This window comes from Nocardia australiensis (assembly GCF_020733705.1).
In the GTDB taxonomy this organism is placed as follows: domain Bacteria; phylum Actinomycetota; class Actinomycetes; order Mycobacteriales; family Mycobacteriaceae; genus Nocardia; species Nocardia australiensis.
In genome coordinates, this window is sequence record NZ_JAJFZM010000008.1 from 1 (window position 1) to 57,122 (window position 57,122).

General features: G+C 63.2%; 59 protein-coding genes, 1 tRNA gene and 1 pseudogene (1 of these 61 running past the window's edge). 32 read left to right on the plus strand and 29 right to left on the minus strand.

The annotated features are described in order from the left end of the window. A pseudogene (locus LKE06_RS25285) lies at nt 1-378 on the plus strand (hypothetical protein); the annotation flags it as partial. An 8-nt stretch (nt 379-386) separates the two neighbouring features. On the opposite strand, the gene LKE06_RS25290 reads toward LKE06_RS25285, so the two are convergent. The 5 genes from LKE06_RS25290 to LKE06_RS25310 all read right to left on the minus strand — a co-directional run bounded on the left by LKE06_RS25290 (nt 387) and on the right by LKE06_RS25310 (nt 4,875). Continuing rightward, nucleotides 387-1,091 carry a formylglycine-generating enzyme family protein gene (locus LKE06_RS25290; RefSeq protein WP_228001984.1) on the minus strand — a complete coding sequence of 235 codons (705 nt, stop codon included), beginning with the start codon at nt 1,089-1,091 and terminating at the stop codon, nt 387-389. Between the two features lie 287 nt (nt 1,092-1,378). Continuing rightward, complete coding sequence (locus LKE06_RS25295) at nt 1,379-3,010, minus strand: MDR family MFS transporter (RefSeq protein ID WP_228001866.1); 1,632 nt, start codon at nt 3,008-3,010, stop codon at nt 1,379-1,381. Continuing rightward, on the minus strand, nt 3,003-3,518 hold the full coding sequence (locus LKE06_RS25300; protein WP_228001867.1) for a MarR family winged helix-turn-helix transcriptional regulator: 516 nt from the start codon (nt 3,516-3,518) through the stop codon (nt 3,003-3,005). Before LKE06_RS25300 ends, LKE06_RS25295 begins: the two co-directional genes overlap by 8 nt. 169 nt (nt 3,519-3,687) lie before the next feature. Then, nucleotides 3,688-4,083, minus strand: coding sequence for a TY-Chap domain-containing protein (locus tag LKE06_RS25305; protein WP_228001868.1), 396 nt, complete (start codon nt 4,081-4,083; stop codon nt 3,688-3,690). A 414-nt stretch (nt 4,084-4,497) separates the two neighbouring features. Further along, nucleotides 4,498-4,875, minus strand: a complete 378-nt coding sequence (locus LKE06_RS25310) for a VOC family protein (protein WP_228001869.1) — start codon at nt 4,873-4,875, stop codon at nt 4,498-4,500. An 80-nt stretch (nt 4,876-4,955) separates the two neighbouring features. Between LKE06_RS25310 and LKE06_RS25315 the strand changes: the two genes are divergently transcribed. From LKE06_RS25315 to LKE06_RS25325, 3 genes are all read left to right on the plus strand, one after another. Further along, complete coding sequence (locus LKE06_RS25315; RefSeq protein WP_228001870.1) at nt 4,956-5,702, plus strand: TetR/AcrR family transcriptional regulator; 747 nt, start codon at nt 4,956-4,958, stop codon at nt 5,700-5,702. Between the two features lie 304 nt (nt 5,703-6,006). Further along, nucleotides 6,007-6,417 carry a VOC family protein gene (locus tag LKE06_RS25320; protein WP_228001871.1) on the plus strand — a complete coding sequence of 137 codons (411 nt, stop codon included), beginning with the start codon at nt 6,007-6,009 and terminating at the stop codon, nt 6,415-6,417. 132 nt (nt 6,418-6,549) lie between these two features. Further along, nucleotides 6,550-6,798 (plus strand): CAP domain-containing protein, encoded by a 249-nt coding sequence (locus LKE06_RS25325; protein ID WP_228001872.1) that lies wholly within the window; start codon nt 6,550-6,552, stop codon nt 6,796-6,798. Between the two features lie 77 nt (nt 6,799-6,875). Here the strand turns inward: LKE06_RS25325 and LKE06_RS25330 are convergent, their stop codons facing one another. Continuing rightward, the gene (locus LKE06_RS25330; RefSeq protein ID WP_228001873.1) at nt 6,876-7,523 is read right to left on the minus strand and encodes a TetR/AcrR family transcriptional regulator; all 648 of its coding nucleotides are present in this window, start codon (nt 7,521-7,523) and stop codon (nt 6,876-6,878) included. A gap of 251 nt (nt 7,524-7,774) precedes the next feature. Between LKE06_RS25330 and LKE06_RS25335 the strand changes: the two genes are divergently transcribed. Both LKE06_RS25335 and LKE06_RS25340 read left to right on the plus strand, forming a co-directional pair. Further along, nucleotides 7,775-8,701: a metal-dependent hydrolase gene (locus LKE06_RS25335; protein ID WP_228001874.1), complete on the plus strand. Its 927-nt coding sequence runs from the start codon at nt 7,775-7,777 to the stop codon at nt 8,699-8,701. Continuing rightward, the gene (locus LKE06_RS25340) at nt 8,701-9,861 is read left to right on the plus strand and encodes a DUF7802 domain-containing protein (RefSeq protein ID WP_228001875.1); all 1,161 of its coding nucleotides are present in this window, start codon (nt 8,701-8,703) and stop codon (nt 9,859-9,861) included. Before LKE06_RS25335 ends, LKE06_RS25340 begins: the two co-directional genes overlap by 1 nt. Before the next feature lie 391 nt (nt 9,862-10,252). On the opposite strand, the gene LKE06_RS25345 is transcribed toward LKE06_RS25340, so the two are convergent. Beyond that, nucleotides 10,253-10,825: a TetR/AcrR family transcriptional regulator gene (locus tag LKE06_RS25345; RefSeq protein ID WP_228001876.1), complete on the minus strand. Its 573-nt coding sequence runs from the start codon at nt 10,823-10,825 to the stop codon at nt 10,253-10,255. A 101-nt stretch (nt 10,826-10,926) separates the two neighbouring features. Here LKE06_RS25345 and LKE06_RS25350 point away from each other — a divergent pair, with 101 nt between their 5' ends. From LKE06_RS25350 to LKE06_RS25360, 3 genes are all read left to right on the plus strand, one after another. Further along, nucleotides 10,927-11,436: a hypothetical protein gene (locus LKE06_RS25350; protein WP_228001877.1), complete on the plus strand. Its 510-nt coding sequence runs from the start codon at nt 10,927-10,929 to the stop codon at nt 11,434-11,436. Nucleotides 11,437-11,887: 451 nt separating this feature from the next. After that, nucleotides 11,888-12,079: a hypothetical protein gene (locus LKE06_RS25355; protein ID WP_228001878.1), complete on the plus strand. Its 192-nt coding sequence runs from the start codon at nt 11,888-11,890 to the stop codon at nt 12,077-12,079. Nucleotides 12,080-12,151: 72 nt separating this feature from the next. Next, complete coding sequence (locus tag LKE06_RS25360; RefSeq protein WP_228001879.1) at nt 12,152-12,490, plus strand: hypothetical protein; 339 nt, start codon at nt 12,152-12,154, stop codon at nt 12,488-12,490. A 771-nt stretch (nt 12,491-13,261) separates the two neighbouring features. Here the strand turns inward: LKE06_RS25360 and LKE06_RS25365 are convergent. From LKE06_RS25365 to LKE06_RS25375, 3 genes are all read right to left on the minus strand, one after another. Further along, complete coding sequence (locus LKE06_RS25365) at nt 13,262-14,029, minus strand: fumarylacetoacetate hydrolase family protein (protein WP_228001880.1); 768 nt, start codon at nt 14,027-14,029, stop codon at nt 13,262-13,264. A 93-nt stretch (nt 14,030-14,122) separates the two neighbouring features. After that, nucleotides 14,123-15,163 (minus strand): zinc-dependent alcohol dehydrogenase, encoded by a 1,041-nt coding sequence (locus LKE06_RS25370; protein WP_228001881.1) that lies wholly within the window; start codon nt 15,161-15,163, stop codon nt 14,123-14,125. Further along, nucleotides 15,160-16,071: a dihydrodipicolinate synthase family protein gene (locus LKE06_RS25375; RefSeq protein ID WP_228001882.1), complete on the minus strand. Its 912-nt coding sequence runs from the start codon at nt 16,069-16,071 to the stop codon at nt 15,160-15,162. The genes LKE06_RS25370 and LKE06_RS25375 overlap by 4 nt, the downstream gene beginning before the upstream one ends. Nucleotides 16,072-16,189: 118 nt before the next feature. Between LKE06_RS25375 and LKE06_RS32970 the strand changes: the two genes are divergently transcribed. The 6 genes from LKE06_RS32970 (at nt 16,190) to LKE06_RS25405 (ending at nt 23,726) form a co-directional block, all read left to right on the plus strand. Next, the gene (locus tag LKE06_RS32970) at nt 16,190-16,969 is read left to right on the plus strand and encodes an IclR family transcriptional regulator (RefSeq protein WP_228001883.1); all 780 of its coding nucleotides are present in this window, start codon (nt 16,190-16,192) and stop codon (nt 16,967-16,969) included. Between the two features lie 508 nt (nt 16,970-17,477). Then, the gene (locus LKE06_RS25385) at nt 17,478-18,665 is read left to right on the plus strand and encodes a mandelate racemase/muconate lactonizing enzyme family protein (RefSeq protein WP_228001884.1); all 1,188 of its coding nucleotides are present in this window, start codon (nt 17,478-17,480) and stop codon (nt 18,663-18,665) included. Continuing rightward, nucleotides 18,662-19,507, plus strand: a complete 846-nt coding sequence (locus tag LKE06_RS25390; RefSeq protein WP_228001885.1) for an amidohydrolase family protein — start codon at nt 18,662-18,664, stop codon at nt 19,505-19,507. The genes LKE06_RS25385 and LKE06_RS25390 overlap by 4 nt, the downstream gene beginning before the upstream one ends. A 176-nt stretch (nt 19,508-19,683) precedes the next feature. Further along, nucleotides 19,684-21,018 carry an MFS transporter gene (locus LKE06_RS25395; RefSeq protein WP_228001886.1) on the plus strand — a complete coding sequence of 445 codons (1,335 nt, stop codon included), beginning with the start codon at nt 19,684-19,686 and terminating at the stop codon, nt 21,016-21,018. 434 nt (nt 21,019-21,452) lie between these two features. Beyond that, nucleotides 21,453-22,781 carry an FAD-binding oxidoreductase gene (locus LKE06_RS25400; protein ID WP_228001985.1) on the plus strand — a complete coding sequence of 443 codons (1,329 nt, stop codon included), beginning with the start codon at nt 21,453-21,455 and terminating at the stop codon, nt 22,779-22,781. 378 nt (nt 22,782-23,159) lie between these two features. After that, complete coding sequence (locus LKE06_RS25405; RefSeq protein WP_228001887.1) at nt 23,160-23,726, plus strand: nicotinamidase; 567 nt, start codon at nt 23,160-23,162, stop codon at nt 23,724-23,726. Nucleotides 23,727-23,744: 18 nt separating this feature from the next. On the opposite strand, the gene LKE06_RS25410 is transcribed toward LKE06_RS25405, so the two are convergent. From LKE06_RS25410 to LKE06_RS25435, 6 genes are all read right to left on the minus strand, one after another. Further along, entirely contained in the window at nt 23,745-23,981 is a 237-nt protein-coding gene (locus LKE06_RS25410) for a hypothetical protein (RefSeq protein ID WP_228001888.1), read from the minus strand. 62 nt (nt 23,982-24,043) lie between these two features. Next, nucleotides 24,044-24,268: a hypothetical protein gene (locus tag LKE06_RS25415; RefSeq protein WP_228001889.1), complete on the minus strand. Its 225-nt coding sequence runs from the start codon at nt 24,266-24,268 to the stop codon at nt 24,044-24,046. Between the two features lie 337 nt (nt 24,269-24,605). After that, entirely contained in the window at nt 24,606-26,171 is a 1,566-nt protein-coding gene (locus LKE06_RS25420) for a hypothetical protein (RefSeq protein ID WP_228001890.1), read from the minus strand. A gap of 266 nt (nt 26,172-26,437) precedes the next feature. Beyond that, the gene (locus tag LKE06_RS25425) at nt 26,438-27,094 is read right to left on the minus strand and encodes a hypothetical protein (RefSeq protein ID WP_228001891.1); all 657 of its coding nucleotides are present in this window, start codon (nt 27,092-27,094) and stop codon (nt 26,438-26,440) included. 758 nt (nt 27,095-27,852) lie between these two features. After that, the gene (locus tag LKE06_RS25430; protein ID WP_228001892.1) at nt 27,853-28,173 is read right to left on the minus strand and encodes a helix-turn-helix domain-containing protein; all 321 of its coding nucleotides are present in this window, start codon (nt 28,171-28,173) and stop codon (nt 27,853-27,855) included. Next, a complete protein-coding gene (locus LKE06_RS25435) occupies nt 28,170-28,538 on the minus strand; it encodes a type II toxin-antitoxin system RelE/ParE family toxin (RefSeq protein ID WP_228001893.1) in 369 nt (122 codons plus the stop codon). The genes LKE06_RS25430 and LKE06_RS25435 overlap by 4 nt, the downstream gene beginning before the upstream one ends. A gap of 128 nt (nt 28,539-28,666) precedes the next feature. Between LKE06_RS25435 and LKE06_RS25440 the strand changes: the two genes are divergently transcribed. Beyond that, complete coding sequence (locus tag LKE06_RS25440) at nt 28,667-28,846, plus strand: hypothetical protein (RefSeq protein ID WP_228001894.1); 180 nt, start codon at nt 28,667-28,669, stop codon at nt 28,844-28,846. Between the two features lie 510 nt (nt 28,847-29,356). Here the strand turns inward: LKE06_RS25440 and LKE06_RS25445 are convergent. The 8 genes from LKE06_RS25445 to LKE06_RS25480 form a co-directional block, all read right to left on the minus strand. Further along, nucleotides 29,357-30,160, minus strand: a complete 804-nt coding sequence (locus LKE06_RS25445) for an alpha/beta hydrolase (RefSeq protein ID WP_228001895.1) — start codon at nt 30,158-30,160, stop codon at nt 29,357-29,359. A 616-nt stretch (nt 30,161-30,776) separates the two neighbouring features. Beyond that, nucleotides 30,777-31,097 (minus strand): DUF1048 domain-containing protein, encoded by a 321-nt coding sequence (locus tag LKE06_RS25450; protein WP_228001896.1) that lies wholly within the window; start codon nt 31,095-31,097, stop codon nt 30,777-30,779. A gap of 2 nt (nt 31,098-31,099) precedes the next feature. Beyond that, nucleotides 31,100-31,456 (minus strand): DUF1048 domain-containing protein, encoded by a 357-nt coding sequence (locus LKE06_RS25455; RefSeq protein WP_228001897.1) that lies wholly within the window; start codon nt 31,454-31,456, stop codon nt 31,100-31,102. 64 nt (nt 31,457-31,520) lie between these two features. Then, complete coding sequence (locus tag LKE06_RS25460) at nt 31,521-32,786, minus strand: serine hydrolase domain-containing protein (RefSeq protein WP_228001898.1); 1,266 nt, start codon at nt 32,784-32,786, stop codon at nt 31,521-31,523. Between the two features lie 36 nt (nt 32,787-32,822). Beyond that, entirely contained in the window at nt 32,823-33,584 is a 762-nt protein-coding gene (locus LKE06_RS25465) for an ABC transporter permease (RefSeq protein WP_228001899.1), read from the minus strand. Nucleotides 33,585-33,586: 2 nt separating this feature from the next. After that, the gene (locus LKE06_RS25470) at nt 33,587-34,366 is read right to left on the minus strand and encodes an ABC transporter ATP-binding protein (protein ID WP_228001900.1); all 780 of its coding nucleotides are present in this window, start codon (nt 34,364-34,366) and stop codon (nt 33,587-33,589) included. Nucleotides 34,367-34,375: 9 nt separating this feature from the next. Beyond that, nucleotides 34,376-34,753, minus strand: coding sequence for a DUF1048 domain-containing protein (locus tag LKE06_RS25475; RefSeq protein ID WP_228001901.1), 378 nt, complete (start codon nt 34,751-34,753; stop codon nt 34,376-34,378). 2 nt (nt 34,754-34,755) lie between these two features. Then, nucleotides 34,756-35,085: a PadR family transcriptional regulator gene (locus LKE06_RS25480; protein ID WP_228001902.1), complete on the minus strand. Its 330-nt coding sequence runs from the start codon at nt 35,083-35,085 to the stop codon at nt 34,756-34,758. Nucleotides 35,086-35,247: 162 nt separating this feature from the next. Between LKE06_RS25480 and LKE06_RS25485 the strand changes: the two genes are divergently transcribed. The 3 genes from LKE06_RS25485 (at nt 35,248) to LKE06_RS25495 (ending at nt 38,522) form a co-directional block, all read left to right on the plus strand. Further along, nucleotides 35,248-35,628 (plus strand): TetR family transcriptional regulator, encoded by a 381-nt coding sequence (locus LKE06_RS25485; protein WP_228001903.1) that lies wholly within the window; start codon nt 35,248-35,250, stop codon nt 35,626-35,628. Between the two features lie 959 nt (nt 35,629-36,587). Then, nucleotides 36,588-36,920: a helix-turn-helix domain-containing protein gene (locus LKE06_RS25490; RefSeq protein ID WP_228001904.1), complete on the plus strand. Its 333-nt coding sequence runs from the start codon at nt 36,588-36,590 to the stop codon at nt 36,918-36,920. Nucleotides 36,921-37,160: 240 nt separating this feature from the next. Next, nucleotides 37,161-38,522, plus strand: coding sequence for a site-specific integrase (locus LKE06_RS25495; RefSeq protein ID WP_228001905.1), 1,362 nt, complete (start codon nt 37,161-37,163; stop codon nt 38,520-38,522). Here LKE06_RS25495 and LKE06_RS25500 read toward each other — a convergent pair. After that, nucleotides 38,488-38,561 (minus strand) — tRNA-Pro (locus LKE06_RS25500). The two genes, LKE06_RS25495 and LKE06_RS25500, sit on opposite strands and share 35 nt — an antisense overlap. A gap of 654 nt (nt 38,562-39,215) precedes the next feature. Between LKE06_RS25500 and LKE06_RS25505 the strand changes: the two genes are divergently transcribed. After that, a complete protein-coding gene (locus LKE06_RS25505) occupies nt 39,216-39,521 on the plus strand; it encodes a hypothetical protein (protein ID WP_228001906.1) in 306 nt (101 codons plus the stop codon). 4 nt (nt 39,522-39,525) lie between these two features. Then, nucleotides 39,526-39,996 (plus strand): hypothetical protein, encoded by a 471-nt coding sequence (locus LKE06_RS25510; protein ID WP_228001907.1) that lies wholly within the window; start codon nt 39,526-39,528, stop codon nt 39,994-39,996. Between the two features lie 159 nt (nt 39,997-40,155). Here the strand turns inward: LKE06_RS25510 and LKE06_RS25515 are convergent, their stop codons facing one another. Continuing rightward, on the minus strand, nt 40,156-41,931 hold the full coding sequence (locus tag LKE06_RS25515) for a sigma-54-dependent Fis family transcriptional regulator (protein ID WP_228001908.1): 1,776 nt from the start codon (nt 41,929-41,931) through the stop codon (nt 40,156-40,158). 142 nt (nt 41,932-42,073) lie between these two features. Between LKE06_RS25515 and LKE06_RS25520 the strand changes: the two genes are divergently transcribed. From LKE06_RS25520 to LKE06_RS25560, 9 genes are all read left to right on the plus strand, one after another. Next, complete coding sequence (locus tag LKE06_RS25520; protein ID WP_228001909.1) at nt 42,074-43,729, plus strand: ferritin family protein; 1,656 nt, start codon at nt 42,074-42,076, stop codon at nt 43,727-43,729. A gap of 116 nt (nt 43,730-43,845) precedes the next feature. Beyond that, entirely contained in the window at nt 43,846-44,895 is a 1,050-nt protein-coding gene (locus tag LKE06_RS25525) for an NADH:ubiquinone reductase (Na(+)-transporting) subunit F (RefSeq protein ID WP_228001910.1), read from the plus strand. 28 nt (nt 44,896-44,923) lie between these two features. Beyond that, nucleotides 44,924-46,057 (plus strand): aromatic/alkene monooxygenase hydroxylase subunit beta, encoded by a 1,134-nt coding sequence (locus tag LKE06_RS25530; RefSeq protein WP_228001911.1) that lies wholly within the window; start codon nt 44,924-44,926, stop codon nt 46,055-46,057. Next, a complete protein-coding gene (mimD, locus tag LKE06_RS25535) occupies nt 46,057-46,407 on the plus strand; it encodes a propane 2-monooxygenase effector subunit MimD (RefSeq protein ID WP_228001912.1) in 351 nt (116 codons plus the stop codon). Before LKE06_RS25530 ends, mimD begins: the two co-directional genes overlap by 1 nt. A 150-nt stretch (nt 46,408-46,557) precedes the next feature. Continuing rightward, a complete protein-coding gene (locus tag LKE06_RS25540) occupies nt 46,558-47,556 on the plus strand; it encodes an amidohydrolase family protein (protein ID WP_228001913.1) in 999 nt (332 codons plus the stop codon). 1 nt (nt 47,557) lies between these two features. Further along, nucleotides 47,558-48,253 (plus strand): metal-sulfur cluster assembly factor, encoded by a 696-nt coding sequence (locus tag LKE06_RS25545; protein ID WP_228001914.1) that lies wholly within the window; start codon nt 47,558-47,560, stop codon nt 48,251-48,253. Further along, nucleotides 48,250-49,275, plus strand: coding sequence for an NAD(P)-dependent alcohol dehydrogenase (locus LKE06_RS25550; RefSeq protein WP_228001915.1), 1,026 nt, complete (start codon nt 48,250-48,252; stop codon nt 49,273-49,275). Before LKE06_RS25545 ends, LKE06_RS25550 begins: the two co-directional genes overlap by 4 nt. 44 nt (nt 49,276-49,319) lie before the next feature. Further along, nucleotides 49,320-50,969, plus strand: coding sequence for a chaperonin GroEL (gene groL / locus LKE06_RS25555; RefSeq protein WP_228001916.1), 1,650 nt, complete (start codon nt 49,320-49,322; stop codon nt 50,967-50,969). Nucleotides 50,970-51,058: 89 nt separating this feature from the next. Beyond that, entirely contained in the window at nt 51,059-51,382 is a 324-nt protein-coding gene (locus LKE06_RS25560; RefSeq protein ID WP_228001917.1) for a putative quinol monooxygenase, read from the plus strand. Nucleotides 51,383-51,389: 7 nt separating this feature from the next. Here LKE06_RS25560 and LKE06_RS25565 read toward each other — a convergent pair whose 3' ends face one another. Then, nucleotides 51,390-52,211, minus strand: coding sequence for a class I SAM-dependent methyltransferase (locus LKE06_RS25565; RefSeq protein ID WP_228001918.1), 822 nt, complete (start codon nt 52,209-52,211; stop codon nt 51,390-51,392). 170 nt (nt 52,212-52,381) lie between these two features. Between LKE06_RS25565 and LKE06_RS33360 the strand changes: the two genes are divergently transcribed. Continuing rightward, complete coding sequence (locus LKE06_RS33360) at nt 52,382-53,062, plus strand: GbsR/MarR family transcriptional regulator (RefSeq protein ID WP_372477428.1); 681 nt, start codon at nt 52,382-52,384, stop codon at nt 53,060-53,062. Nucleotides 53,063-53,138: 76 nt separating this feature from the next. Here LKE06_RS33360 and LKE06_RS25580 read toward each other — a convergent pair whose 3' ends face one another. Then, the gene (locus LKE06_RS25580; protein ID WP_228001919.1) at nt 53,139-54,629 is read right to left on the minus strand and encodes an alpha/beta hydrolase; all 1,491 of its coding nucleotides are present in this window, start codon (nt 54,627-54,629) and stop codon (nt 53,139-53,141) included. A gap of 111 nt (nt 54,630-54,740) precedes the next feature. Then, nucleotides 54,741-56,117: a fosfomycin efflux MFS transporter AbaF gene (abaF, locus tag LKE06_RS25585; RefSeq protein WP_305082815.1), complete on the minus strand. Its 1,377-nt coding sequence runs from the start codon at nt 56,115-56,117 to the stop codon at nt 54,741-54,743. A 244-nt stretch (nt 56,118-56,361) separates the two neighbouring features. Here abaF and LKE06_RS25590 point away from each other — a divergent pair, with 244 nt between their 5' ends. Continuing rightward, nucleotides 56,362-57,122: the 5' portion of a dihydrodipicolinate synthase family protein gene (locus LKE06_RS25590; protein ID WP_228001920.1), read on the plus strand. 151 nt of this gene lie beyond the right edge of the window; only the first 761 of its 912 coding nucleotides appear in the window; its start codon is at nt 56,362-56,364; the stop codon falls past the right edge of the window.

Sequence of the window (57,122 nt, forward strand, 5' to 3'; positions counted from 1 at the left end):
TGGCGCGGACTACTGCTGCTGATACAGCGCAGCGACACCGGAATTCAGCAAATTGTCGCACGCCTGGTCGCCGACCTATCGGACTCGTCCGTGGCCACTCTGCCCTCGATCGCTGCCGAAACCGGCCTATGGCCGCAGCTACTCCAAGTGCTCGCCAGCGGCGACACCAGCGTGCACACCCGAATCGGCGCGGTATGGGCCCGACTGCCTCCCGAGCGCCGAGCCGGTCTGGAACTGCACATCCACGAACTCCAACTCGATACTCACATGGCCGCGATCACGTCCCAGATCCCCACGATCTCGGTAGAGGAGGTCTTCTTCAGAAGACGCCAAATGCGCCGCCACCGAGGCACTTCCGATAGCTGGCCCACCAGATGAGCCGTTCGTCACGGCCGACTTCGCGTCGCGTGCAGACGGGTGTGGCAGTTGCTGGAAGTCGGTGACGGGCAAGTCAGCGACCGGGCGACGCGGAACCCCACATCGTCGATTCGGAAGGTGGGATGGCTGCGACGGCGGACCGACGCGCGGCAGCTCCACTGCTGGTCGGACCATCCGCCACCGCGCAGTACCCGGTATTCGCCGTACACCTCGGCGTCGTAGATATCCCAGCACCAATTCCATACATTGCCCAGCATGTCGTAGAAGCCCCACGCATTGGGCCGCTTACCGCCCACCTCGTGACTGCGATCATCGGAATTGCCGCCGTACCAGGCAATCTCATCGAGCGGCCCATAACGTGGCCCATTACTTCCGGCCCGGCACGCGTACTCCCACTCCGCTTCGGCCGGCAACCGGTATCCGTCGGCGACGGTGTCCCATTCGACCTGTTCATCGTCTTGAAGGCGGTACGCGGGTGTCAACCCTTCCAATAGCGACGCGGCATTGCAGAAGCCGATCGCATCCCACCACGACACGCCCTCGACCGGCCGCCGATCGCCCCGCGCGGCGCTCGGGCGCTCCCCTGTGACCTCCGCATACTGCGCCTGGGTAATCGGGAACGCCGCCACCTCACACGCCGCGACGGTAACCGGCCAACTGCGCTGCGTCCGCCGATCCGACAGCGTCACCTGCCCCTCGCCGATGGCCACCATCTCGATTCCCGCACTCGCACCCACGGCGCCCCATGCTAGTTGTCGCCCACGGCGGTCTCACGCACCAGAGTGCCTGCGGCGATACCAGGTTTCATGGCGCCCCAGCCACCAGCCCCCTACGCCCATTCGCAGCGTCGCATCCATCGGCCGACGGTGGGATACCGAAGCCCAAGGCGCACTACCGGTTCCGGTAATCGCCCGGAGCTGCTCGCATATATGGATAGAGCACCGGCCGGGGCCGGTGCTCTATCCGATGGTTCCCTAGTTTTCGCGCTGGAATCCGGTAACTACGCGCGCAGAGCCGGTTCCAGTTCACCCTCGCGGTCCATCTCGGCGGACTCGGTGTCAGCCTCCGCGCGCATCGGGTCGAGGGTGGGGTCGATGTCGATCGTGCGACGCAGCGGCTTGTTCGGCAGCAGCGCGGTCGCGACGAGCGCGACGACCGTCATGGCGGCGGCGATGAGGAATATCCGCCCGGTCGCGTCGCCGTAGGAGGCGCGCACGATCGCGACCACCGGTCCGGGCAAGGCCCCCAGATCCAGGCTGCCGCCGCCTGAGGAGCCGGCGGGAATGCCGAGCTCGGCGAATCCCTGCGCCGATAGTTCGCCAACCCGGGTCGCCAGCACCGAACCGAGCACCGATACCCCGATCGCTCCACCCATGGTGCGGAAGAACGCGATACTGCTCGACGCCGCGCCGATATTGTGCACGCTCACGGTGTTCTGTACGGCCAGCACGAGATTCTGCATCATCATGCCCATGCCGAGCCCGACAATGGCGATGTAGAAGCCGACCAGCCAGATACTCGTCGCGTGATCGATCGTCGAGAGCAGCCCGAATCCGACCACCAACAGCGCGCCCCCGGCGACCACGAACCGCTTCCACTTACCGAAACGAGTAATCAACTGCCCCGAGACAACCGACGCGACCAGCGTGCCCGCCACCATGGGGATGGTCAGCACACCTGCCACGGTCGGCGAATATCCGCGCGCGGTCTGGAAGTACTGCCCCAGGAAGGTAGTCGCGCCGAACATCCCGATACCGACCGCGATCGAGGCGATGATCGCCAGGCCAGTGGTGCGTTCGGTGATGATCCGCAAGGGGATGATCGGCGCCTTGGCGCGTGACTCGACCCATACAGTTGCCACCAGCAGCAGCACACCCGCGGCGACGTAGAGCGCCGACTCACGGGACAACCAGGCGTAGTAACCGGCCTTCCCGGCGAACGAAACCCAGATGAGCAGTACCGACACACCGCCGGTCAGCAGTGCGGCGCCGAGCCAATCGATCGACACCCCGTCCTTGCGCTCGGTCGGCAGACGCAGAGTTCGCTGCAACAGGAACAACGCGATCACCGCGAGCGGCACGCACACGAAGAAGCACCAGCGCCAGCCCAGCGAGCTATCGACGATGACACCACCGAGAATGGGGCCACCGGACATCGAAACCGCCATCACGGCGCCCATGTAGCCGGAGTACCGTCCGCGTTCGCGCGGCGCCACAATGGAGCCGATGATCGCGACCACGAGCGCGGTCAACCCGCCCATGCCGATCCCTTGGACAACGCGGGCAATCAGCAGCATGGCCATATTGCCTGCGAAGCCCGCGACGATCGAGCCGACGACGAAGATAATGATGGCCGACTGCACGAGCAGTTTCTTGTTGAACAGATCGGCGAACTTGCCCCAGATCGGCGTTGACGCGGCGTTGGCCAGCAGTGCCGCCGTGATGACCCAGGCATACGCGGTCTGCGACCCGTGCAAATCTCCGATGATGGTGGGCAGCGCCGTCGCGACGATAGTGGTGCTCAGCAGCGCCGTGAACAGCGCCGCGAGCAGCCCCGTCATCGCTTCCAGGATTTCGCGGTGAGTCATCGCACTCGGATCGCGCCGCGTCACCGCCTCGACTGAACTAGACATTCACTTCCTGACTCTCTGTAGCTGCGGCGCTCTGTTGCGAAACGGGCTGATCCGCGCTCACCGCGGTGCGGTGCGCGTGCGCGGTCAGTGAGTTCCTGAGCTTCTGAATTCCGGCGCAAGCCTGCTCGGCCTCGTCCTCACTCCAATCCGCGAGGGCGCTGCGCAAGCCCTGTGCCCGCGACATCCGAATGCGCGCGAGCAGGTCACGCCCCTCGTTGGTGACCTGGATGCGGGTCGCCCTGCCATCGTCGGGATCGGCGTGACGGCTGATCAACCCGGAGCCGACCAACTCCGTGACGTGCCTGCTCAACACCGATGGGCTGATACACAGGTCCACCGCCAGATCCACCTGACGACACGAGCCCTTGGAATCGAGAGTGCCGAGCACACCGATGCCACCCGGAAGCAGGTGCCCTTCCTCCGAATGCAGCAGGGCCACACGGATCGCGCGGCTGATCAAGTAGAGCTCCCGGATCAGGCTCTGTGCCGTATCGGATGACACTGCCATGTCCACTCCAACGTACGAGGTTAATTGCTTGCAGCATGCAACTTTATTCTAGTTACCTGTACTAAGCAATTAGATGTTCGGCAGCTCACAATCCAGTGATCGCGCCGCACCCGTCAGTGCGCGACGGGACGGGCCTTTCGCCGCGATGGCGTGCCATGCTCGCGAGCGTTCACCAAGTCTCGACCGCGATCACCGACGGGTCATCGATCTCGAGGACATCGCGCAGAGCGGAAACGATGGTACGCACCAGCCGATCACGGACGAGATCGCTTGCGCCCATTTCGAGTTCGTAGCTCTGTGTTCCACGAGTAAACCCGAGACGGGTGAGGGTGGCTATCTGTTCATCGCTGTAGGCCGGCTCGGCCGGGATATCGGCGCGCCCACGCAGCCGCTGCCACAGCGACCGCGATCGTTGACGGCCAGGATCGACCACCTCGACGCGAATGCCCTCGTCGCCGGTCATCCATTGCACGTAGCCAACGGACTCCACGGTGATCACGCCCGTCCCGTCACGGCCCATCGTGCGCTCCACGGCGTTCAGCACACGCTTTCCGAGTTCGTCCATGTTCGCCTCCCGTCGACGAGAAAACACGGTACCGCTCGACTTACCGGCATCGGCGCTGTTCGGCGAACCGCAGTCAGGCGAGACCTACTCGTCCATCGTCAACTCCGTGCGCGCCGATTTCGCACGCCCCAAGTTCTCGGGAGCTGCGACTGCTCCAGCTCACAGCATGTAACAGTCGCCGCGACCGAGAGCACAGCGGCAAGACAGGCGACAAACACCCACCGCCAGCGAGACTGACGACCAGGGACCGACCCGGCGACTCCGGCTCGGCCCCCTTCCCATCTGGTCGGGCGACCGTCAATGATGGTGGCGGTCGCTACGACGCGACGTGGGAGTCGACAGTGCGTCCTGCGGCGTGATCAAATTCGCTCGCTCGGGCCGTCTCGTTCTGCGCGGGTGGTCGACATGGGGCGGTCAGACCCACTGCACGAGCTGCCACACGATGCCGTTGGGGTCGGAGAACTGGCAGTAGCGCTCACCCCACGGCTCGGTCTCCAGCTCGGTGACCACCGTGGCGCCGGCGGCAGAGATGCGGGCGAACTCGGCGTCAACATCCTCGACGACGAACACCACGAGCGTGCCTTGCCCGGCCGATCCGGCGATCGACTCCGGCTTGAACGAGCCGAGGCCGGTGCGCAGAAGGACCACATTGAGCCCGGCATCGGGGTGGGTCAGAGATATAAAGCCGTCCGCGGACATCGCCTCGATGAACCCGAAGTTCTGCTTGGCGAAGGCGGCCGAGGCGTCAGGGTCAGGGACGTTCAGGGACAGAGCGGTGGCGGTGATCTTCATACGGAGCCTCCCAGTAGACAAACCTTGTGCAATGTATAAGGTAATGGATTCCAAGAGTATTCCCAACCCGGAGGCGCCATATGGCTCACGAGCTGATCGACCTACTGTGGCGCGACCACTCAGCCGCCCCGCAGGGCGGCGCCCGTGGACCGCGCGCGAAAGTGACGACGTCGGAGGCCGTGGACGCAGCGATCGGGCTGGCCGACGCAGAGAACCTGAATGCTGTGACAGTGCGCCGTCTGGCCGCGGACCTGGGCATCTCGACGATGGCTGTCTACACGCACGTCGGATCTCGTGATGACCTGCTGGTCCTTATGATCGATGCCGTGCACGCTCGCCAGCCGCGGCCGCCGTACGGGTCCGAGCTCTGGCAGGAGCGGGTGTGGCAGATCGCCGAGGCCGACCTGGCCCTCTACGCCGCGCACTGCTGGCTGCTGGATGTGACCGACCAGCGCTCCTCGCTGGGGCCCGGGACTATCGCCAAGTACGACCACGAACTACACGCCTTCGACGGCACCGGGCTGAGCGACATCGACCGCGACGCGGCCCTGACGTTCGTCGCGGACTTCGTTCGGGCTTCCGCTCAGGCCCATCGCCCAGACCCGCATGCAGCGGACACGGCCGAGGTCTGGCTCGCCTGGAACCAGCGCCTGGCCGGCTATCTCGGCGATTCCTACCCGCTGGCTCAGCAGGTAGGCGCCGCCGCCGGCGCGGCGATGAACGCTGCCTACAGCCCCGACCACGCCTGGGCCTTCGGCCTGGAACGAGTCCTCGACGCCCTGACAGCCCTCATCCGCACCGAGAGACGCAGACCCATCGATGGGTAGTACGTTGACCGGCAAGTACTCGGCTGCGTACGTCGGTGGCTGAGGCCGGACCCATCGCCCCGCGCAGGGCTTGCCGGGGCAGCGTCAACGCCCTACCGCCGGAACCGATTTCGATGATGGGCCCATCCGGTTGCGAAATAAGGCCAACGATCGTCTCGACCGCTTCGCGGTAGGTAGCAGTACCACCCCGGCCGTCGACAACCTCCTGACCCGCAACACCTAGCCGGGCGGATCTCGCCGATCGACGGCAACCAATCAGGAATCGAGAAGCGCCGACCCGCGAGCCACACTTAACGTAGCCGTCATGGACATCATCATTTACCAGACCTTCCTCCCCCATGACGACCCGGACGCGACCCTGGCTTTCTATCGCGACACCCTCGGCTTCGAAGTGCGTAACGACGTCGGATACAACGGGCTGCGCTGGATCACGGTAGGCCCCGTCGGACAGCCAGACACGTCCATCGTTCTGCACCCGCCTGCCGCCGACCCCGGCATCACCGACGGCGAGCGCCGCACCATCGCCGAAATGATGGCCAAGGGCACCTATGCCAGCATCAACCTGGCCGCCAAGGATCTCGACGATGTATTCGAGCGGCTGCAAGCCGGCGGCGCCGAGGTCGTCCAGGAGCCGACCGACCAGCCGTATGGGGTACGTGACTGCTCCTTCCGCGATCCCGCGGGCAACCTGCTTCGCATTCAGGAACTGCGCTGAACCATCCCCGCGGCGATCAACCGCGCCAATCGCCGACGGTGTGGTTCGCCGACGGTGCAGACACCCGGTTGATCCCTGACGAGCGGTGCCGCGAAACTCCGACGCGTCCGATTCCACGCGGACAACGGCTCGGTGTCCCATAAGGATCTGGACGCGAAGTACGGCGAAAACCTATTCCTCGCCAGCAGTGACGACGCCGAACCGACACCTGCCGCCGACGCCGTCGACTTCTGGAAGAACGAGCAACAGCACTACGAGTACGGCACCGGCGATCCGGCCCCGGGGACCGAGAACTTCACACAAATGGTCTGGAAGGCGACCACCAGTGTCGGCGTCACCCGAGCCTGCGTGCTCGCACCCGACTCCGACGATCCCGGCTAGACCTACATCATCGCGATCTACCAGCCACCCGGCAACATTCCGGGCGAATACCGCGACAACGTGCTACCCGCCGTCGATTAGACCGCGGCCCCGGGCGTGACCACTCGAGCGCTCGCGGGTGGCTTCATTTGGGCGATAATCGCCGCTCCCATCCAGCGGCGTAAGTACCGCCGCAGCTCATCCTCGCTGCGCGGCGGATTGCCCGGGGACGCGAAGAACGATTGCATCGTTCGCAGGACGTACTCGACAAGCTCTTGAAGAGACGCGTCGTCGTATCCGTAGTGCGCCCAATCGATATCGAAGCGCTTGATCATCGTCATTCCGAAGCTTTGCGCCTCTTCGGAGGTGAGGCTGTCGGGCTGGACATTCGAATACGTACTCGACAGCAGAATCCCCAGATGGGGTGTTCGGCGGACCTCGGCCAGCGTGTAAACCACGCCCTCGGTCATCGCTTCGACGGGGTCTTCGATACCACTGACCTGCTGCGTCAGCCGATCGAGAAAACCAGCGACCGACGCGATTGCCGCCGCCCGCATCAGAGCGTCCGCACTGGGAAAGTATCGGTACACCGTCTGCCGGATGACGCCGAGCGAATCCGCGACCTCGGCAATGCTGATCTCCGAACTCGTTTGTCCGATCAGATCGACGGCAGCGGCGACAATTCGACGAGACGCGTCTTCATCGCTGTCCGGCGGACTACCGCCCCACCCACGCCTTCCTGCCACTGCCCGCTTCCTCGGCTCGAATCATGTCCCTCATGCGCAAACCCCGCAGCGGGAATCCCGCCGACTGTCCAGGTTCAGGGGCTCGACGGTATCACGAGGCCAGCCCACCTCCCGTCCTGCGATTCGAGACCCCTGCGCCGATTTTGATCATACACATCGACAGTTGTATGTATGATCTCAGCCATTGTCGCTGCGGAACATCCAAGCGCAACCACCGGACCAGACCACTCTGAATGACGAGGTACAGCCCAGTGACCGAGCTACAAGTCCGAAAGATGCGTTTCGCGTTCGCGGACTACGACGTGCCCTTCCTGTGGAACGAACAGAATCCGGCCTTCTCGTCGATGGCCAATGCGGTGTCCTTCCTGGCGATCGGCTTCGAAAAGATGATCGTCAACATGATTCGCGAGACCATGCCACTGATAACCGATTCCGCGGTCGCGGAGGAAGCCGACGCATTCGTGCGGCAGGAGGGGCAACACTCCACTGCCCATCGCCAACACGCCAACGGTCTGATCAAGCGATACCCGGGGCTCAAGGAGACTCTCAACGCGGTAATCGCGGAATTCGACAGCCTCACCGTGAACACCTCGGTCAACTACCGACTTGCCTATACCGCCGACTTGGAGGCGACCTTCACCCCGGTGTTCAAGCTGATGCTCGACAATGATTCGACCCTGTTCCGACCGGGAGACGACCGCGTCGCGTCATTGTTCATCTGGCATTTCGTCGAGGAAGTCGAACATCGGAGTTCCGCGCTCATCATCTTCGAGTCCGTTGTCGGAAGCGATGTCTACCGGATGCGCATGGCTCCGTCGATATTCGGGCACGTGATGAAGGTGATCAGATTGGCGTGCGCAGGCTTCAACAAGCATGTCCCACTGGAGGATCGGAAGATCGACGCACTATCGATGTTCGCGTCCCACCGGCGCAAGACGAAACTGCGTAAGGCATTGCGGCTACCCACGGAAGACAACGGCCCCATGCCGCGCGCCTTCGACGATCTACCACTCGGCGAGCAACTCACCGCGCTGGTAGGCGTCGTCCGCAGTCAGCTGCCGAAGCACAACCCCGACCACGAGAAACTACCCGTACTCGCCGACGTCTGGTTCGAGCGCTACAAAGCCGGCTACGACGTATCGCACTGGTACACCGCCGCATCACGGCAGGTGAACTGATGACCGATCACTGCGCACCCACTTTCGAACGGCTCGCGACGGCACTCGGCTTCTCGTGCCGGGAGGCCGGTGGCCTCGTCGAACTGCGAAATCCTTTCGGGTTGGAAAACTGGACGCTGCCAGTACTCGAATTCACTATCATCCTGGGCGCAATACTGGCGCTGATATACGCGATCGTGCGCTTGCGCCGGCACGGCGACCCCACCAATCTGGTGGTGTGGTTCGGCGCAACCGCATACCTCTTCGTTATCGAACCACCCCTATACTTTCCCGCGGCCTTCGGTATCGAGGCGCACGTCGACACGATGTTCGCGCACAATGTCTTCACCGTGGACTTCCTGTGGGGCCGACTCCCGTTGTATATCGTCGCGATCTACCCATTGATGGCCACATTGGCCTTCGAGATCGTCAGAACGCTGGGGGTATTCCGCCGGTACGGGGTTCTTGTCGGCGCGGTCTGCGTCGGCTTCGTCCACCACGCCTTCTATGAGATCTTCGACCATCTCGGACCGCAGTTACGGTGGTGGGAGTGGTCGACCGACAACCCGATAAATCAACCGATGTTCGATTCGGTACCACTTCCGAGTGTGGTGGTATTCGCGGCTTTGTGGCCGATGTCTCTCGCGTTCTGTGTCCAGTTATTCGTCGGCCGCCACGTCGACCAGGGCCAGACCTTCTCCGGACCACAGTTGGTCTGGCGAACTGTCGTTATCGGCATACTCGGTTCTTTGGGTACAGCCATTTTGCCAATGCCCGCAACGCTGTTCGGTGCCGGCAGCACCACGTTGCGGGGATTTCTATACGCGGCCGAACTGGTCATTGTCGCCATTGTCGCTGTCCCGATTCTCACTCGCCAATGGCTTCGGCTACGGCGTGACGAGTCGAATGCTCCGCATTACACAAACGACCTCGTCCGCATCTACAGCGTGGTGTACCTGTGCGTCATGGCGTTACTCTGGGTGACCGCGTTGCCCGACTTCCTCGACGCCACCGACGGTTTGACAAGTGCGGGAGACCCCCTCGGTAATCTCTGGTACACGCTGTCATGCTTCGCTGTGGCAATCCTCTGTGTAATCGCCATATTCACCGTGCCGCGCAGAAGGGCCGAAGAGAAAACCATTCCGTCCGCAGGAGACCGTGCAGCAACTCAAACGACATAGCGGACGCGTTCCCGAACCGCGCTCGGCGGACGGCGGGTCCAGTACCGTAGACGCGGCAGATTCGCGGTGAGTGGATTCGATAGTCAGGGTGCGTGGCGCGCGGGCGCACAATCTGCGCCCGTGGCATACCGGATGACCTCATCACGGAAGATTTCGATCTCGACGCAAGCCGGTGGGAGAGCACAGAATTCGTCGCGCCGACCCGGCGCGGTCCACGGCTCGACATCCGGACCACCGGCGGCACGCCCCCAGCAGCGTCCGCCACCATGCGGGAACAGAGACGGTCCGACCGCCCAGCGTGACTGCTGTTACCAGATCGCCGAAAAGCGTGCCGTCGGCTGCGACGACCCGCACACGGTCCGGCAGGGCGTGAGAAAGCCGGTTGAGCAGTTCACCGATCGCTGTCGCCGGATGGTTGCCCGAATATGATGGCGGCGGCGTGGGCCCAGACCTCGTCGCGGGCCGCCCCGACGCCATGATCGGCGACCAAGAAGTGCTCACCGATCCGCGCGCAGAAGGCGAGCAGACTGCGGGCTTCGATATCGACCGGGTCGGTGCAGAAGGTGCCGATCATGTCGCGGAGCAGCTGCATGCGTTCGTTGTCGACGCGACGCAGCCGGGCGGCGACGTTCTCGTCGCGCCGAGCCCAGTCGCGGATCGCAAGGTCGATCGGCAGCAGGTCCGCGGAGAAGGTGAGCGCTCCGGCCAACTGCATCTTCCTTCGGACGTCGCCGTCGTCGTGCCGGACGCGGTCGAGCACGTCGTCGACACTGCGCCGTTCCCAGGTATCCAGCATTGCTTCCAGCAGTGCGTTCCGGTCGGTGAAGTAACCGTAGAATCCGCCCTTCGTCACCCCGAGCGTCTTCGCAAGCGCTTCGATTCGGACCGCGTCGGGACCGCCACTTGCCAGCGCCCGCAACCCTTCCTCGATCCACCTATCGCTTGGTGTTCGCGTCGCACCCATGGCATGCCTCCCTTCACAGATCAGACATCTATACGCAACCGTATAAATGAACTAACCTTCTGATATACGCAACCGTATATCAGAAGTGCGAGGTCATCAAAATGACAACCGATCATCGAGATCACTCGACCGAAAAAGAATCCCAGCCGATCGCCTTCCAACAGCATGAGGTTTCCGAGTCGATCCGTGCGCACAGCACAACCGCCGATCCCGACTACATCGACCAGTTCACACTCACAACGAACGCTGCTGCGATCGGGTCGCCGGAACAGTGGGCGCGGGCGTCACTCGAAGACGCCGCGGGCCTCAAGGGACAGGCCATCTGGCGAGTCCTGCTCGGCCTGCGGCTCGCATGGCGATCCTCGCCCGAGCAGGTGGCCTATTGGCCGATTGTCGATCGCGGTGACACCTGGATCACTCTCAGTTCCCATTCCTGGATGCTCACCGGCAGTCTCGTCATCGAGGTCGACGACGATCACGCCTCACTGGCAACGTTCATTCGCTACGAACGCTCGATAGGTGAGCGCATCTGGACAACCGTGTCAGCCAATCACCGAAGCCTGGCACCCAGCCTGCTCCGTGCGGCATGGAACATCCAGAAGGTGGGATGATGCCGCCTGCGGCACTATAGAACGGCCATACGCGGCGTGCGGGTTTGGTTCGCGATCAAACATCTCAAATGCAGAATATCCATGAACATAAATAAGCAGGCAGCGGAGTCCGCGCCGGCGCCGAATTCTACGGGCGGTTCGATATTCGGAGGATTCAATGAACCACGAAGAGCGCTCGAACCGGTTCAGCCAGGAGCAGCGACCCAACGCCGGCGGGCAAACTCCGAACCCATCGCTCGCCGGAGTCCTCGCGACAGGGCTGCAACTCCTCGGCATAGGCTCCGATGACATCGCCCATCGCCCGTGGCTTCACCAGCCGACACCGGAAGTTCTGGTTCGGGGCGGGGTCGGCTGGTAGCGACGGCAACATCGCAGGCCCCCTTTGGGCTCGGGCCGATCGACGGCAGCACTCTCAGCTCCGGAGCTACAGGCCGTCCGGGACATCACGGAATTGAAGGGACCGTTCCAGGGCGTCTACTACGACCTGATGGTGATGCTGGATATCTTCTCCCGCAAGGTCATTCACCACATGCTGGTGCCGGCCGAGTCGGCGGTGGCTGCGGCGAAGTTCATGCGCGAGGCGTTCGCCGCCAACGACGGCGTCGTGCCGCCCATGTTCATTCCGACAGCGGAACCTCGATGACCAGCAAGAACGTCGCACAATTGTTGGTCGACCTCGGTATCACCCGCAGCCTGTCACGCCCACACGTGAGTAATGACAACCCCCTTTTCCGAAAGCGGCTTCACCCTGAAGTATTGCCCGGCGTTCCCAGAACGGTTCTCCTCCACCAACGAGTCAAAACGATTCTGCGACAGGTTCTTTGACTACTACAGCACCGAAACCGCCACTCCGGGATCGGCCTACACCCCGGCATCGGTCCACAACGGCACCGCCAGCGCGATCCGAGCCAAGCACACGGAAACCCTCACTGCCGCCTACACCGCCAACCCTGACCGATTCCGCCGAAACTGCCAGCAGCAGTCTGGATCAACCCGCCACCGAAGAAGAACACCGACACAGAACAAGCAGCCTGAACCGTCTCATCCGGTTTGACAGACTCCGCATGCGCGATGCTGCTCAGCGATCCGGTTGGAATCCGGATCATCCCCGCATGCGCGGGGAGCACAAGACCACCGACCGAATTGCCGACGCCCAAACCGGATCATCCCCGCGTGCGCGGGGAGCACACTGTTGACCTGGCAGTTTCCTCAACGATCCATCGATTTTCATTCGGTTTGTTCACATCAGGTCGCTCAACTCCAGAGCGACACCATCGTAGTCAACCAGCTCCTCAACACATAAACCTCGCGCAACAGAACAAGAGAATCGATCCGTCGCTCACCACACGAACAATTGGCCATTCAGATTCAGACCACATGGTCACACTGCTCGTCGACATCAACCCACGATCACCTCCCTCCCCGTTGCCACCGGCATCCTCAGGCCTGCAGCCAGACTCATCAGCCAGACTCATCAGCCAGACCCATCGGTTGATTGCTTATGACTATCGACGGCACGTGAAAACTGATCACTGCGTCGAGTAGCCACCCTCCTCGACCGCATGTGAGCCGCCATCTCTGGCCCGCCCGGCAACGGTGCCGTTGGTGCCGGGACATCGAAAATCCGCGTCAGCCCGAGGCATTGAGACAAGGCCGGCGACACCACATCTACGTCGGTGCCGACAAGATCGACGAGCAGCCGGCTACGTGCCTTCTCGACGGTGAACCTCGGCTTTGACCTGCTCGAGCCGATCCGACCGCTTCGGCGACCGGCCACCTCCGCTGCGCACGGTCGCCTCACCAGTCCCGATGAGGTGGCTTGCCGTTAGCCCTCGAACTGGGTCCTCTGACGTCCCATCGTGTCGATCTCGATCTCAACCACGTCACCGGCGCGGAGATATGGGAAGCGTCCCGAGAGCGCTACGCCCTCCGGTGTGCCGGTGTTCACCAGGTCGCCGGGTTCCAAGACCATGTACTGCGACAGGTGCCAAATGAGGTAAGGAACCGAGAAGATCATGTCCTTCGTGTTCGAATCCTGACGGGGTTCACCGTTGACCCAGGATCGAAGCCCGAGGCAACTGGAGTCCACCTCGGAAGCGGAAACGAGCGCCGGTCCCAGCGGATTGAAGTTCGCGCAGTTCTTGCCCTTCGACCACTGACCGCCGGACTGCTCGAGCTGGAACGCACGTTCGGACACGTCGTTGCTGACTACGTACCCGGCGATGTGGGCCATAGCCTCGTCGATGGACCGGAGGTAGCTCGTTCGTTTTCCGATCACCACGCCCAGTTCGACCTCCCAATCGGTTTTTTCGCTGCCGGGCGGCAGCGGTACCGGATCATATGGTCCAACGATCGTGTTGGGGTGTTTGAAGAAGATGATGGGAGTTTCCGGCGGGTTGTCGCCCGACTCCGCGGCATGTGCCGCGTAGTTCTGCCCGACGCACACGATTGCGCCCGGTCGCGCGATCGGTGCACCGATTCGTGCGCTGCGGAGTTCTTCCGACGCTGGAACGAGATGGCCTGCCTCGAGAGCCTCACGCACTCGCACGATGCCGTTCTCTGCCAGGAACGCTCCGTCAATATCCGAGGTCATCGAATCAAGTCGATAGATCGCCCCGTCGTCGCCTTTGGCGACCGGGATCTCATGGCCTGGGGTGCCTAGCCTTTGAAGCTGCATTCTCGCTACCTAACTCTTATTTTCGACTGTCGGTTGCAGCAGGACGAGCACTTTTCCTGCAGTGAGATCTCCGGAGGCCAACTGCGCGAACGCTGCTGGAGCTTCGGGCAGGGATACTCGTCGCTCGACGAGGATGGACAACGTGTCCGGATGTTCGGTCGCCCATTGGGCCGCTGCCCGAAACTCGTTGGGGGAATACGAGAACGATCCAATTAACGCGCGCTCGGCGGTGCTGACGGTGAAGGCAGCGAGTTCGATCGACGGGCTCGCCATACCGACGAGAACCACGTTTCCGCCCACTCGCGTGGTTGACAGGGCCGCCCCGATCGTGGCCGACAGTCCCACCGCATCGATGGTCACATCGGCGAGGCGCCCCGTGTGTCGGCGCATCTCCTCGTCCAAGGTGCTCGATACGGGGTCAATTGCGTGAGCTCCAAGCCTGCGGCACAGCGCCCTCCTCGCCGCGTTCGGCTCGCTGACGGTGACCAACGCGCCGGCGTGCTTCGCTGCGATCGCCGCGGCCTGACCGATAGGCCCGCCCCCGATGATCAGTACGCACTGGTCGGGTTGGACGGCTCCACGAGCGACGGCATGGAAGCCGACCGCCAGCGGCTCGATCAACGCACCATATTCGGCGGGGAACTCGGCTGGCAGCAGGGTGATATTCCTGGCTGGGACAGCAACGTATTCCGCGAATCCCGCGGAGATCTGCGGATCCACACCGATCACTCGCCGATCTCCGCAATGGTGGTCATTGCCCGAATCGCAACCGGAGCAGCTTCCACATGAAAGCACCGGATTGAACGTCGCAAGACTCCCGACCGGGACGTCGTCCACATCGGCGCCACACCTGGCGACGTAGCCGACAGATTCGTGTCCCATGACCTGGCCGGGTACCCGGCGACCATTTTCCCCGGTGTACCCGTGTAGGTCGGAGCCGCAAATCCCGGTGGCCGTGAGTTTGAGCAGGACCTCGTCCGGTCCGACCGTCGGCGTCGGACGGTCCTCGATAACCAACCGGCCGAACTCCTCGAGTACCAGGGCTTTCACTTCTTGCCTCCGCGCACAACGTGGTTCAGCTGGTCGAACATCCGATCGGCCACGATCCTGGTGGCCTCGTCGATCCGGTAGGAGGCCGGCTCACGTACGTATTGCGTTTCCAAGACGTTCTGCTTGTGCAGCAGATACTTCTCGACCGCGATGTAGGTGTCGAGCCCCGGGCTGAGGCTTACCAGCGGCAACAGTGCCGAGTGGATCTCGTCCGCACGGGCGACCTGCTTGTTCTCCAGCGCATACCAGAGAGCCTTGACGGCCCAGGTGAGATCCGATCCGGGCATCGTCCCCACGACACCACGCGGGTAAGTGTCGATCAGCGCGCTTCCTCCGCTGCCTTCGAAGGCCTGGGCACGCTGGCCCGTTGCATCCATCAACGCGGTCAGGCGTGGGCCGAGCGGAACCGCTTCGGGTTTGAAGAGAATCTTCTCGGCACCGAAGTCTTCCAGCAGTCGCGCCTGCAAGGAGATCGACATCGGGGTGCCGACGTATCCGCTCGCGTCCTGCACGATCAACGGCAGGACGGTCGAGTCGGCGATCGCCGAAAAATAGCCCAAGAGCTGGTCGTCCGCCAGCGGCACCGAGATTGGCGGAATCGCCATAATGGCGGTTGCGCCGGTGGTCTCCGCGCTCTTCGCCAGGCGAGTCGCCAGGTGCGTGCTCTCGTGGCCAACGCTGACAACGACACTGCCGCGGTCCGCGCTTGCGGCCACCACAGCTGCGGCGAGCGACTCACGTTCGCTCACGCTGAGTCGCAGAATTTCGGAGACCATGGCGATCGTCACGCCGTCGGCTCCCTGCTCGTACTGCCAGTCGACGAGCCGCTCGAGCTGAGTTCTGTCAATCTCGCTGTGCCGGTCAAACGGCGTCGCGAGTACCGGTAGAACGCCACCTGCCATTTGCATACGTACCCCTTTGTTTCGGCTGACCCGAAGCGCGTTCGGTCCACACGAATCATGCGGTCTGGCGTCGGGCAATGTCAATCGATTTTGAAAATCCCCTCCAAAGTGCGACTCTCGTTCGGTGGCTCCGAACGAATCGCGTTATCGCGTCCAGAGTCTCGATCGTGCGATCGACGCACTCGAGGTCATCAAGGATGCCGGCAAGGGGTTGACCGTCACCGAGGTCGCGGCGCAGATAGGCGCGTCTAAGAGCGCCACCTTCGCCACCCTGTACACCCTGGTCGAGCGGGGTTTCGTCATATCCGACGGGCAGGGCGCGGGACGCGTCTATCGCTTGGGCTTCGCGCTGGCGCTTCTCGGCCATCACGCACTCGCGCAGACCTCGCTACGCGATGCGGCGATGCCATTCCTTCGGTCGCTGACGGAGCAGACGGGGCTGTCGTCCCGGGTCGCCGCCTACCAAAACGATGCCGCGGTTATCGTCGGCCAGGTCGACGCTCCCGGCCAGGTGAGGTTCGATCTCAAGATGGGCGACCGGGAACTGTTGCACTGCACCGGCGTCGGCAAGGCGATACTCGCTCAGCTGCCCGACTCGCGCGTGGGTGAGATCGTCAGCGATTCCGGCCTGCCCCGCCGAACCTCGAGAACGATCACCGATGTTGACGACCTGATCGCCAGTCTCGCCGAAGTGCGGCAACGCGGGTACGCCGTCGATCGCGAAGAAGATGCCGAAGGCATCGTGTGTATCGGTGCGCCCGTATGGGATCATCGCAGGTCCAACGTCGGAGCGATCAGCGCGACCGGCCTGCGGGTCTCCATGCAGGAGAAAGATATTCATCGGTTGGGCGAGGCAGTGCGCTCTCACGCGCAGCGACTCTCGCGCCACCTCGAGGGGCTCTGAGATCTGAACCGAGAGGGCGCCTGTCTCCCCGTCGAGGTAGGCGCGGATTGATCTTCGAGACCTCGGGCGCGGCGATGTCAACCCCGGGTCCGAGGTCGACGACGAGCCGAGCATGAAGGGCGGCACGGCCTGTCGACGGGGTCGGGTTCGATGCCCAGCAAAAGGCCTGGTGAATCGTCGACTATTCGACCGTCGACCTGGCGGTTAGTCATGCCGCGAGTACCGTTATCGCTGGTCATACGAGGATGTCGCTGAGTTGGTGGTGACCGGCGCCGATCCGTTCGGCGGTCTCGGCGTCGGCGTCTCGAGCTGCGCGCCTCGAGCCCATCGTGGGCACCCTTGCGCGCCCTCCTGGAACACCTCGGAGGGTTCTCGGACGCTGCCAGCGGGAGCTGTGGGCTGAGGTGGGGCGGCGGGAGCAAATTTCGACACGGCTATTGACGCGGCGCTGTGAACCATCCAATATTTGACAGGCGAACGGCATTCGCCACTACCGAACGGAGTATTCGTGTTCACCGTCAACAAGACTCGCAAAGCAACCGGTGCGGGGCGAATCAGCAAGGTCGAAACGCTAACGCTCGGAACTGCGTGGCGCGACTTCAGCTACGTTCGGCTCACCACCGACGAAGGACTCACCGGAGTCGGCGAAATTACCCACCCGTTCCGCCCGCAGGAAACCTGCGCACTCGCGCGCAATATGGCCGACCGTCACCTCCTGGGCGCGGATCCCTTCGACACGGAGGAGATCTGGCTCAGGATGTATCAGGGCGACTACTTCCGCGGTGGCGACACCGGCGGGATCGTGCTCAGTGGCATTGACCACGCGCTGCTAGACATTCAAGGCAAGTTCCTGGGAGTTCCTGCATACCGACTCATCGGCGGCGCATGCCGTGACAAGGTCCGTGTCTATGCCAACGGGTGGTACACGGGGCCGCGAACGCCCGAGTCATTCGCGGAGAAGGCGATCGGTGTTGTCGAGCAGGGGTACTCCGCACTGAAGTTCGACCCCTTCGGTCCCGGGATGGGCGAACTGGAACGAGCCGAGCGCAATCTCGCCATCGAGATCATCGCGGCGGTACGCGATGCGATCGGCCCCGAGATCGACATCTTTATCGAGGGCCACGCACGATTCTCCCTCCACGAAGCCAATCGAATCATTCGAGCAATCGAGCCACTGGATATCGGCTGGTTCGAAGAACCGCTCCCATGGACACACATCGAGCTCTACCGTGAGCTCCGAACTCTGACGAGCATTCCGATTTCCGGTGGCGAACACTTTCACAACCGATTCGAGTACAAGCGCCTGTTCGACACCGGTGCGGTCGACATCATCCAGCCCGACCTGTGCATGGCGGGCGGCTTCACCGAGATCCGAAAGATCGCCGCGCAAGCTGACACCCACGCCATGGTGGTGGCCCCACACAATTCGAATTCACCATTCTGCACGACGGCGTCGGCGCACCTGTGCGCCGCGACCACCAACTTCAAGATCCTCGAGACCTTCGACTCCCTTCTGGAGCCGTACGTCTTCGATGCATTGAAGGGCACAATCCCGGTCGTAGACGGCTACCTCGCGCTTCCCGAAGCGCCGGGAATCGGAATCGAACTGTGCGATGAGGTCTTCGACGAGCACCCGCCGACCTACAAGTTCTGGAATCTCTTCGAAGCGGGTTGGGAAGCGCGGGAGCGGAAGTGATCACAGACGTCCATTCCCACCTGTTCGATTGCCCCGACCATTTCACCGATTCCTTCATCGACGAAGCCGCCCGAGCCCACGCGGGCGAAGTGAACCTCACGGTTCGCTGGGCTGAGTACGAAGCTTCCTCCCCGGCGGATACCCGCACGATTGTTTTCGGAGGCAAGGCGCGACTGTCCGGGCTCTGGGTAGACGATCGCGATGTCGCAGAATACGTCGCGCTGCACGCGGAGCGTCTCGTCGGATTCATGGCGCTCGACCCGACCCAACCCGGGTGGGAGGACGAGCTCCGATTCGGGCACACCGAGTTGAAGCTCCGGGGCATCAAGCTCATGCCGATGTATGCCGGATTCGACCCACGCGACCCTCGATTCGATCCCCTCTGGTCGTACGCGTCCGCCCAAGGACTACCCATCCTGCTTCACACCGGGACCACTTTTGTGTCACAGGCGCCCCTCGAGTTCGCACGGCCCGGACTTCTCGACAATGTGGCGAGGCGATTTCCCGAACTGCGCATGGTGCTCGCGCACCTCGGCCATCCCTACGAAGGCGAATGCTTGGCCGTCATTCGCAAGCATCCCAACGTATACGCCGACGTCAGTGCCTTGCATTACCGCCCCTATCAGTTGTGGAACTCGCTCATGCTCGCTCAGGACTACGGCGTGTGGGGCAAGCTCCTATTCGGTAGCGACTATCCATTCAGTACGGTCAACGAATCGGTTGACGGCCTTCGTGCCGTCGCAAAGGTCGTCCCGCCCATCGGGCTTCGAGGCCTCGACCCTGAACAAGTCGAACTACTCATCCATCGCAATGCCCTTGATCTGCTGGACCTTTCCCTCTAGTCGGAATTGGTTCTCGGGCGCAGGTTCCGCACGGCCTCGTCCAGTGCTGGCGCCCAATATCCGTGTTCGGCTCGGGCGTTCCCGAAGGCCGCGAGTTCTACGGCAGGTCGCATCGCGCGGTCCTGGGATTCAGTCCAGCCCGGAAATTAGATACCAACCAGCCTCACGGAGGTGCTGTGAGTTCGACCGATAGAGCCGCCTCGATCGCGCGAAAGAACATGGTGCGACTCGGCCCGTTCCTCGGGCTGCTGTACTTAGTTGCGTATATCGACCGCAACAACGTCGGCTTCGCGAAATTGGGGATGACTGATTCGCTTGGGTTGTCCGCCACCGTATTTGGATTCGCCGCAGGAATATTCTTCCTCGGATACTTCCTGTTCGAGGTGCCGAGCAACCTCCTGCTGATGAAGTTCGGCGCCCGTCGCTGGATTGCCCGCATCATGGCGACCTGGGGAATCGTGGCGATCGCGACGGCCTTCGTTCAAGGACCGGCATCCTTCGCCATCGCCCGATTCCTGCTGGGAGTTGCCGAGGCCGGGTTCTTCCCGGGAGTCCTGCTGTATCTCACCTTCTGGTTCCCGCAACAATATCGAAGTGCCGTCATCGCAGTCTTCGCACTCTCGAATCCCCTGGCTGCCGTGGTCAGTGCGCCATTGTCCGGTTGGCTGGTCGGGTTGGAGTTCATGGGACTCGAGGGCTGGCAGCTCGTCTATGTCGTCGAGGCGATTCCGGCAGTCCTCCTCGCGCTGGTAGTGCTGAAGTGGCTGCCTGACAAGCCGTCACAGGCCCGATGGCTGAGCGCCGAAGAGAGCACATACCTCGAGGGCGCACTCGACGCCGAGCGCAAGGCAGTCGAGAGCACTCACGGCCACCTCAACCTCTTGCAGGCCATTCGTCACCCCAAATTGTGGGCCCTGATCCTGGTATTCTTCGGAATCGTTTTCGGCACATACGGTCTCGCGCTCTGGTTGCCAACCATCATCGCGAACATGGGCGGTTACTCCTCCGTCACGACCGGATGGCTTGTCGCTATCCCGAATCTGATCGCCGCATGCGTGATGTTGCCGTGGGAGAGATTGGCCCGGCGAACGCGAAACACTCCAATGGCCACCGGCTGCACCCTTGTCATCGCGGCGCTCGCACTTGCAATAGCTGTCTTCGCACAGCGCTCGCCGTTGATCGCGATGATCGCGCTGTGCGTCGGTATCTCGGCAATGTTCGCGTCGACACCGCTGTTCTGGTCCCTGCCCCCAACATTCCTCACCGGAGTCGCGATTGCGGGCGGTTTCGCGTTTATCAACTCGGTTGGCAATCTGGCCGGTTTCGCTGGCCCCTATGCGATGGGTTGGCTCACAGACAAGACTGGGTCATCCACCTGGGGACTGCTGCTCGTCAGTGTGATAACGCTCGGAAGTGCCTGCGTCGCATTCATACTCGGACAGCGCGGAGTGGGCCACCGTGCGAGCGACGAAGTCGCCGAACATGATCAAGACACTGCAAAGACGCCCTGAGATCCCGCGCTGACACTCCGGCGCAGGGACATCGCGCTGATTCGTTGCCAGTGTTGTCACTTCCGCAAACTCGCCGGGGGCGCTGGCGGTCTGAAGTCGGATTCCCTCCGATCTCAGACCGCCTGTAGTGGTCGGATCCGCACTCGCCACGTCGGCTGGTCGTGACCGGCCCGCGCGATGCACGACCCAAGGAGGTCGGTGTCACTGTCCTTACGTTGAACCCCATCGCCAACTACGTACAATCCTGGAGCAGTCCCGATGAACACTCGCACCCACTGCGCAGTCCATGGCAGGACAGTCAAACGCACAATTTGGGATCGTCTCGAGGCGAGCGGGTGGCGTATGACGCCTGCCGAGGTCGAGTCGTGACCGTCCCCGACGTCGCCCGAATCGAGGCGTTCCTGACAGAGTTGGCGAGCGAACTCGCCGACGACATGATCATCACCGACCCCGACATCGCCGCCGGATACGCCCACGACCAGTCCCGCTTCACGCCGCACCACATCCCGGCCGCGGTGCTCGCGCCGCGCTCCACGGACGACGTCGCCACGTGCCTCGCACTCGCGCACCGCCACAATGTGGTTGTCGTCGCGCGTGGCGCCGGCAGCGGACTCAGCGGTGCGGCGAACGCCTCCCCGGACTCGGTGATCCTGAGCCTGCACCGAATGAACCGCATCATCCGTATCGACCCGGGCAACCGGCTCGCGGTCGTGCAACCCGGCGTCCTGACCGCTGCGCTACGTGCCGAGGTCGCCAATGCGGGGCTGCTCTACCCGCCGGATCCTGGGAGCGTGGAATTCTGCACCATTGGAGGCAATATCGCCACCAATGCCGGCGGGATGTGTTGCGTCAAGTATGGCGTCACCGGTGACTTCGTCCTCGCACTGGAAGTCGTGCTCGCCGACGGCCGCATCCTGCGTACCGGCCACCAGACTGTCAAAGGCGTCGCCGGCTACGACCTGACACGCCTGTTCGTTGGGTCGGAAGGCACACTCGGCGTCGTCACCGAAGCTACTCTGCGTGTCGTTCCTGCCCCTCGCCCGCCGCACACGCTGGTCGCCTCTTTTCCTGATCTTGCCAGCGCCGGGGCCGCTGTCACCGCGATCGTTCACGCCGGCCTGACCCCGTCCATGCTCGAAATTCTCGACCGCACCACCGTCCGTGCGGTCGACGACTACGCAAAAATGAGTCTGGGCGCCGACGTGGAGGCGTTGCTGCTAGGACAGAGCGACGACCCGGACGCCGCCGCGGTACTCGCCCGGATAAACGAGCTGTGCACCGACGCGGGCGCCCTCGACGTCGCCATTACCGACGACCCCGTTGAGGGTGCGATGCTCCTGGAAGCACGCCGACTCGCTTTGCCGGCGCTCGAGCGGCTCGGCGACTGGCTGCTAGACGACGTCGGCGTACCCCGCACGAAGATCGCCGATCTCATCGCCTCGATCGAGGAGATCGCTAACCACCATGGCTTGACCGTCGGAGTATTCGGACACGCCGGCGACGGCAACCTGCATCCCACGATCATTTTCGATGACGCGGACCCCACCAGCCGCCGGGCCGCGCGGCGTGCCTTCGACGACATCACCCGCCGCGCACTCGAGCTCGGTGGCACCGTGACCGGCGAACATGGCATCGGCCACCTCAAGAAGCACTGGCTCACCGCAGAACAGGGTCCTATCGGTATCGCTGTCCACCATGCCGTCAAATACGCACTCGACCCCCGCGGCATCCTCAACCCCCACGCAGTCCTTGAAACCTCCTAGCAGGTGATGTATCGAGCTGGATGAGCACCTCGTCGGCTTGCTGACGACGCAACCCGCTGTCGGTTATCCGATCATGTTGCGGAACAGGGCAACTGAGAGTCGCCCGCTATGCCTGGTCAGAGCGCATATTTCGCTAACCGTATGCGCTGGTCTCCGTAATACTGTCAAACTTGAGCCGCTTCAGCGTGCTCGAACCCCCGACGGATACGAAGGGAGAAGACGATGCAGCCTGTCCGACCGCGCTGCCAGACCACCGAGCTGAGCGACACCGGCCGGACTACCGTAACCGCGCGGTCCGCGCCAGGTGCGCGACCGTTGTTTGCTCTGCAATCGTCGCGGGCCGAAAATCGTTGCGGGACCGACCTTTAGGGAGTTTCCATGAGTAAGGCTCTCATCATCGTCGACGTACAGAACGACTTCTGCGAGGGCGGTTCGGTGGCCGTCACAGGTGGGGCCGCGGTGGCCGAACGAATCAGCGAGTATATGCGCGCCTGCGACTACGCCGCGATCATCGCCACCCGCGACTACCACATCGACCCCGGTGCGCACTTCTCCGACAACCCGAACTTCGTCGACACCTGGCCGCCACACTGCCGGGCCGATACCCCGGGCGGCGAGTTCCACCCAGACCTGGACACCGCGCCGATCGACGAGGTGTTCTTCAAGGGCGCCTATGCCGCCGCCTACTCCGGGTTCGAGGGCGCCGCGAAGGACGGCACGGCCCTCGCGGACTGGTTACACACCCGGGGAATCGACACCGTCGACGTCTGCGGCATCGCCACCGACCACTGTGTTCGCGCCACCGCCATGGATGCCCGCACCGCCGGGTTCGACACCCGGGTGCTGCTGGGCCTGTCCGCCGGTGTCTCCCCCGCCAGCATCGATCGGGCCCTGGACGAACTCCGCGGGGCGGGCGTAGAGATCGCCGAAAGAATCGAGAGCTGACAGCTGGCGCCAGACCCGTCAGCGGACATGATCCTGGAATGGTGGGATGAACGCGAAGCCACCAAAGCATGCGCGAAAATAGCCCACCCGGACGGCTACGGCGTATGGTTCGAAAATGGCCACAAAGGATACTCGGCAGCCGCGGGCTTCGGCCAATGCTTGATCGATACCTATCGGGAGGTGCAGGAAATTGTGGCATTCGTCCACGATGATCGTGGCATCCGCGCGTTTGTCGGGCGGAGCCTGCACGTTCACGCCGCCCCGACCGCGACCTTCGACCTGACCGAAATCTGGACGGCGGAATTCTCATCGCCCGGTTACCGAAAGGCGAAATCGGTGACGGCGGTGTGCAACTGGTCGGGTCGTTCCTGCTGCCCGGACAGTGGCAGGCCACTACCCGCCGTGTGGGCGGTGAGGGCGCGATGGGCTGCGAGCAGCCGGAGGTCGCGGGGGGTGAGTTGCCGCTGTGCGGTGATCGCGTCCGCGATCGAAGGACCCTGCCGGGAGGCTACAGAAGCCTGTCGGGGTCGCCGCGCGGTCATCGTTCACCCCGCCTGTCTGCGGCGATGTGTCGCCGGGGGGTCCCCGGTCACTACCCCACTCTAGGTGGGCGGGTGAACGAGGTAGTGAACGGGTGGGAGTGAAAACCCGTGCCCTGCATCCGAATCGGCCGACTTGGTACCGAGTTTGCCGGTGGCCGGTTTGCGGTGGCGACGCTCGCGGTGCGGCGCTGGCGGGACAGTCCGGCGGTGTCGCGTGCGGCGGCCCGCAGCGCTTCGGCGCGGCCAGTAATGGCCAGGGGTAGTGGCCTGGTGGTGATGCTGAACGGTTCCACCATTACAAACTACGGACGGTTACCCGTCTTTCAGACAGTCCCGATCACCGAGCACTCCATGGTGTATGTGGGGTAGGCGTCTCTTGCCCTGTTTCCTTTGTTGCTCGCGCGAGAGGAGCCAAGTTTTCCACATTCACGTGCATGGCGGACATCTCTTGCCCTGTTTCCTTTGTTGCTCGCGCGAGAGGAGCCAAGTTTTCCACATTCACGTGCATGGCGGACATCTCTTGCCCTGTTTCCTTTGTTGCTCGCGCGAGAGGAGCCAAGTTTTCCACATTCACGTGCATGGCGGACATCTCTTGCCCTGTTTCCTTTGTTACTCGCGCGAGAGGAGCCAAGTTTTCCACATTCACGTGCATGGCGGACATCTCTTGCCCTGTTTCCTTTGTTACTCGCGCGAGAGGAGCCAAGCTTTCCACATTCACGTGCATGGCGGACATCTCTTGCCCTGTTTCCTTTGTTACTCGCGCGAGAGGAGCCAAGTTTTCCACATTCACGTGCATGGCGGACATCTCTTGCCCTGTTTCCTTTGTTACTCGCGCGAGAGGAGCCAAGCTTTCCACATTCACGTGCATGGCGGACATCTCTTGCCCTGTTTCCTTTGTTACTCGCGCGAGAGGAGCCAAGCTTTCCACACTCACGTGCATCGTGGACGTTTCTTGCCCTGTGCCCGACGACGACTGCGGGACTGCGATTGGTTGGACTTTGTCGGCGATCTGGTGTTGATCGTTCCGATACGTAGCGAGGGTGGCGTTGGCGGAGGTGATTGCGTTGTCGATCGTCTTGTACATCGCAGGAAATCCTGCCGATGTGGACATGGAATCATTGATGCTGTCGACGAGATCGAGGACCGTCTTTCGTCCCTCCGTGATGTTCTCCTTGCCTTCCACGACTAGGCCTGCCACCAAATTCTCGTTGCTGACGAAGTAGTCCAGGTCGTTTTTCAACTGCTGGGCCAGAGAACCGTACTGTTGCACGGTTGCCCCGGTCAATTCGGGCACCGCATCGACCTGTGGCGGAATCATGGTTTGCGGTGGCGAACCTGCACGGTCCGGATGTCCGAACATGTCCCAAATGTTGCCGATCAGGGTTGCCAACTGTGCATACCAGGTCTGCAACCTTGGCGGCATCGCGTTGGGCTGAAAAAGAAACCCTTGGCCGTGGGCCGCGGGGATGTGCGCGGTCAGGTCCTGGTACTCCCCACCGATCCAGATCCCGTCGTTCATGTGCATGGTGGGCGTTTCTTGCCCTGTTCTCTTTGTTGCTCGCGCGAGGGGAGCCAGGTCGTCCACATTCACGTGCATGGCGGACATCTCTTGCCCTGTTTCCTTTGTTACTCGCGCGAGAGGAGCCAAGCTTTCCACATTCACGTGCATGGCGGACATCTCTTGCCCTGTTTCCTTTGTTGCTCGCGCGAGGGGAGCCAAGTTTTCCACATTCACGTGCATGGCGGACATCTCTTGCCCTGTTTCCTTTGTTGCTCGCGCGAGGGGAGCCAAGTTTTCCACATTCACGTGCATGGCGGACATCTCTTGGCCCGACGATGCAGACGGGATCGGTGTCGATTGCAAGATCGCGGCCCTCTCGATTGTAACAATAAAGCTCAGCATGAAAACTCTACTACCGCCGCGCACGCTAACGAATACAATTGTCCGTCTCGCCCGCATGCGTCCCGCCTAGACGGAATGCATCAGCTAGCGTAGCTAGAGTAATCGAACCCGCCGGAGATTCGCATGCACGCCCTCCCCACCCCCGAGAGGTGCGGACTCCCGACCAGACAGTCGTTGTCTACTCGACGGCACCTGGCACCCCGGCGACTTCGGCGCTGGAACTGCTGCGTATTACGGAAACTCAGCAGCTTATCGAGCGGCGTTGACTACGCCGAGAACTCGTCGGCGAGGGTGTTCCAGAACATGAGCTCGTAATTCTGGAAGAGCCTGGCGTATAAATGCGCCTCCCCCGGTTTCAGCCGCCCGGTGTCGAGTCCGGCTTGGATGGCGGCGAGGGCCCGCTGTTCGATCTCGGACACGTCGGCAGCGAAGAAGTCGAAGAACGCGCACGCGGGGTCGCCGAAGTCGTAGTGGTTGCGCATCGCCGCGGCTACGGCCTCGCAGTAGCGGCCCCATGCGGTGAAATTCGAGTAGATACCCGCTGCGGCGGCGGACGGTTCGGCGTGCATCGCCAACCAGGCGACATAGGCCGGATATGCCTGGCAGCCCGCCCTCGGCAGCTCCATGCCCTGGTCGGGTACCACCGCGGCCACCAGCGCGTCCAGCATGCTGTTCGCCTGTTGCTCGCCCGGTGGGAGCCCGCCGAAGAAGACTCTGGCGTGCGGTTCGTCCGCCCGCGCCGCCATGGCGTGGAAGCTGCGCCAGTCGCTGCTGGTGATGCGCTGCTCCTCCGCCGCGATCGCCGCGAAGACCGCCAGCGGCGCCTTACCTGCCGTGATCAGCGGGATCAAGCGGTTGTCGTCGTCGTGCGGGCTCAGCTCCGCCTGGATACTGTCGAGCAGGGCGCGGGCGGAAACAGTCATCGGAACCTCCCTATCGGACGGGTATCTCTGTTTATTCAACCGCCCCGCGACAACTATCGCGGTCATTCGGTTCCGTCGACACCGTGTTCGACATCTCAGCGTTGCCGGGCCGAGTCGATGACGTCTCGCTGACATCCACTACGGGCACGTCACCGACAAAGACACGGCCCGCCGCGCGACCCTCGCCGCTGTCTGAGCCCGTCATCCGCACCGTTTTGGTCCGGTCACCGCACCGAAGATCATCGATCTGCCCGATGCCGTTTGGATCAACAAGCTCGCGGCCGAACCCGACACGACCGAGGAGTTGTCCACGCAAGTCGCTTAACTCCCGTGGTCTCAACAACCTTGACAAATTCCATAACAGCCGAAGAACGTCCCCCATACGAGCGATTTCAACGGAAGCCATCCAGCCAAAATCCCGGCGTGAATCCAATATCGTTGAACACAAAAGGTAGAACCATATCGCCGTAGATTCTTCTGCCAGGCCGATCGCAGAGTTTCCGGTTCAGCAATATCGGAGTCACCGTTGCATCGGCTCTCGACCCCATAACACCACCTGTCAGCACATCAAGTCGATTCACAGCTACCGGTTCACCCCCGATTGCAGACAAGCCGCGTCGTATCAGGCGCAACATAGACCTGAACAGGAAAACGGCCGGATCACGTAGTGTATCGGCAAATATCCGCAGGCCGTCATGGGACGCAGCGGTCCCCGGAATGACCACCAAACCGTGGGATAACCGTGGGGTTGAATCCGCTCACGCCGCGGGATCGGTGGGCATCTTCAGCAGGTGCCCACCGATATCGGCCAGCAACTCCAGCTTCCCACCCAATGCGGCAACATATGCGGCGAGAGCTTCGACCGTCGCGACGCCACCGTGCTCAATCTGCGACACCCGTCCCGGACTAACCCCCATGATGTCGGCCAAACCCGCCTGTGTGAACCCCAGCCGCTTCCGTTCCTCCGCGAGCTGATAGCCCCACTGCTCGGCCATGATCGCACGACGACGCCGCGCGGCCTCCTCCTCACCCACCCGGCGACGGTAGCCGTCACGGTCCCATTTGGTGAAGCTGCTCATCGCCCTTCCTCCTCTGCCCGTTCCTTCAGGTACACCGCGTACAGCTCCTCGGCATGGGGAATCGCCTGCACGTACCAGCTCTTCCATTGCCCGGTCTTATCGCCTCCGGTGAGCAGAATCGCCGACCGCCACGGACCGAAGGCGAACAGCACACGGATCATCGTCTGCCGCGGCCGTAGCTCCTTCAAATTGGCGAGCCGCGCACCGGTCAGCGTGTCGACAAGGGGACGGCCGAGGGTCGGCCCGTGTTCGGCGAGCACATCAACAGCGGCCTCCACGTGCTCAGCAGCCTCGGGATCAGTGCGCCGCAGATTCATCATCCAAGCAACGATTTCATCGGTCTGGTAGATCTCCCATTGATCCACGCTCGAACTATAGCAAATCCTATATTCGACGAGTCGCACCCGAGTGATGGGCTGACCACCGGCTCACCGGCCGACATAACCACCAGATCCGAATCCGACCAGTGGGGCAGTCACACTGTCATCTCACCTTGCAGCAGCCCCGGATCTCCGTCGTCGAGCCCTGCCACACCGAGGGCGAGCCTGACTTCAACGCCACGTTGGGTGAGATCGAAGCGCTGCACACCGAGAACATCGCTGGCGCTGTCAGCTACATCGTCACCGACCGCCGAGTCGCGATGAACGAGGTCGCCGTCTGCCCCACCAAGTAGGCACGACCCGGGCGGCGCCCGCGATGTGCCTTACGGGCTACGGGTTGCCGAGGTCCGCCTCACCACCGCCTCACGCAGCACAGTGAGGGTAAACCGGATCAACCTCTGGACGAGTGTCCGGGATCGCCACGATCTGACTGGAGTCCTTTGGATAGGTCCGGTGGTTGTGGGAGTTCTGATGCACCGGAATGGGTGTAGGAGGACGAGATTCGGAGCGGGCCGGAATCAGCGCTTGCGTGCGTCGAGACCAGATCAGATGTGGGCGTTGGATTTCCAGGTCGATGTCATTGTCGACGGCCGACCGACAGGTCAGGTTTCTCAACATCGTCGACGAGTTCACGCGGGAAGCTTTGGCTACCAGATCATTTCGATCGCGCACCGCTGACCGTCTCGTAGAGTGCTCGACGAGATCGTCGCGGTCACCAGGCGTAAACCGGCGCATATCCGGATGGACAACAGCACCGAGATGACCGCGCACGCGATGACCGACTGGTGTCGGTTCATCAGCATCTATGCCTCGTTCCCGGGCCGAGTCGATGACATCCTTGTGATCTCGCGACCAGTCGGCGAGCGCGGTATCACCACCGCGTTTCTTGCCGAAGCCGAACGCATCGGCGCGACCCCGCCCGTCGAGGTCGATAAACTACCCGGAGTCGCTGCGCGGGCTTGGCGACGACTGGGGTCCTTTGGGGAGGTCCGGTGGTTGTGGGAGTTCTGATGCACCGGAATGGGTGCAGGAGGACGAGATTCGGCGCGGGCGACCAGTTCGATCGGATCATCGGAAGCCGCCTTGATCGTCTGGTGCGGTTTGCCCGAGGCGCGGGCCTGGCGGTCGGCGGCGATGGCCGCATGCACGGTCGGCAACATGATGGAGGGCACCAAGCTGCGGAAGTTGGCCCACCCGTTGGTCAGTGGCACCTGCGACACGACCGCGCGTACACGTCGATCGGTCGCCGCGACCACCAAGACGTGGCCGCCCGCGAAACTGGTTCCCCAGACGCCGATGCGTTCCGGGTCGATACCGTCCAGGGTCTGCGCGAAGGTGATCGCATCGCGGTAGCCCTCGATCTGCGCGGCGGGGTCGACCTCGAAACGCGGTTCACCATCGGAGGTCCCGAATCCGGGGTGGTCGTAGACGAGACAAGCCAAACCAGCCTTTCTGAACACCTCAGCGAACGGGGCAACCCACTCCTTGACGCCAGCGAAGCCATGCGTCATCACCACCAGCGGGACGATGCCCGACGCCTGCTCGGGCCGATACAGCCAACCCCGCAGGGGCACTGCGCCACTGGTGAATTCGACATCGACGCGCATCGCGGTTCCTCCCATTGCACCGGTCTTGTAATCAAACTACGGCGGGGATGATCTGCTGTCGAAGGCTTCTCAAATCCTTGCATCTGACCAGCTGTGAGCAGCTGCGTGGTCAGTGCTGTTGGCAGGTCGCCTGACTCGTGGGGTATCGGCCTCCACTCCGCGCCCACCTCCCCTATCCAATTTCGGCGGCGGCCGGTGTGCACAGCACCATTCCCAGCGGCCGCAGACCCGATCAGGACCACGACTCAACACCACCGTCGCAGCGCACCAGCCAACATTCGACGGTCCCCGCTAAATGGAACCTTCACCAACTCACCGCTGCACGACGCCTCCGTCGGAATCGCCCCGCGCAGGTATCGCGCATGCCGACGTCTGGACAGGAGCCACCGCGATGATCGATCACGCCGATGGATTGTTCCCTCTCCCTAGGGCGTTCCCGGATGATGCTGTGCCGGCGTGCTGGTCGTACGGCCTCGGGGTGGAGAGCACCGCGGCGATCGTGCGGACGTTGTTGGTGCGCATGGGCCTTTCACGAGTTGAGTGTCCGGAGGGCACTGGCCGTTTGTGATCGGCGCAAGAACCGCAAGGAATCTCCGCACCACCGCACACGTCGTGGCTATGACTTGTCGGCTTCCTTGCCGATCGACTCCTGGTAGATGTCGGCGTAGGTCGGCGAGTCTTTGATCAGGTCGTCGCAGAATGCTGCGACGTCGTTGCCGATGAGTTCCAGGACCCCTTTTCTGGTGGCGACGCCTTCCTCGAAGAAGTCGAGAATTCCGGAGAGCAGGTCTCCTTCGGCTAGGTCGACCGGTCCGACTTTGAAGAAGTACTTCTGGATCTCCTTGTAGACGATCTCGTAGTCCGGTGGGAGCGCCTTGACTCGCCGCATATGCGCTCGCCATTCGCGCTTGCCTTCGATGATGTCGCGGATGCCCATTTCTATCCTCCCAGCTGTCCGAGTTTGCGTGCCACGTTCTTGTTCAACTGATCGCGCCATTTGTCGCGATAGCCCTTGGCTCCTTCGGCGCCGGCAAGCGCCGAGCAGAGGCCTTTGATGTCGTCGCCTACGGCGTCGTGGACGCTTTGGCCGTCGGCGGCCGATTCCTCGAGTAGGCCGAGTACGCCGTCGAGAATCGGCATGAGGTTGCGGCCGGTGAGGTTGCCGTGGGGACGGAGCTGGTTTTTGATCTCTTCCCATGCCCGCTGATAGTCGGCCGGAAGGGTCTGGGCGCGAGCCTCGAAGGCTTTCGATTCCCTGGTGAGATCGCTGCCGGTGATTGTCTCCCAGAAGTTCATTTCTCACTCTCCATATGTTTGTTGTTCGGCGCTGGGGCGCGTTTTCAAGGATTCGTCGCTTCGGTCAGCCGAGGCAGGACTGGACGGCTGCGGCCAGGCTCGAGGCCCGCGGGTCGTCGGGCCGGAAGCTCCAGAGGTTGGTGACGTAGCCGAAGCCGACCCCGGTGTCGGGGTCCGCGAAGCCGATCGATCCGCCTGAGCCGGGGTGGCCGAACGATCCCGGTCCGGCCATCGGCATTGGTGGGCACGCTCGCCAGAATCCGAGCGACATGTTGAACGAGCGGTCGGCTGGGATGTTCAATTCCGTTGGCAGACCGTATATCCGAGTCTTGTCGGTCTGGACGACGGTCATGGTTTCGACAGTCGACGGGTTCAGCAGCCGCACGCCGTCGACGTCGCTGACGGTGGCGGCGTACATCCGTGCCAGCGAGTGCGCATCCGCGATCCCGTTCGCGGCGGGGAATTCCGCGGCACGCCAGGCACGTGTCGTGTAGTAAGCGGTCACCGGGTCCGCCGCGTTGTCCAGCGCACCGCCGAGCGAGCCGGCGCGCGCTTCAACTGAGTCCGGACCGAAGGCGGCGTTCATCCACGCGGTCACCGTGGCGGCGTCGAGTCCGGTCACCTTGATCATCCCGGCGGTCAGTTCTTCCACGGTGAATGGGGCGGCGTTCTCAATTCGGGCCACTCGGTGGTCTTCTCGCTCGGGCAGCCCGATCCAGGCGCTGAGCCCCAGCGGGGCAGCCACCTCGTCGGCGAAGAACGTTCCGAGCGACTTGCCGCAGATCCGCCGCACGACCTCACCGACCAGGAATCCGAACGTCACACCGTGGTAGCGGTGCTGGGTGCCCGGCTCCCAGAGCGGGGGCTGCGCCTCGAGCGCGCGGATGACCGGGTCCCAGGCGCAGGCTTGCTCGAAGGTCAACGGTCCGTCGACGATCGGCAGTCCGGCCTGGTGGGACAGCAACCAGCGCACCGGGACTCGTTCCTTGCCCGCGGCAGCGAACTCCGGCCAGTACTCGACCACCGGGGCGTCGAGGTCCAGCTGACCGCGCTGCGCAAGCAGGTGGGCGCAGATCGCGGTAGCGCCTTTGGTCGTGGAGGCGACCCGGACGACGGTGTCTTCGTCCCAGGGCCGGTTCGTCTGTCGATCGGCGATGCCGTCCCATAGATCGACCACACAGCGGCCGTCGACATAGACGCAGCACGCCGCGCCCAGCTCGCCCGGATCGGCATCGAAGTTCGCGCGAAACGCGTCGGCGACCTTCCCCCAGCCTGGCTCGACGCCGCTGCTGCGACCGCTTCCGGTGGTGTCGATTGTCGTGCTAGTCATGTTGAAAACCCTTCTGAAAGAATAGAACTCGCGCCGTCAGGAGATCTTGCGGCGGTAGGTCATCATGGCGAAGAAGTACGCGACGACGAGGATGCCGACGCACCAGCCCAATGTGATCCAGATGTCGCCGCCGACAGGCTGTTCGGTGAACAAGGCGCGCACGGCGTTGACGATGTAGGTCACCGGCTGGTTTTCGGCGAAAACGCGCACCGGGGCGGGCATCGGGTCGGTGGGCACGAAGGCCGAGCTGATGAACGGCAGGAAGATCAGCGGGTAGGAGAACGCGCTCGCGCCGTCCGCGGTCTTGGCCGACAGGCCGGGGATCACCGCGATCCAAGTCAACGCGAGGGTGAACAGGATCAGGATCCCGGCGACCGCGAGCCACGCCAATATCCCTGCGCCCGAACGGAAGCCCATGAGCAGCGCGACGAGCACGACCACCATGACCGAGATCAGGTTCGCGACCAGTGAGGTCAACACGTGCGCCCATAGCACCGATGACCGTGCGATCGGCATGGACTGGAAGCGTTCGAAGATGCCGCCTTTCATGTCGAGGAAGAGTCGAAAGGCGGTGTAGGAGATGCCCGATGCGATGGTGATGAGCAGGATGCCGGGCAGCAGGTAGTTGACATACGAGTCCGTCCCGGTGTTGATCGCGCCGCCGAAGACGTAGACGAACAGCAGCATGAAGGCGATCGGCATGATCGCGGTCGTGATGATGGTGTCCATGCTTCGGGTGATGTGGCGCAGGGAGCGTCCCAGCAAGGTGGCAGTGTCGCCGAAGAAGTGCTTGGTCATCGTTAGTCCTTGTTCGCCAATGCTTCGTCACCGACCACGGCGAGGAAGACGTCTTCGAGGGTCGGCTGCTTCTCGACGTATTCGACCGTGGCCGGCGGGAGCAGTTGCTTGAGCTCGGCGAGGCTGCCATTCACGATGATCCGGCCCTCGTGCAGGATCGCGATCCGATCGGCGAGCTGTTCGGCCTCGTCCAGGTATTGGGTGGTGAGCAGCACCGTCGTGCCGCGCTCGGCGAGGTCCTTGATGGTGTGCCACACCTCGAGCCGCGCCTGCGGGTCGAGCCCGGTCGTCGGTTCGTCGAGGAAGATGATCGGCGGATCTCCGATGAGGCTCATCGCGATGTCGAGACGTCGGCGCATACCACCGGAATACGTCGACACCCCCCGGGTGGCGGCGTCGCTCAGCGCGAAACGCTCCAGCAGGTCGTCCGCGATCGCACGTGGGTTATCGAGGTGGCGCAACTTGGCGACGAGCACGAGATTCTCCCGCCCGCTCAGGATTTCGTCGACGGCGGCGAATTGCCCGGTGAGACTGAAGCATTCACGCACCTGAGCCGGTTCTGCGGCGACGTCGTAGCCGTGGACAACGGCTGTCCCCGCGTCTGCTTTGAGCAGCGTGGACAGGATTCGCACGACCGTGGTCTTGCCCGCGCCGTTCGAGCCGAGCAGAGCAAAGATGCTGCCGCGCGCCACGTCGAAGTCCACACCGCGCAGTACGTGCAGGTCCTTGTAGGACTTCTCCAGTCCCTGAACACGGATCGCCGGAGCTGTTTGTGTTGTCATCGCGCGGCCCTATCTTTCTTTTCCGGTTTCTTCGCCCGCGACGGCGCGGTCGATGGCGTTGTTCAGCCGTTCACGCTCTCGGTTGATCCAATTGCCCACCTGGTAGTTACGCAGGAACTGCTCGACGAACTCCACCGGGTCCTCGCTGACGACCTCCCGAATCGGGGTTCGATCCGCCGCACTCTGCTCGAACAGGTCGATGAGGTCCTCATACATCGAGGCCGCGTCGGCGCCGTCGCCCTGCCCGAAATACATCAGGTAGCGCTCCAGCGCCTCGACGGTGATGCGATAGTTCTCGGGCAACTGTTTCGTGCGCGCCTTGTACTGCCGCCATCGCTTCTTGTCCTCGATCGACCCGGTGATCAGTCCGATCCACTTCGCCGCCATAACTATTTGCCTCCTTCACGGAGCTGTTCGAGACGTACCGAGAGGAAGCTCCACGTCCTCCAGAAGTCGTCGAGATATTCCCGGCCCTGAGCGTTGAGGGAATACACCTTGCGCGGCGGACCCTTCTCCGACGGGACCTTCGCCACGTCCACCAGATCCCTTTTCTCGATCCGGACCAGTAGCGCGTAGATGGTGCCCTCCGCGATATCGGTGAAGCCCTGCTCCCGAAGCCACGCGGTGATCTCGTAGCCATATGCCGAACGCAGCGACAGAATCGCCAGGACGATGCCCTCCAACGTCCCCTTGAGCATCTCCGTCTCCAGCTTGCCCATGGAACCCCTTCAGCTATTCAGTGTTACTGACTACTAGTAGATAGTAACACTGAGTAGTGGTGAGGCAAGGGTTTGCTCTGGGGCATCTGGCGGCAACGACGTGCGTCAGTGCGCTGGCATTGCGCCGTCTTGGCACAGGTTGGGCCTCATGGCCCGGGGACCTTGACCAAGGAGCAGATCGTCGAGGCCGCAGTGTCAGTCTTGGATGCCGAAGGCGTGAATGGGCTGAACATGCGGCGGCTCGGGACCGAGCTCGAGGCCGCGGCGACGGCGATGTACTACTACGTCAAGAACAAAGACGAACTCGTCATGCTCGCCGCCGATCACGTCTGGCGCGAGATCCCGTTGCCCGATTTCACCGACGTCGGCTGGCGAACGGCTGCCACCGAACTGGCGCTGGGCACCCACGCGATGATCCTGCGGCATTTCTGGTTGTTGTCCGCGATGAGCACGCACCTGATCCACGGTCCAGCGAAAGCCCGCTGGGACGCCGCAGTTACATCGTCGGGCATGGTGCGGCCAACAGCGGCGAACCGTTTGTGACTCTCACCCTGAACTGGCTGCCTGAGGGCTGCGATGTCGCCACCACTGTGAAACTGACCTGACATACCCTGCGCACCGGCACCTATCGGTTGTTCACCGCCAGCGCTGAGGGCTACCAGCGCGGCTACCACACCGTCACAGTCGCACAAGCCCGACGGTTGGTCACCGGCGAGATCTGCTTCTACCGCGGCCCGGGGCCGCCTCTGAATTCGCTGGTCCAGCCGCCGTCGATCTGGTCTGCACTGTTGAGCGGATGCCATCCGGGCCAGTTTCAGACTGCGGGCAGCGGATATCAGCTACCCGAAACCTCATCCCCGCATAGGGAATCCGCGCTGGCGACACCGGCACCCGGCACTGTTTCCCGGACAGGATATTTCCGATCATCTGCGAACACTGATCCGTAACTACATCTTCGGCATCCGCCGACCTCCTTCAATGAAGCTCACTCAACTCGTGCGACTTCGTGTCGCACCCCTCGCTCGGACTACTACGGCCCCTCCGCCCCGCCATGCAGCCTTCGATCGACGACGCATCAAACCCGAGCTGCCGCTCCTGGCAGGAGACGGCCAGCTCGGGAGCCGCACGGCGGTTCCCACGTTCACTGCGAACCGATGGGGCTGCTGCACGACCGCGCGCAGCTCGGGATCCGACCACAGCCGGCCGCGTTGCCTGCGACCGGCACGCTGGGCCGCGCGAGCGTGCTCCAGGTTTGCGTCGTACCAGCCACTCGCACACCCTTCTTCTAGCAGGAGTGTTGCGACAAGCTGTTGAACCCAAGCGGAACCAGAGGGTCAGTATTCAGCCGTTACCGACACACGACAAACGTATCGGTCCGCTGGTGATAGTCACGTCAGCATCGCCACGGCACGAGAAGCGCTGGGAGGTGGCGCTTCAGAGGAACGTGAGGTTTCATGGAGGTAAGGGGAATCGGCAGACAGCGTAACAATCGAGGTTTTCGCATGCCGTCCTCCCCTTCGCCGAACATCTCCCGGCGATCACCACGACACGGTCGCCCCTCTGACCCAGCATCAAACGGTGACATCAGCGATGACGCGGATGACGCCTGGCTCACCACCGAGGACGTCGCCAGGAGACTCAAGATCCCGCAGAAGACGCTCGCCGCATGGGCATCCAAAAGACGCGGTCCTCAATACGTCCGCATGGGCCGATACCGCCGCTACCGGTTGAGCGATCTTCGAGCTTGGGAGAAACAGCAGCCCAAGCTCGGCGCGAAACCTGGATCCGACTCGCCGGCCACGCCAAGGCCGCGTTCCCGCGGTCAACAGCCGTAGACCACCACCACTCCTGAGGGACAGCACACAAGTGCCCACCATTCGAGTCGCAGCTATCTCATGGCAAATTGTCGGCTGTTGATTCCTGCTCTACGACCGAGCAATCCTTGCTGACATATCCACTGATACACAACGTTGTTCGACCTAGCGAAGGCACGGCCCGCCCGAACGGCTGCCGCTGACGCCGATTGCTGTGGTGTGTCCCAACGATCGAGGAAGGAGAAAACACTGGCTGGCAGATTGCCCAAACCCGTTGGCGCGTTCGGCCAGCCGAGCAAGCCGAAGAAGCAGAAGAACGGCACATGGCGGACCGCTGTCCGCTTCTACGGCGCCTGGGGAACCCAATACCTCGAACGCTTCGGAGACACCGCCGGCGAAGCCCGCAACCGTCTCGCCGAAGCCATGCGGGACCACCGCGAACAACTCGGGTACTCACGAATTACCCGCACAACCAAGCTGATCGACCTCGCCGCCGAACTGATCGCCGAACTCGAAGGCGACGAGGCGTTCACCGACGGCAACATAGAAGACTACCGGCGCGAGATCTACGTCTCGACCGACAAACGCGCCAACCCCAACACCATCAAGATCGAGAACTCGATCGGTCACCTGCAAGTCTGGCAGGCCACCGCGGGAGAACTCGATCGCCACCTCAAGCACCTCATCGCCTTGGGTCTGCGGCGGAAAGCCAAGCAGCACAAGATAATCCTGCGCGCGATGATGGGGATCGCGGTACGCCACGGAGCCATCGACACCAAACCCATCGACGGCGTCGCCGGGTTCACGCGACGCAAAACTCAATCCCGCGGCAAGGTCAAGGACCAACACGCCTTGCCCGCCTTCCGGGCACAGGTCCGCGCCTGGGCCAACGGCGAGGAAATCCCCGGGACACCGGCATACAAGTCCGGCCCCGCCCGTGACTGGTCGATGGTGTGGGTCGTCGATGTCATCACCGGCACCGGAATGCGCCCCCACGAGGTATTCGCACTACTGCTCGAGGACATCAACCTCGACGCGCCGGACCCTACCTGGACACTTGTTGAGACCAAGAGCAAGGGCACCGGTGGATGGATACGCAATCCCGCCCCCAAGACCGACAACGGCTGGCGACGCATCCTGCTGCCACCACACTCCGTGGAATCGCTCCGTGAGGCGATCGAGGACCTGGAGACCTCCGGCCGCCCCAACCCGATGGGACTCCTGTTTCCCTCCCGGGCGGGGACACTGCGCAATCCGAACAACTTCGGACGGATCTGGCGCGCGGCCCGCGGCTCGGAGTTCAACTGGGTGACCCCGCGAACCTTCCGCAAGGGCGCGGGCACCGAGATCGACCACGCCTCCGGCGACCCCGAGCGGGCCGCACGCCAGCTGGGCAACACCAAAGCCGTGGCGTTGGCCACTACATCGACGTGCCGGAAACCGTGCCCGACAATCGGGACGTGCTCGAGCGCTGGGCACGGGGTTCCTAGCGCAAAAAGTGTGGGATTTCTGTGGGGTCACATCGAATCTCGCACCCTCACCGAGGTGAGAAAACCCCTCCCGACCGAGGTCAGAATGGGTTTCTTTGTCGGGATGACAGGATTTGAACCTGCGACCACCTGACCCCCAGTCAGGTGCGCTACCAAGCTGCGCCACATCCCGATGCGCTCGCGGTGCGGGCGCTTGAAAAGATTACCCCAGGGGGCGGTGAGACGGCGAATCGCCTGGTGGCGGAGGTATTGGAGAGGTGTGCGGTTGGGATCGTCCCGGCGCACCCGATCACGGCGCCGGTGCGAATTCTCACAGCACCGGTCTGCCGGAACAAATCGCGCAGCAGTATGTCGGCTTCACACTGGACCTGATGCGTGCGGCACCGCGGCCGACCCAGCACCATCGCAGCGCTGGATAGCTCGAATCACGCCGTCAACTGGACAGACCTGCCGATCTTTCCGACGGCCAAGCCGGCGAGCAATCGAAGCTGAAATTGCCAGATGATTGCCGGATATTCGGCACCCAAGCACCGCTTTAGCGGTCAGCAGCGGCGTCGCTGGGATCAATATCGGTACAGCCGTGCACATTTGGCAAAATCAACTTCGGTATCCGACACGTCCATTCTCGACTAGCCAAGAATTTGCGGTGATGGGGCTATAGTGGCGTGCGCCGCGTACACGGAGGTGGACGACCGTTCGTCCCCCGTTCGGCGGATGGTCGGGAGGGTCGCGCGGTCGATCGGATCTTGTTGACGGATTCGTGGGGGCCTTCTCGCCGCATCACTGACCCGCAGTGCTCGTTGAAGAATCGGATGATAGGAGAGCCATGAGATCGCGTTCACGTTCGACCGTACTGGATTTCGTTGACGAGGTGACAGCTCGACACGGTTCTCTAGAGGCGTTCTTCGCCCAACTACGCGCTGATTTCGACGACGAGCCGACGGTAGTGCTGCCGGTACTGAGAATCCCCCCGTCCATACCAGCGGCGTGGCCGGAGGCATGCCTGCCCACTGACGAGATACCACGCACGGTCAAAACCCATTCCCCTGCACAAGATCTCGCCGGGGAGCTCGCCAACAAGCCCCGCTCGGGTGCTGCGGCACTGTGGGCCAGACTCCTGCGACGAGGGTAGCTCCGTGCAACCGACCATGACAGCCGCGGCGCTGCCGCGCGACGAGGCGCACCACCCCTATGGCATCGCGGTCACGGACGCACTCGTGTGCGCCGGTCTGACCATCAACGACGTCGACTACGGCGGCGGAGAAGACCGTGACATGTGTTTCGAGCTCGCCGAAACACATAACGGCGAGGAGTTCGTCGTGGGCTGGAGTGAACGCGAGGGGTGGAGTTGGGTCAGCCGGAAACCGGCATCCGGTTTCGAGCCCACCGGCTACGGATGGTTCGACCTGCCGAATCTAACCGTGCCCGAGGCCGTAGCGGCCGCGATTCGCGAACAACTCGGGTTCGCTCCGATCGACGCCGGACCGGCCTGGACTCCGCCTCCCGGCTACAACCCCGCCATCTACTCAGCCGGGAACGAGACCGTCGAGCCGGGCCTCGCGGCCTATCTCCTGCACCCTGCGTGGGTAGCCCAACGACCGAAGTAACTGCCACGTGCGGATGCTGCGGAACTCGTCCATCGGCGCTGCCGTACTGGCGTGTGGCGAGTGCCAGCCACGGGGCAAGCAACAGTATGACCGAATGGCTCATCGCGACTCGCTTTGTACAGCAACCGATTCGGCCGCATCGAGAGTCGACTGGCTGGATCAGGCGATCCCGAATTCCTTGATCTTGCGGTACATGGTGGCTCGGGAGATTCCCAGGGCTTGTGCCGCCGCAAGCTTGTCCCCGGCGTTGTCCTGGAGGCTGCGGACGATCGCGTCACGTTCGAGCGCTTCGAGGCGGGTCAGGGTACGGCGGGTGAGGGAGTGGCATTCGGGGGGTAGCTTGTCGGCGAGGATGACGCCGGATCGTTGCCGGGTGAGTGTTTCGGCGAGGACGCGCCGTAGTTGCATTGTGTTGCCCGGCCAAGGAAGTCTGGCGAGCTGGCGAAATGCGCTGGAGGACAACCGAACGTCGGCATCGTGGGTGAGTTCGCGCAGCAGGTGCGGGACCAGGTCTTCGAGGTCTTCGATGCGGTAACGTAGCGCCGGCACAGTGACGGTGTGCATGAAGAACGGGAGCAGTAGCGCCTCGGTGATAGCGGAGTGGTTCGCGGAGTTCATGGTGGCCGCGATCCAGCCGCGACCCGCGCAGGACTGTAGGACTGTTGAAAGCGATTCGACGATTTCGGTTGAGAGACGGTCGATGTCGGCGAGCACTATATCGAAGTCGTCTTCCGCGGTCGCGCTGGTCAGCGCGGTGAGCAGGTATTCGGCGGTGGTGCGGCCGCCGATGCGTAGCACTCGTATGGTCCGGTCCGGCCGGATGTGGTGTGCCACCATTTCGGCGAGTTTTGTTCGGCCCGAGCCGGGTTCGCCGTCCAGGGCGACCCAGTCTCGGTCGGTGCAACACCGCTCGACCTGGTGGCAGCTGCGTCGCCAGGAACTGCTGCGCCCGGCAAGACCGGGCGTGGGTGGTGCCGGGACCCGACGGCCCCCGTGCACGGTCGAATCGTCGGCGATCCCGACGTGGACGATGATATCGATGCGGTTGCGTCGAAGGCTGATGTGTTCTGCCACAGTGCTTTTCGCGATCCTTCCACTGGGTAGTACATTGACCGCGGTGCCGCTGCCGATTCCTGAGCCGGACAGGCGGCGAAGGTCCATGGCATGCTCGAGAACCACGTTCTGGTCGCGGGTATCGAGCGAGCGGCGCAGGTACTGGTTCATCAATACGAGGTCGTCGCCGACGGCGACCACCCCGGAGGGGTAGCGACGGCACTGGCGCAGATATGCCTCGAGCAGCGCCGCTTCGGTCTCGGTGGCCAGTGCACTCATGCGATCTTCGATCTGACCGCCCGCTGACCTGGCCAGCGCGAGCAGCAGCGGGTCGGACCGGCTGGCCCAGCAGGTCAGGTCGAGGACGCCGACGACTTTGCCGGATATGGGGTCGCGGATCGGCGTGCCGGCGCAGGCGAGTTGGCCGAGTGTGCCGAGGTAGTGCTCGCCACCGTGGATGAAGGTGGGGCGCCCGGTCGCGAGTGCGGTCCCGATTCCGTTGGTGCCGACGAACTCTTCGGCGTAGCTGTAGCCGCGTGCCAGTTGCACATCGTCGAGCGCGTGCATGATGGCCGGTTCGGAGGTGACTCGTTCGAGGACCACGCCGTCGGCCGAGGTGAGGATCACGCTGACCGTCTGCGCCGCCAGATCGTCGGCCAGTCGGCGCACCACGGGCAGGCCGGCGATCGCCAGTGGGGCGTCGGGATCGGGTTCCCGAACGAAGGGCACCTCAATGCGATCCGGTTGGACCCGTAGCGCCAGGGAACGGTGCCAAGAGTCGAGCACGGTGGCGTCCACTGCCGCCTGATCCGCGGAGCCGTCGGCCAGGAACTGTTCGCGTGCTCGGCGCACCTGTGTGCCGCTGTCGGTGGTGGTGTCCATCGGCATTTACCTCGTCCTCATCAGTACTTAACAGACGGTACGCGGTTCTCAGTGTGAGACAGATCTCATCTTGAGACGCTTATGCGTCGCCTAGCGGGGTGTCATGGATCACAGCCCGGATAGCTCCGCCCAGGAGGACACATTGAGCAGACAGAGTTTGAGCAAGGCTCACAAGAAGATCACCGAATTGTCGTGGGAACCGACCTTCGCGACCCCGGCCACCCGGTTCGGCACCGACTACACCTTCGACAAGGCGCCCAAGAAGGATCCGCTCAAACAGATCTTGCGCTCCTACTTCCCGATGGAGGAGGAGAAAGACAACCGCGTCTTCGGCGCCATGGATGGTGCGATCCGCGGCAATATGTTCCGCCAGGTGCAGCAGCGGTGGATGGAATGGCAGAAGCTGTTCCTATCGATCATCCCGTTCCCGGAGATCTCCGCGGCACGGGCGATGCCGATGGCGATCGACGCGGTGCCGAACCCGGAAATCCACAACGGCTTGGCCGTGCAGATGATCGACGAGGTTCGCCACTCGACGATCCAGATGAACCTCAAGCGCCTCTACATGAATCACTACATCGACCCCGCCGGGTTCGATATCAGTGAGAAGGGGTTCGCCAACAACTACGCCGGTACCATCGGCCGCCAGTTCGGCGAGGGATTCATCACCGGCGACGCCATCACCGCGGCCAATATCTACCTGACGGTGGTGGCCGAAACCGCCTTCACCAATACGCTTTTCGTCGCGATGCCCTCGGAGGCCGCGGCGAACGGCGACTATCTGCTGCCCACGGTGTTCCATTCGGTGCAGTCCGATGAATCGCGCCACATCTCCAACGGCTACTCGATCCTGCTGATGGCGCTGGCCGATGAGGACAACCGGCAGCTGCTGGAACGGGATCTGCGCTACGCCTGGTGGAACAACCACTGTGTGGTCGATGCCGCCATCGGCACCTTCATCGAATACGGCACCAAGGACAGGCGCAAGGACCGCGACAGTTACGCCGAAATGTGGCGGCGCTGGATCTACGACGACTACTACCGCAGCTACCTCATCCCGCTGGAGAAGTACGGGCTGAAGATCCCGCACGATCTGGTGGAGGAGGCGTGGAACCGGATCGTGAACAAGGGTTACGTGCACGAGGTCGCCCAGTTCTTCGCCACCGGTTGGCCGGTCAATTACTGGCGCATCGACCCGATGACCGACCAGGACTTCGAATGGTTCGAGGACAAGTATCCGGGCTGGTACAGCAAGTACGGCAAGTGGTGGGAGAACTACAACCGGCTGCGCTACCCCGGCCGGAACAAGCCGATCGCGTTCGAGAACGTCGACTACCAGTACCCGCACCGCTGCTGGACCTGCATGGTGCCCTGCCTTATTCGCGAGGACATGGTCACCGAGAAGGTCGACGGCCAGTGGCGCACTTACTGCTCGGAGACCTGCGCGTGGACCGATATCAAGGCGTTCCGTCCCGAGTACGAGGGGCGGCCGACACCGAATATGGGTCGGCTCACCGGACACCGCGAATGGGAGACCCTGCACCACAACCAGGATCTCGCCGACGTGGTCAGCAAACTCGGCTACGTCCGTGACGACGGCAAGACACTGATCCCGCAACCCCATCTCGAGCTCGACGACGAGAAGAAGTTGTGGACGCTGGACGACCTGCGCGGCATCAACTTCCAGAGCCCCAATGTGCTGCTGAACGAGATGTCCGACGCCGAACGCGAAGCGCACATCGGCGCCTACAAGGCCGGCGGCCCCGGCGGTCGACCCGTCACCTCGGGCCCCGCCTGAGGACGGACCGGACCGGCCCTAGCCGCTCGTGGGCCGTCCGGCCCATCCGGTGGCGGCAGCGACCGCACGCACGCGCCGCCACCGGAACTCGCGCACTCGCAGAGAAGAGACCTCCCATGGGTGACACCCACCGCATCAGATTCGAACCGGTCGATCTCGAGATCGAGGTCACCGAGGACGAGACCATCCTGGATGCCGCGTTCCGCCAAGGCGTTTCGCTGATGCACGGTTGCCGCGAGGGCCAGTGTTCGGCATGTAAGTCGTTCCTGCTCGACGGTGACGTGCAGATGGACCGCTACTCGACCTTCGCGCTCGCCGACTATGAGAGCGAGGAAGGCTATGTGCTGCTGTGCAAGTCGCATGCCTACAGCGACTGCGAGATCGAGCTGATCAACTTCGACGAGGACGAACTGCACAATGCCGTTCCCTTGCAACAGGTCCGGACCAGGGTTATCGAACTCGCGCCGCTGACCAACGACATCGTGTCGCTCAAGCTGGCACCACTCGAGCCCGGCCGCTACGAATTCAAGCCGGGACAGTACTCGGAGGTGTTGATACCCGGCACCGACGAGCACCGCTCGTTCTCGATGGCCACCACCCCCGCGACGCCTGGCGTCATCGAGTTCATCATCAAATGCTATCCAGGCGGACGCTTTTCGGCGCTGCTCACCGACGGGCTGGTCGTCGGCGACGAGTTGGTGCTGCACGGACCATACGGATCGTTCACCGTCAAACCGGACGCCACCCGCGACATCGTCTGCATCGGCGGCGGCGCGGGCATGGCCCCGATCCTGTCGCTGCTGCGCCATCTCGCCGAGATCGAGAGTCCTCGCCGGGTTCGGTTCTACTACGGCGCCCGCACCGTGAACGACCTGTTCTATCTGCCCGAGATCGCCGAGCTCGCAACCGGCTCGGCCGACTTCGATTTCGTGCCAGCGCTATCGGAAGAGACTGCGGCCGACTGGGATTCGATCGGCGTCCGCGACGGTGACTTCGGATTCGTCACCGACGTCGTCGATCGGCGCGAAGCCGATCTCACCGACGCCGACATCTACTTGTGCGGGCCGCCTCCGATGGTCGACGCCGCGCTGGCCCTGCTCGACAGCAAGGGCGTGGCCCGCGAGCGCATCCATTTCGACAAGTTCACGACTGCGGTTTCGCCGTAGATCCGGAGAGAAAGTGAGTACATCAACGATGAGTGCACCTGCCGCCGATCGAGCCGCGACAGCGAAACCACCGCGTAGCTTCCCGAAGCCGCAATTCACCGACGCCGAGGCCGGGGCGCTGGAGTTCCCGAGCTCGAAGAGTCGCTCCTACAACTACTTCACGCCGGCCAAACTGCGGGCAACCACCTACGAGGACGTCACCTTCGATGTCCAACCCGACCCGGATCGGCACCTGACCCAAGGCTGGATTTACGGCTTCGGCGACGGCCCCGGCGGCTACCCGCAGGAGTGGACCGCACTGAAATCCTCGGACTGGCACCGCTTCCGCGACCCCAACGAGGAGTGGGAACAGACGATCTACCGCAACAACGCCAATGTGGTGCGGCAGGTTCAGCAAAATCTCGACAACGCCAAACTGGTCGACGCCTATCAGTCGTGGACACCGAGCTGGGCACGGTTCGTCGAACGCAACCTCGGCGCGTGGATGCACGCCGAGAACGGAATCGGGCTGCATGTGTTCACCGCGGTGCAGCGATCGGGCCCGACCAACATGATCAACACCGCGGTCGCGGTCAACAGCGCCCACAAACTCCGGTTCGCCCAGGACCTGGCGCTCTACAACCTCGACCTGAGCGAATCGCTGGACGGATTCGACGGACAGGCGCATCGCACGGTGTGGCATGAGGATCCGGCCTGGCAGGGCGTGCGTCGCAACGTCGAACTGCTCACCGCAGCTGGGGATTGGGCCGAGGCCGTCTTCGCCACCAACATCGTCTTCGAGCAGCTGGTCGGGGTGCTGTTCCGCAGCCATCTGGTTATGCAGATCGCCGCCCGCAACGGCGATTTCGTGACACCGAGCCTGGTCGGGTCCGGTGAACACGACTACAACCGCGACCTCGGCTACACCCGCACGCTGTTCTCATTGCTCACCCGTGACGATCAGCACGGTCCGCACAACCGTGAGCTGTTGGCGAAATGGCTGGCGAAATGGGTGCCGCTGAGCATCGCCGCCGCACGTGAGCTGCAACCGATCTGGTCGCATCCGCAAGAGCGAACCGTCCCGTTCACCCAGTCCCTCGAAGCCGCCAAGGCGGGCCTGCGCAGCGTCCTGGCCGACCTCGAGCTGGAATTCGACCTCGACCAGACCAGGGAGTTGTCCTGATGAGTACCGCAATGGAATTCGGCGCCGGCGTGGGTTCGTCGAATAAATGCGGCGTCACGCTGATGAACAACCAGAACGGTTACGTTGTGGCGGAGGTGATGGGCGTCAAGGACGGCGTCACCATCACCGAATACCCCTCAATGATCCGGGTCGACGGCACCGGCGTACTCACCTTCGACTTCGACGAGATCACCGGCGCACTCGGGGCACCGTTCGACCAGTCCGATTTCGAGGAGATCATGTCCACCCACTACGGGCGGATGGTGCATTTCGATGACCGGACCATGCTCTTCGCCAATCCCGAAGACGCAGCGGAATACATCGGTTTCGACCTGAAGCCCGTCCAATGACGCACACGATCCCCGCTGGCGCGGTCACCGGTGACCTCCGGGCGGTAATCGCTCGCTTGGAGGCCGCCGGGTGGCGCATCGATGAGTTGCGGTTCTCCGCCCCGATGCCGATGCCACCTCGCAAAACAACGAAATATCAACGGAGACAACATGTATAAGAAGGACGGCGAGAGCTACTACATCGTCGACGCGCACGTCGCGCTGTGGGATGCTCGGCCGGAGAACCAAAGCAATATCCACGGCAAGCAGTTCATCGACTGCTTCTACGACTACCACCGCAATCTCAGCCCCGAATCGGAGTTGTGGTCCTACGAGGAGTACCTCTACTACGGCGGCGAACGGTTGCTGAAGGACCTGTTCGTCGACGGCTACGTGGATCACGCGATCTTCCAACCGGCTCGGCTCGGCGAGTTCTACCGCAACGGCTTTGGGCAGACCGAGGAGGCGTTCGCCCTGGCGCAACGCCATCCCGGCAAGCTGACCTACAACCACAATTGGGATCCGCGCTTCGGGGAGGCCGGTCTGGAGCAGTTGCGCCGCGATGCCGAACGGTTCGGACTCAAGGGCGCCAAGCTCTACACCGCCGAATGGCACGGCGACTCGCGCGGGTACAAGCTCGACGACCCCTGGTCCTACCGTTACCTCGAGGCAGCCCAGGAATTGGGGATCACCAATATCCACATTCACAAGGGGCCGACAATCCGTCCCCTGGACCGGGATGCCTTCGATGTCGCCGACGTCGACAAGGTCGCGACCGACTTCCCCGAGCTGAACTTCATTATCGAGCACTGTGGTCTGCCGCGTCTGGAGGACTTCTGTTGGATCGCCACCCAGGAGCCCAATGTGCACGCGGGGCTTGCCGTAGCCATGCCCTTCATCCACAGCCGGCCGAGGTATTTCGCGGAAATCATCGGCGAACTCCTGTACTGGCTTGATGAGGATCGCATCCAATTCTCCAGCGACTACGCGCTGTGGACGCCGAAGTGGTTGGTGGAGAAGTTCGTCGACTTCCAGATCCCGGAGGACATGACCGAATACGCGCCCCTCACCGTGGCGCAGAAAAAGAAGATCCTGGGTCTGAATGCCGCCAAGATGTACGGGCTCGAGGTGCCCGCCCATCTCGATCTGGTCGAACCGTCGGTGGTTTGACATGAGCACTTCCGTTGTCGATCGCGTTTGGGCGGCGCTGGACACGGTGCGCGACCCGGAATTGGATGAATCGATTACCGCCCTGCGATTCGTTTCCGAAGTCCGGGTCGACGAGAACGGCGGGGCGCGGGTGCGGTTGCGGTTGCCGACGTACTTCTGTGCACCGAACTTCGCTTATCTGATGGTCGCCGATGCCCACGACGCGGTGGGCTCAGCCAATGGGGTCTCGACAGTCACGGTCGAGCTGGAAGATCACTTCGCCGCTCAGGAGATCAACGCTGGCGTCGCCGCTGCGGCCGGGTTCGTCGGCAGCTTCCCGGCCGAAGCTGCCGACGAACTCGGCGACCTGCGGGTGCGCTTCCAACGCAAGGCGTACATCGCCGCGTTGGAACGTGCAGTCCGGACGCTGGCAGCGGCCGCAGCGATCCCTGACACCCCAGATCGGCTGCGGCTCGGCGATATTCCCGCCGGACCGGAACAGCAATCCCTGCACCGCCGCCGCGCCGCGATCGGGCTCGGCTGGGATCCGGGAGACCCACTGCTGGTCGACGAATTCGGCGCGGTCATCACGGCGGACGGGGCCGCGAAGTACCTGCGGTTCGCGCGCACGGTGCGGGTGAGCATCGAGGGCAACGCACATTTCTGCCGTGGTCTGCTCGCGACCCGATACGACGACACGAACGGAGCAAAGTTATGAAAGCCGTGCAACTACCGGCCTATGAAGCCAAACCGGAACTGATCGAGGTTCCCGAACCACGCATCGAGACCCCGCTCGATGTTGTCATCCGAATCGGTGGCGCCGGTGTCTGTCGCACCGACCTACATATCATTGAGGGGCAATGGGCCACCAAAAGCGGTGTGGCACTTCCCTATACGATTGGACACGAGAACGCTGGATGGGTCGAGGCGGTGGGATCGGCCGTCACGAACGTCGCGGTCGGCGACCCGGTCATCCTGCATCCGCTGATCACCTGTGGGCTGTGCCGGGCCTGCCGCGCCGGTGACGACGTACATTGCGGGAGTTCGCAATTCCCGGGCATCGACACCGACGGCGGCTACGCCGAATACCTGCGCACCGCCGCACGGGCGGTAGTGAAACTCGATCACGGGCTCGCCCCGGCCGATGTCGCCGCGCTGGCCGATGCCGGACTAACCGCTTACCACGCGGTGGCAAAGGCGGCACGGCAGCTGCGGCCGGGCGACACGGCGGTTTTGATCGGCGCAGGCGGACTGGGCCACATCGGAATTCAGGTCTTCACCGCACTGTCACCAGCGAAAACCATTGTCGTGGACCGATCTCCGGACGCACTGGTGCTGGCAGCCACAATCGGGGCACACCACACGGTGCTCGCCGATGGCAGTGAGATCGAGCAGGTACGGGAACTGACCGACGGGCACGGCGCGGAGGCCGTCCTCGACTTCGTCGGCGAGGGCGGCGCGATCGAGGCCGGTGTGGCGATGCTGCGCCGCGCGGGCAACTACTACGTCATCGGCTACGGCGGCGTGCTGTCGGTGCCGACGATCGACGTCATCTCCACCGAAATCAATTTCATCGGAAACCTCGTCGGCTCCTACAACGATCTGGTCGAGCTGATGGCGCTCGCGGCGCAGGACAAGGTGCGCCTGCACACCACGAAATACCCACTCACCGACTTCGCAACGGCGCTACGGGACCTCGACGCCGGACAGGTCCGGGGCCGAGCGATCCTCGTGCCTTGATCGGGCCGGATAACTAACGAACATCACGAAAAGGTGCGTGCGACATGGCAAAAGAACTACGTTTCAGCGGCGACGCCCGCGGGCTGCTCGAGGCGGGCGTCAACGCGCTCGCCGACGCGGTCAAGGTGACACTGGGCCCCAAAGGGCGCAACGCGGTGATCGAAAAACTCACCGGCGCCCCCACGATCACCAACGACGGGGTCACCATCGCTAATGCGATCCAATTGCGAGATCCCTTCGCCAACATGGGAGCTCAGCTGGTCAAGGAAGTCGCGACCAAAACCAATGGGGTCGCGGGCGACGGCACGACGACCGCAACCGTGCTTGCGCAAGCGATGGTCCGCGAGGGGCTGCGTGCCGTCGAGGTCGGTGCGAATCCGATTCAGCTCAAACGCGGTATCGAGCGCGCCACCGACGCGGTCGTCCAGGTGTTGTGCGAGCGCACCCGACCGATCAGCGGTATCGAGGATCTGCGTCATGTCGCCATGCTCTCGGCGAATAATGACGCCGGAATCGGTGACGTCATCGCCTCCGCACTCGATCGGGTGGGCGCGAATGGTGTTGTCACCGTTGAGGAATGGCCTCAGCTCGGGCTCGGTCTCAGCTATGTCGACGGTGTCGAATTCGACCACGGGTACCTCTCGCCCTACTTCGTGTCCGACAAGGAACGCATGGAGGCTGTGCTGGACAACGCCTATGTCCTGCTCACCAACCAGAAGCTCTCGACGGTCCAGACACTCATGCCGGTGCTGGAGCAGGTACAGCGGGCCAAGCGTCCATTGCTGGTGCTGTGCGAAAACATGGACGGCCCGGCCCTGAACATGCTGGTGACCAACAACATTCACGACACGTTCCGTTCCGTAGTTGTACGGGCACCCGGATTCGGGCATCGTCGCATCGCCGAATTGGACGATCTGGCAGTGTTGCTCGGCGGCACCGTCGTCAGCGACGAATCCGGGCTGGCACTCGAGAACGTTCGCATCGAGCACCTCGGACAGGCCAAGAAGGTCACGGTCACCGAACGGTCGACCACTCTCGTCGACGGAGCCGGTACCCCTGGAGGCATCGTGACCCGTGTCGGTCAGCTCGAACGTGAACTCGACCGTGCCGAAAACGACCATGATCGAGACAGTCTGCAGGTGCGGATCGCTCGCCTGTCCGGTCGAGTCGCGGTGGTCCACGTCGGTGCCGCCACCGATGTGGAGCTCAAGGAGAAACTGCATCGGGTGGAGGATTCGCTGTCTGCCACCCGCGCCGCGATCGAGGAGGGAGTGGTTGCCGGCGGCGGCACCGCGCTACTGCAGGCCCAACCGGTTCTGGACCTGCTCGAACTGACCGGCGATGCCGCCGAGGGCCGGGATATCGTCCGGCGCGCGGTCGAAGAGCCACTGCGCTGGATCGCCATCAACGCAGGCTACGACGGGGCCGAAGCGGTCGCCAAAGTTGCCGAACTGCCTGTCGGCCATGGTTTCAACGCCGTCACCGACACCTACGTGAACATGTTCGGGGCCGGTGTGATCGATCCACTCAAGGTCACGCGCTCCGCCCTGCAGAGCGCATCCTCGATCGCGGCCTTGTTGCTGACCACCGAAACCCTCGTCGTCGAGGAGATCTTGGTCAATCCGGGCTCGATCATCGCTCCCGGCTTCGGAGACCTGGCCGAGGGCATGGTGCGGCCCTCCAACATCTACTGAACCGGGGCCCCTCCGATGAACCACCTCCCGGCAGCCCGGTGCCCAACACAGACTCGACGAAGTAGCCCCCACCTCCGGAAAGGACCGCAATGATCTTCATCGTCGTAAAATTCCAGACCAAGCGGGAATGGACCGACCGCTGGCTGGAGCTGGTCGCATCGTTCACCGCCGCCACCCGATCCGAGGCGGGCAACATGTGGTTCGAATGGTCCCGTAGCGTGGCCGATCCAGCAGAATTCGTACTCGTAGAAGCGTTTCGGGACGATGCGGCCGGGCAGGAACACCTCGACAGCGACCACTTCAAGACGGCGATGAAAGACCTGCCTCAGGCCCTCGTGTCCACACCGAGGATCATCAGCCAGTCGATCGACGCCACAGGATGGTCCGAGATGGGCGAGATGACACTGCCGTAGGGCGCGGTCAGAACTGGTATCGCAGAACCGTGGTACCCCGGCGGGAAAGCGCGCGGCTGAGTCCGAACAGCCGGGTGACCAGGCGCAGCGCGGGCGGCAGCATGGCGACCTCCGGTGCCCTGGTCAGCAGGATTTCCTCGACCAGACACAGCCGGGGTTCCCACCGCTCGACATCGTGTGGATCGTCGAACCCGGGGTTGGCCATCACGTCGGATATGGAATCGGTGCCCTTGTAGTGCCGCACCGCCCACACGTGGAATCGGGTGTAGGCGTTGAAAGCCAGTTCCCCACTGGGAAAGTGGTCGGTGAGCCGATGCAGGAGCGACTCCACGACGTCCTGGGCGAGGAAGGCGATCAGGCCATCCGCGACCATTACCGCAGGCCGGTCGGCCGGGATCTGCGCGAGCCAGTCCGGATCGGCGAGGTCGATCCTGATGTTGTGCACGTTGGGCCGAGGCTCCATTACCTGTCGCCGTACGTCGATCACGGCGGGCAGGTCGATGTCGTACCAGTCCACAGTGGATGGCGGGTCGACGCGGCGGATCCTGGTGTCCAGCCCGACGCCGAGATCCAGCACCACCGCGTCCGAATGGCGCCGGATGAACCGAGCGACGATCTCGTCCATCCGCTTGGCCCGCACCGCGATATCGAAGGTCTTGCTCGGCGCCATCGGGAAATCGGCCAGGTCGTACCCGATCAGCTCGGCCACCTCGGCTGAGGCGGTGTCGCCGAGGAACGGCCGGGACGCGCGACTGTCGAGAGCGCGCCCTCCGAGCGTCAAGTACAAGCTCCGCTCCACTGCGGTGAATTCCGGCAATGTGATCCCCACGCGAACCTCCATATTTTGTTTCAACAACTCGAAACTACGTTGCGTTTCTACTTTCGTCAAACATGCAATTTACGCTTGTCTACCAGGTGTAAGTTCAGATAGATTGCAATGACTGACAGCAGATGCAACGCAACAGGATCGTTGCAATGATGAGATCGAGGAGGACCGCCGTGCCAGGCAGCCGCCTGACCCATGCCGACCGCACACGCATCGCCGAAGGACTGGCCGGCGGCCTCGGCTACGCCGAGATCGCCCGCGAGTTGAACCGGCCGACCTCGACGATCAGCCGGGAGGTCGGTCGTAATGGCGGCCCGCACCGCTACCGCGCGGACGAGGCACAGCATGCGACCCGGGACCGGTCCGGCCGGATACGCGGCGAACCGGACACACGCCCCGCCCCGGACTCGGTCCGCGCGTTCACCGACGGGTTCGCCGCAACCATGGTGAGCACCGGCCTGCCCCGAATGCCCGCGATGGTGCTGGCCTGCCTGCTCACCAGCGAAAGCGGCGAATTGCCTGCCGCGGAACTGATCCGGGGGCTGGGAGTCAGCCCAGCGTCGGTATCCAAAGCGGTGGCCTACCTGGAGGACATGCAGCTGATCCGCCGGGAACGCCGCACCCCCGACCGTCGCGAGCGCTACATCATCGACCAGGACGTCTGGTACCGCGCGTTGGCCAGGGAGGTCCTGGTCTGCGCCACCTGGGCGAGCGCGGCCCGCGATGGCGCGGAGTTGCTCGGCGACACCCCAGCGGGCACCCGGCTGGACCAGGTGCATCAATACTTCGAACACGTAGGCGCGGACTTGGCCCGCTCGGCCGAACATTGGCGCCAGGTGTTCATCGCCGACTGAATGGCGGCGCGTGGACCATCACGCCCCTCGAGACCTGGCTTCAGAACCTACCACTCAGTCCACCGAGCGCTGCGGTCTACCCGATTGGCTGATCCAGGTAACAGGTCACGTCGGCGTTCGGCAGTTGGCCTTCGGCGAGGTACCCGTTGATGGTGGTGTTCACGCAGTTGCTGAGGCCGGGGGTGAAGGTGCCGTGCTTTCGCGCGTCGCGCAGGGTCACCAGGCGGGAGCCGGTCATATTGTGGTGCAGGTGAACAGCTCCGGGGTATGGAGTGCGTGGGTCGCCGGTCGCCTGCACGATGAGCGCGGGCACCGCGTTCCGCACGAGCGTCGGCGGTTCTACCGGCTGTGGCCAGAACGCACAGGGCTGAATGTTGTTGGCCAGCGCACCGAATACCGGTTGCGCGGTGCGAGTGCGCTCGATGTTGCGCCAGTACCATTCCGGATCCCTGGGTGCCTCGGCGTCGCCGCAGGCGATGTCTGCTTCGGCGGAGTTCTCGCCGGATTGCAACGCCTGCAATAACTCCCGGAGCAGCGAAGTACTCTGCGGCGCGGGCGTTGCGGCGGCCGCGTCGGAGATCGCGCGCACCGCTTCGGCGAGAGCGTCGTTCAATCGGAAACTCCTGAGCGAATTGTGCAGCACAAAGGGAAACAGATGGTCGTCGAGTACACCGCCGTCGACGACTATCGGATTCTGCCCGGCATGGCGGAGCAGATCCTCGACCAGCGCTCGCACCTGCGGGCCACTCTCACCCAGGTGGTACCGGTCATCCTGGGTCGCAACCCAATTCGCCCAGTCATCGAGTGCGAGCTCGTCGGCCGGTCCCCAATTCTGAACCAAGCCCTCCCAGTACCTGTCGGGATCGATCGCGCTGTCGAGCACTATCCGATCGCTCCGCTCCGGGAACATCTGAGCGAACACCGCACCCAGGTAGGTTCCGTAGGACAATCCGTAATAACTAACCTTCCGCTCCCCCAGCACGCTGCGGATGAGATCCATATCGCGTGCGGTGTTTCGGGTGGTGAGCTGGCGCAGCTTTGTCACATCGCCCGCCAGACAGGTGTCGGCCATGCGCCGCGCGACGGTGACCTCGCGCCGGAAGCCTGCCTCATCCATGCCCGCGGATCGGATCATCTCCGGCACCGGCCAACCGCACAGACCCGCCCGGCCGGATCGCCCGACGCCCCGGGGATCCATGCCGATCAGGTCATAGCGTGCCCGCACTTGCGGCGTGATCACGTCACCGAGCAGATACTCACTGTCGAGCCCTTCCGCGCCGGGACCGCCCGGGTTGGACATCAGGATGCCCCGGCGCTGCGCCGGGTCGACGGCTTTGATCCGCGAGATAGCCACGATCATGGTCCGCCCGCCGGGCCGGTCGTAGTCGAGCGGCACGCGCACGTCGGCGCATTCGGCACCCGCCTTGACCAGGCCATCGTCTTCGCATGCTCGCCACCGCAAATGCTGGTGATAGAACCGGAACGCATCGCTGTCGCCCGACACCGTGAGCAGTGCCGCGGCCGAGCCGACCACAATCAGGAATCGAATCAGGATCGCCCGCTTCATCGGCACCGCGGAACTACGTCAAACCTGTTGGCCCGCAAGGCGTCAACTCGACCGAACACGGCGCGAACACTATCACCCAGACATGATCTACCGACCAGTCGAACGTCGGCATCAGCGCTCGGCAGCCTCGGCATCGACCGTCCGTAGCGACTTGCCCGCTGTCTCTTTGGCAAAACCGACGGCAATCACCGAGATCGCGGCCGCGGCGACCAAATACAGGGAGATGGGGATCGAGCTGTGGAATCCATTGAGCAGGCTGATGGCGATCAGCGGCGCCAGCGATCCGGCCAGAATCGGTGCGACTTGATAGCAGAACGACAGTGCCGTGTAGCGGATATGCGTGGGGAACATCTCCGTCATCAGCGCGGAATACGGTGCGTAGGTGAGGGATTCGATCGCGAGGCCGAGGGTGATCGCGACAATGATGACCGCGTAGTTTCCGGTGTCCATCATCGGAAAGGCAAGGAATCCCCATCCGGCCGTGAGCACCGCGCCCGTCAGATAGACGGGCCTGCGGCCGATCAGATCCGAGAGCAGTCCCGCGGCCGGAATCATGAAGAAGTGCAGCAGGTGCGCGGCGAGCATCAGCGCGAGGATGGGCGCGGTGTCCACTTCCACGACGAGTTTGAGATAAGTGATCGAGAAGGTCACCACGATGTAGTAGAGGATGTTCTCGGCGAAGCGCGCACCGATACCGATCAGCACTTCGCGCCAGTGCCGGCGTAACACTTCCAAGATGCCGAGCGAGCGGCTGCGGTCCGCCTCCATGCGAGCCTGCGCCTCCTGGAAGATCGGTGCGTCATCGACGCTGGAACGCACCCAATATCCGACGATCACCACGACGGCCGACAGCCAGAAGCCGATGCGCCAGCCCCAGGACAGGAACTGTTCGTCGGAGAGATTCGCCGACAGCACCAACAGCACAACGGTGGCAAGAACATTGCCGAGTGGCACTCCGGCCTGCGGCCAACTGGCCCAAAATCCACGCCGATCGTCCGGACTGTGCTCGCTGACGAGCAGCACCGCGCCACCCCATTCGCCGCCGAAGGCGAACCCCTGGATCAGTCGCAGTGTCACCAACAGGATCGGCGCCCAGTACCCGATCGCGGCAAAGGTCGGCAGACAGCCCATAAGGAATGTGGTGATACCGACGATGACCAGGCTGAGCTGCAGCAGCGCCTTACGTCCGACGCGGTCACCGAAATGTCCGAACAGCAGTCCGCCGAAGGGGCGCGCGAGGAAACCGACCGCGTACAACGCGAACGCGGCGATGATGCCGTCGACGGCATTACCGCTGGACCGGAAGAAGACGTGACCGAAAACGAGCGCCGACGCGGTGCCGTACAGGAAGAACTCGTACCACTCGGCGACCGCACCCGCCATGGCCGCGGCCACGACGCGGCGTAGTCCCGAGGGTCGCGATCCGGCAGGATCGCGCAGGTCAGGCTCGGGTTTCGGTGTTGTCGCGGCGTTTTCGAGAGCGGTCATGTGTTCACCTTCGAATCGAACGGCGCAGGCGAGCGCCGCACAGTCCAGCGCCCCCGGTCGCATTGCCGAGGTCGAACGCGGAATCTGCGCACTGTGATGTGTGACATTGCACAGTAGAGAACGAGTGATGCTTGCGCAAGCGGTTGCGTGAGGGCCGTCACTCGAGTTACGTTCAGTGCAATGTCACACCTCACAAGTGACATCGGGCTGGTCCCGGACTTCCCACAACCAATGGAGGCATTTGATGACCGAAACGATCACGGCTGCCACGACAAAGCCCTGGCACGGGGTTCTCGTTGCGACGACCCTGCCCTTCACCGACGACTTCGCGGTCGATTACGACGCGTACGCCGAACACGTGCGGTGGTTGGCGGCCAACGGCTGCCATGGGGTCAGTCCGAATGGATCGCTCGGCGAATACCAGACCCTCGATGACACCGAACGGGCCAAGGTGGTGACCACCGCCGTCGCGGCGGCCCCGAAGGGATTCACCGTGATGCCCGGCATCGCCGCATATGGGGCTTTGCAGGCACGCAAATGGGCCGAACAAGCCGCCGAAGCTGGGGCACAGGTGGTAATGCTGTTGCCGCCCAACACCTATCGCGGCGGACGTGACTCGATCCTTGATCACTACCGCACAGTGGCGAAGGTCGGGCTGCCGATCGTCGCGTACAACAACCCGATCGATACGCGCATCGACCTGACCCCCGACATCCTGGCCGAACTGCATGCCGAGGGACTGATCGTCGGTGTCAAGGAGTTCACCGGCGACGTGCGGCGCTTTTACGCGATCAAGGAACTCGCGCCCGAACTCGACATCCTCATCGGTTCCGACGACGTGGTGCTGGAACTCGGCATCGCGGGCGCGGTCGGCTGGGTGGCGGGCTACCCGAACGCGATTCCGGAATCGACGGTGGAGCTGTACAACGCGTCGATCAACCGGGATCTGGACAAAGCGCTTCCGCTGTACCGCGATCTGCACAAGCTGCTGCGCTGGGATTCGAA

Bases quoted from the DNA above. Each gene is read 5' to 3' on its own strand.
- LKE06_RS25345 (WP_228001876.1), bottom strand. From the start codon at position 10,825: ATGGGTGCGACGCGAACACCAAGCGATAGGTGGATCGAGGAAGGGTTG.
- LKE06_RS25415 (WP_228001889.1), bottom strand. From the start codon at position 24,268: ATGACCGCGCGGCGACCCCGACAGGCTTCTGTAGCCTCCCGGCAGGGT.
- LKE06_RS25445 (WP_228001895.1), bottom strand. From the start codon at position 30,160: ATGCGCGTCGATGTCGAATTCACCAGTGGCGCAGTGCCCCTGCGGGGT.
- groL (WP_228001916.1), top strand. From the start codon at position 49,320: ATGGCAAAAGAACTACGTTTCAGCGGCGACGCCCGCGGGCTGCTCGAG.
- LKE06_RS25490 (WP_228001904.1), top strand. From the start codon at position 36,588: ATGCCGTCCTCCCCTTCGCCGAACATCTCCCGGCGATCACCACGACAC.
- LKE06_RS25545 (WP_228001914.1), top strand. From the start codon at position 47,558: ATGAGCACTTCCGTTGTCGATCGCGTTTGGGCGGCGCTGGACACGGTG.
- LKE06_RS25480 (WP_228001902.1), bottom strand. From the start codon at position 35,085: ATGGGCAAGCTGGAGACGGAGATGCTCAAGGGGACGTTGGAGGGCATC.
- LKE06_RS25430 (WP_228001892.1), bottom strand. From the start codon at position 28,173: ATGAGCAGCTTCACCAAATGGGACCGTGACGGCTACCGTCGCCGGGTG.
- LKE06_RS25290 (WP_228001984.1), bottom strand. From the start codon at position 1,091: ATGGTGGCCATCGGCGAGGGGCAGGTGACGCTGTCGGATCGGCGGACG.
- LKE06_RS25525 (WP_228001910.1), top strand. From the start codon at position 43,846: ATGGGTGACACCCACCGCATCAGATTCGAACCGGTCGATCTCGAGATC.
- LKE06_RS25515 (WP_228001908.1), bottom strand. From the start codon at position 41,931: ATGGACACCACCACCGACAGCGGCACACAGGTGCGCCGAGCACGCGAA.
- LKE06_RS25470 (WP_228001900.1), bottom strand. From the start codon at position 34,366: ATGACAACACAAACAGCTCCGGCGATCCGTGTTCAGGGACTGGAGAAG.
- LKE06_RS25550 (WP_228001915.1), top strand. From the start codon at position 48,250: ATGAAAGCCGTGCAACTACCGGCCTATGAAGCCAAACCGGAACTGATC.
- LKE06_RS25465 (WP_228001899.1), bottom strand. From the start codon at position 33,584: ATGACCAAGCACTTCTTCGGCGACACTGCCACCTTGCTGGGACGCTCC.
- abaF (WP_305082815.1), bottom strand. From the start codon at position 56,117: ATGACCGCTCTCGAAAACGCCGCGACAACACCGAAACCCGAGCCTGAC.
- LKE06_RS25300 (WP_228001867.1), bottom strand. From the start codon at position 3,518: ATGGCAGTGTCATCCGATACGGCACAGAGCCTGATCCGGGAGCTCTAC.
- LKE06_RS25400 (WP_228001985.1), top strand. From the start codon at position 21,453: ATGATCATCACCGACCCCGACATCGCCGCCGGATACGCCCACGACCAG.
- LKE06_RS25460 (WP_228001898.1), bottom strand. From the start codon at position 32,786: ATGACTAGCACGACAATCGACACCACCGGAAGCGGTCGCAGCAGCGGC.
- LKE06_RS25505 (WP_228001906.1), top strand. From the start codon at position 39,216: ATGAGATCGCGTTCACGTTCGACCGTACTGGATTTCGTTGACGAGGTG.
- LKE06_RS25425 (WP_228001891.1), bottom strand. From the start codon at position 27,094: ATGACTGTTTCCGCCCGCGCCCTGCTCGACAGTATCCAGGCGGAGCTG.
- LKE06_RS25350 (WP_228001877.1), top strand. From the start codon at position 10,927: ATGACAACCGATCATCGAGATCACTCGACCGAAAAAGAATCCCAGCCG.
- LKE06_RS25340 (WP_228001875.1), top strand. From the start codon at position 8,701: ATGACCGATCACTGCGCACCCACTTTCGAACGGCTCGCGACGGCACTC.
- LKE06_RS25580 (WP_228001919.1), bottom strand. From the start codon at position 54,629: ATGAAGCGGGCGATCCTGATTCGATTCCTGATTGTGGTCGGCTCGGCC.
- LKE06_RS25310 (WP_228001869.1), bottom strand. From the start codon at position 4,875: ATGAAGATCACCGCCACCGCTCTGTCCCTGAACGTCCCTGACCCTGAC.
- LKE06_RS25305 (WP_228001868.1), bottom strand. From the start codon at position 4,083: ATGGACGAACTCGGAAAGCGTGTGCTGAACGCCGTGGAGCGCACGATG.
- LKE06_RS25420 (WP_228001890.1), bottom strand. From the start codon at position 26,171: ATGCTGAGCTTTATTGTTACAATCGAGAGGGCCGCGATCTTGCAATCG.
- LKE06_RS25315 (WP_228001870.1), top strand. From the start codon at position 4,956: ATGGCTCACGAGCTGATCGACCTACTGTGGCGCGACCACTCAGCCGCC.
- LKE06_RS25360 (WP_228001879.1), top strand. From the start codon at position 12,152: ATGACAACCCCCTTTTCCGAAAGCGGCTTCACCCTGAAGTATTGCCCG.
- LKE06_RS25365 (WP_228001880.1), bottom strand. From the start codon at position 14,029: ATGACCTCGGATATTGACGGAGCGTTCCTGGCAGAGAACGGCATCGTG.
- LKE06_RS25455 (WP_228001897.1), bottom strand. From the start codon at position 31,456: ATGAACTTCTGGGAGACAATCACCGGCAGCGATCTCACCAGGGAATCG.
- LKE06_RS25405 (WP_228001887.1), top strand. From the start codon at position 23,160: ATGAGTAAGGCTCTCATCATCGTCGACGTACAGAACGACTTCTGCGAG.
- LKE06_RS25320 (WP_228001871.1), top strand. From the start codon at position 6,007: ATGGACATCATCATTTACCAGACCTTCCTCCCCCATGACGACCCGGAC.
- LKE06_RS25530 (WP_228001911.1), top strand. From the start codon at position 44,924: ATGAGTGCACCTGCCGCCGATCGAGCCGCGACAGCGAAACCACCGCGT.
- LKE06_RS25540 (WP_228001913.1), top strand. From the start codon at position 46,558: ATGTATAAGAAGGACGGCGAGAGCTACTACATCGTCGACGCGCACGTC.
- LKE06_RS25295 (WP_228001866.1), bottom strand. From the start codon at position 3,010: ATGTCTAGTTCAGTCGAGGCGGTGACGCGGCGCGATCCGAGTGCGATG.
- mimD (WP_228001912.1), top strand. From the start codon at position 46,057: ATGAGTACCGCAATGGAATTCGGCGCCGGCGTGGGTTCGTCGAATAAA.
- LKE06_RS25560 (WP_228001917.1), top strand. From the start codon at position 51,059: ATGATCTTCATCGTCGTAAAATTCCAGACCAAGCGGGAATGGACCGAC.
- LKE06_RS25375 (WP_228001882.1), bottom strand. From the start codon at position 16,071: ATGCAAATGGCAGGTGGCGTTCTACCGGTACTCGCGACGCCGTTTGAC.
- LKE06_RS25475 (WP_228001901.1), bottom strand. From the start codon at position 34,753: ATGGCGGCGAAGTGGATCGGACTGATCACCGGGTCGATCGAGGACAAG.
- LKE06_RS25450 (WP_228001896.1), bottom strand. From the start codon at position 31,097: ATGGGCATCCGCGACATCATCGAAGGCAAGCGCGAATGGCGAGCGCAT.